Source organism: Chromobacterium sp. INPA-IVC, from assembly GCF_059047085.1.
Genome location: NZ_JBTNLS010000004.1, coordinates 110,624 through 165,097 on the forward strand (window position 1 = coordinate 110,624; position 54,474 = coordinate 165,097).

Annotated in this window: 59 protein-coding genes and 1 pseudogene (2 of these 60 only partly in view); 23 read left to right on the forward strand and 37 right to left on the reverse strand. The window is 64.0% G+C overall.

What is annotated here, in order from left to right:
* From ACX17K_RS08165 to ACX17K_RS08200, 8 genes are all read left to right on the forward strand, one after another.
* Positions 1-912, forward strand: the 3' portion of a protein-coding gene (locus ACX17K_RS08165) for a DUF3108 domain-containing protein (RefSeq protein WP_493774415.1). Its footprint begins 225 nt before the window's first position; the window shows 912 of its 1,137 coding nt (coding positions 226-1,137); the start codon falls outside the window, past its left edge; its stop codon occupies positions 910-912.
* Positions 908-2,161, forward strand: a complete 1,254-nt coding sequence (locus tag ACX17K_RS08170) for an RsmB/NOP family class I SAM-dependent RNA methyltransferase (RefSeq protein WP_493774621.1) — start codon at positions 908-910, stop codon at positions 2,159-2,161. The genes ACX17K_RS08165 and ACX17K_RS08170 overlap by 5 nt, the downstream gene beginning before the upstream one ends.
* 138 nt (positions 2,162-2,299) lie before the next feature.
* On the forward strand, positions 2,300-3,667 hold the full coding sequence (locus tag ACX17K_RS08175; RefSeq protein WP_493774416.1) for a chloride channel protein: 1,368 nt from the start codon (positions 2,300-2,302) through the stop codon (positions 3,665-3,667).
* Between the two features lie 68 nt (positions 3,668-3,735).
* Positions 3,736-4,047 (forward strand): Grx4 family monothiol glutaredoxin, encoded by a 312-nt coding sequence (grxD, locus tag ACX17K_RS08180; protein ID WP_046157362.1) that lies wholly within the window; start codon positions 3,736-3,738, stop codon positions 4,045-4,047.
* A gap of 169 nt (positions 4,048-4,216) precedes the next feature.
* Positions 4,217-4,849: a uracil phosphoribosyltransferase gene (upp, locus tag ACX17K_RS08185; protein ID WP_493774417.1), complete on the forward strand. Its 633-nt coding sequence runs from the start codon at positions 4,217-4,219 to the stop codon at positions 4,847-4,849.
* A gap of 73 nt (positions 4,850-4,922) precedes the next feature.
* A complete protein-coding gene (locus tag ACX17K_RS08190) occupies positions 4,923-5,573 on the forward strand; it encodes a hypothetical protein (RefSeq protein ID WP_493774418.1) in 651 nt (216 codons plus the stop codon).
* Positions 5,574-5,613: 40 nt separating this feature from the next.
* Entirely contained in the window at positions 5,614-6,855 is a 1,242-nt protein-coding gene (locus ACX17K_RS08195) for a uracil-xanthine permease family protein (RefSeq protein WP_493774622.1), read from the forward strand.
* Between the two features lie 217 nt (positions 6,856-7,072).
* The gene (locus tag ACX17K_RS08200; RefSeq protein ID WP_493774419.1) at positions 7,073-7,249 is read left to right on the forward strand and encodes a hypothetical protein; all 177 of its coding nucleotides are present in this window, start codon (positions 7,073-7,075) and stop codon (positions 7,247-7,249) included.
* 34 nt (positions 7,250-7,283) lie between these two features.
* Here the strand turns inward: ACX17K_RS08200 and ACX17K_RS08205 are convergent, their stop codons facing one another.
* A complete protein-coding gene (locus ACX17K_RS08205) occupies positions 7,284-8,183 on the reverse strand; it encodes a LysR family transcriptional regulator (RefSeq protein WP_493774420.1) in 900 nt (299 codons plus the stop codon).
* A gap of 177 nt (positions 8,184-8,360) precedes the next feature.
* Here ACX17K_RS08205 and ACX17K_RS08210 point away from each other — a divergent pair, with 177 nt between their 5' ends.
* A complete protein-coding gene (locus ACX17K_RS08210; RefSeq protein WP_166440142.1) occupies positions 8,361-8,528 on the forward strand; it encodes a hypothetical protein in 168 nt (55 codons plus the stop codon).
* A gap of 68 nt (positions 8,529-8,596) precedes the next feature.
* On the opposite strand, the gene ACX17K_RS08215 is transcribed toward ACX17K_RS08210, so the two are convergent.
* The 4 genes from ACX17K_RS08215 to ACX17K_RS08230 all read right to left on the reverse strand — a co-directional run bounded on the left by ACX17K_RS08215 (position 8,597) and on the right by ACX17K_RS08230 (position 10,987).
* A complete protein-coding gene (locus ACX17K_RS08215) occupies positions 8,597-9,106 on the reverse strand; it encodes a GNAT family N-acetyltransferase (protein WP_493774421.1) in 510 nt (169 codons plus the stop codon).
* Positions 9,103-9,612 carry a GNAT family N-acetyltransferase gene (locus ACX17K_RS08220; RefSeq protein WP_493774422.1) on the reverse strand — a complete coding sequence of 170 codons (510 nt, stop codon included), beginning with the start codon at positions 9,610-9,612 and terminating at the stop codon, positions 9,103-9,105. The genes ACX17K_RS08215 and ACX17K_RS08220 overlap by 4 nt, the downstream gene beginning before the upstream one ends.
* Positions 9,609-10,127, reverse strand: coding sequence for a GNAT family N-acetyltransferase (locus tag ACX17K_RS08225; RefSeq protein WP_493774423.1), 519 nt, complete (start codon positions 10,125-10,127; stop codon positions 9,609-9,611). Before ACX17K_RS08225 ends, ACX17K_RS08220 begins: the two co-directional genes overlap by 4 nt.
* Positions 10,128-10,243: 116 nt before the next feature.
* Positions 10,244-10,987 carry a helix-turn-helix transcriptional regulator gene (locus ACX17K_RS08230; protein ID WP_493774424.1) on the reverse strand — a complete coding sequence of 248 codons (744 nt, stop codon included), beginning with the start codon at positions 10,985-10,987 and terminating at the stop codon, positions 10,244-10,246.
* 95 nt (positions 10,988-11,082) lie between these two features.
* Here ACX17K_RS08230 and ACX17K_RS08235 point away from each other — a divergent pair, with 95 nt between their 5' ends.
* Together ACX17K_RS08235 and ACX17K_RS08240 are read left to right on the forward strand one after the other, a co-directional pair.
* Positions 11,083-11,412, forward strand: coding sequence for a DUF7709 family protein (locus ACX17K_RS08235; protein ID WP_493774425.1), 330 nt, complete (start codon positions 11,083-11,085; stop codon positions 11,410-11,412).
* 77 nt (positions 11,413-11,489) lie between these two features.
* Positions 11,490-12,041: a hydrolase gene (locus tag ACX17K_RS08240; RefSeq protein ID WP_493774426.1), complete on the forward strand. Its 552-nt coding sequence runs from the start codon at positions 11,490-11,492 to the stop codon at positions 12,039-12,041.
* 93 nt (positions 12,042-12,134) lie between these two features.
* Here the strand turns inward: ACX17K_RS08240 and ACX17K_RS08245 are convergent, their stop codons facing one another.
* Positions 12,135-13,550, reverse strand: a complete 1,416-nt coding sequence (locus ACX17K_RS08245) for an alanine/glycine:cation symporter family protein (protein WP_493774427.1) — start codon at positions 13,548-13,550, stop codon at positions 12,135-12,137.
* A gap of 425 nt (positions 13,551-13,975) precedes the next feature.
* On the opposite strand from ACX17K_RS08245, the gene ACX17K_RS08250 reads away from it, so the two are divergent.
* Complete coding sequence (locus tag ACX17K_RS08250; RefSeq protein WP_493774428.1) at positions 13,976-14,704, forward strand: substrate-binding periplasmic protein; 729 nt, start codon at positions 13,976-13,978, stop codon at positions 14,702-14,704.
* 3 nt (positions 14,705-14,707) lie between these two features.
* Here ACX17K_RS08250 and ugpQ read toward each other — a convergent pair whose 3' ends face one another.
* The 8 genes from ugpQ to ACX17K_RS08290 all read right to left on the reverse strand — a co-directional run bounded on the left by ugpQ (position 14,708) and on the right by ACX17K_RS08290 (position 22,756).
* Positions 14,708-15,460: a glycerophosphodiester phosphodiesterase gene (gene ugpQ, locus ACX17K_RS08255; RefSeq protein ID WP_493774429.1), complete on the reverse strand. Its 753-nt coding sequence runs from the start codon at positions 15,458-15,460 to the stop codon at positions 14,708-14,710.
* Entirely contained in the window at positions 15,423-16,535 is a 1,113-nt protein-coding gene (locus tag ACX17K_RS08260; protein ID WP_493774430.1) for a sn-glycerol-3-phosphate import ATP-binding protein UgpC, read from the reverse strand. Before ACX17K_RS08260 ends, ugpQ begins: the two co-directional genes overlap by 38 nt.
* A 13-nt stretch (positions 16,536-16,548) precedes the next feature.
* Positions 16,549-17,388, reverse strand: coding sequence for a sn-glycerol-3-phosphate ABC transporter permease UgpE (gene ugpE, locus ACX17K_RS08265; protein ID WP_493774431.1), 840 nt, complete (start codon positions 17,386-17,388; stop codon positions 16,549-16,551).
* Complete coding sequence (gene ugpA / locus ACX17K_RS08270; RefSeq protein ID WP_047249660.1) at positions 17,388-18,269, reverse strand: sn-glycerol-3-phosphate ABC transporter permease UgpA; 882 nt, start codon at positions 18,267-18,269, stop codon at positions 17,388-17,390. Before ugpA ends, ugpE begins: the two co-directional genes overlap by 1 nt.
* Positions 18,270-18,326: 57 nt before the next feature.
* On the reverse strand, positions 18,327-19,655 hold the full coding sequence (gene ugpB / locus ACX17K_RS08275) for a sn-glycerol-3-phosphate ABC transporter substrate-binding protein UgpB (protein ID WP_231151160.1): 1,329 nt from the start codon (positions 19,653-19,655) through the stop codon (positions 18,327-18,329).
* Between the two features lie 175 nt (positions 19,656-19,830).
* Positions 19,831-20,841, reverse strand: coding sequence for a cytochrome d ubiquinol oxidase subunit II (locus ACX17K_RS08280; RefSeq protein WP_021476667.1), 1,011 nt, complete (start codon positions 20,839-20,841; stop codon positions 19,831-19,833).
* Positions 20,838-22,184: a cytochrome ubiquinol oxidase subunit I gene (locus tag ACX17K_RS08285; RefSeq protein ID WP_347371155.1), complete on the reverse strand. Its 1,347-nt coding sequence runs from the start codon at positions 22,182-22,184 to the stop codon at positions 20,838-20,840. The genes ACX17K_RS08280 and ACX17K_RS08285 overlap by 4 nt, the downstream gene beginning before the upstream one ends.
* Entirely contained in the window at positions 22,181-22,756 is a 576-nt protein-coding gene (locus ACX17K_RS08290; RefSeq protein ID WP_021476669.1) for a GbsR/MarR family transcriptional regulator, read from the reverse strand. Before ACX17K_RS08290 ends, ACX17K_RS08285 begins: the two co-directional genes overlap by 4 nt.
* Before the next feature lie 744 nt (positions 22,757-23,500).
* Here ACX17K_RS08290 and ACX17K_RS08295 point away from each other — a divergent pair.
* Positions 23,501-23,830, forward strand: coding sequence for a DUF2322 family protein (locus ACX17K_RS08295; protein WP_493774432.1), 330 nt, complete (start codon positions 23,501-23,503; stop codon positions 23,828-23,830).
* A gap of 1 nt (position 23,831) precedes the next feature.
* Here the strand turns inward: ACX17K_RS08295 and ACX17K_RS08300 are convergent, their stop codons facing one another.
* From ACX17K_RS08300 to ACX17K_RS08345, 10 genes are all read right to left on the reverse strand, one after another.
* Positions 23,832-25,142 carry an anaerobic C4-dicarboxylate transporter family protein gene (locus ACX17K_RS08300; protein ID WP_493774433.1) on the reverse strand — a complete coding sequence of 437 codons (1,311 nt, stop codon included), beginning with the start codon at positions 25,140-25,142 and terminating at the stop codon, positions 23,832-23,834.
* Positions 25,143-25,228: 86 nt separating this feature from the next.
* Positions 25,229-26,134: a GNAT family N-acetyltransferase gene (locus ACX17K_RS08305; protein WP_493774434.1), complete on the reverse strand. Its 906-nt coding sequence runs from the start codon at positions 26,132-26,134 to the stop codon at positions 25,229-25,231.
* Between the two features lie 127 nt (positions 26,135-26,261).
* Entirely contained in the window at positions 26,262-26,711 is a 450-nt protein-coding gene (gene rplI / locus ACX17K_RS08310; protein WP_021476673.1) for a 50S ribosomal protein L9, read from the reverse strand.
* Positions 26,712-26,733: 22 nt separating this feature from the next.
* Positions 26,734-26,961 (reverse strand): 30S ribosomal protein S18, encoded by a 228-nt coding sequence (rpsR, locus tag ACX17K_RS08315; protein ID WP_011137185.1) that lies wholly within the window; start codon positions 26,959-26,961, stop codon positions 26,734-26,736.
* Between the two features lie 5 nt (positions 26,962-26,966).
* Positions 26,967-27,266 carry a primosomal replication protein N gene (gene priB / locus ACX17K_RS08320; RefSeq protein ID WP_021476674.1) on the reverse strand — a complete coding sequence of 100 codons (300 nt, stop codon included), beginning with the start codon at positions 27,264-27,266 and terminating at the stop codon, positions 26,967-26,969.
* Positions 27,267-27,284: 18 nt separating this feature from the next.
* Complete coding sequence (gene rpsF / locus ACX17K_RS08325; RefSeq protein ID WP_021476675.1) at positions 27,285-27,662, reverse strand: 30S ribosomal protein S6; 378 nt, start codon at positions 27,660-27,662, stop codon at positions 27,285-27,287.
* A gap of 156 nt (positions 27,663-27,818) precedes the next feature.
* Positions 27,819-28,115 (reverse strand): hypothetical protein, encoded by a 297-nt coding sequence (locus ACX17K_RS08330; RefSeq protein ID WP_493774435.1) that lies wholly within the window; start codon positions 28,113-28,115, stop codon positions 27,819-27,821.
* 60 nt (positions 28,116-28,175) lie between these two features.
* Positions 28,176-28,499, reverse strand: a complete 324-nt coding sequence (locus ACX17K_RS08335) for a metal-sensitive transcriptional regulator (protein ID WP_021476678.1) — start codon at positions 28,497-28,499, stop codon at positions 28,176-28,178.
* Between the two features lie 48 nt (positions 28,500-28,547).
* Positions 28,548-30,026 (reverse strand): multicopper oxidase family protein, encoded by a 1,479-nt coding sequence (locus ACX17K_RS08340; RefSeq protein WP_493774436.1) that lies wholly within the window; start codon positions 30,024-30,026, stop codon positions 28,548-28,550.
* Between the two features lie 159 nt (positions 30,027-30,185).
* Positions 30,186-30,977: an inositol monophosphatase family protein gene (locus ACX17K_RS08345; RefSeq protein ID WP_493774437.1), complete on the reverse strand. Its 792-nt coding sequence runs from the start codon at positions 30,975-30,977 to the stop codon at positions 30,186-30,188.
* Between the two features lie 145 nt (positions 30,978-31,122).
* Between ACX17K_RS08345 and ACX17K_RS08350 the strand changes: the two genes are divergently transcribed.
* Both ACX17K_RS08350 and ACX17K_RS08355 read left to right on the forward strand, forming a co-directional pair.
* Positions 31,123-31,884, forward strand: coding sequence for an RNA methyltransferase (locus ACX17K_RS08350; protein ID WP_231151153.1), 762 nt, complete (start codon positions 31,123-31,125; stop codon positions 31,882-31,884).
* Positions 31,874-32,788 carry a DUF1853 family protein gene (locus tag ACX17K_RS08355; RefSeq protein ID WP_493774438.1) on the forward strand — a complete coding sequence of 305 codons (915 nt, stop codon included), beginning with the start codon at positions 31,874-31,876 and terminating at the stop codon, positions 32,786-32,788. The genes ACX17K_RS08350 and ACX17K_RS08355 overlap by 11 nt, the downstream gene beginning before the upstream one ends.
* Positions 32,789-32,835: 47 nt before the next feature.
* Here the strand turns inward: ACX17K_RS08355 and fnr are convergent, their stop codons facing one another.
* Entirely contained in the window at positions 32,836-33,582 is a 747-nt protein-coding gene (gene fnr / locus ACX17K_RS08360) for a fumarate/nitrate reduction transcriptional regulator Fnr (RefSeq protein ID WP_021476683.1), read from the reverse strand.
* A 103-nt stretch (positions 33,583-33,685) separates the two neighbouring features.
* Here fnr and hemN point away from each other — a divergent pair, with 103 nt between their 5' ends.
* Positions 33,686-35,092 (forward strand): oxygen-independent coproporphyrinogen III oxidase, encoded by a 1,407-nt coding sequence (gene hemN / locus ACX17K_RS08365; RefSeq protein ID WP_493774439.1) that lies wholly within the window; start codon positions 33,686-33,688, stop codon positions 35,090-35,092.
* A 180-nt stretch (positions 35,093-35,272) separates the two neighbouring features.
* On the forward strand, positions 35,273-37,288 hold the full coding sequence (locus tag ACX17K_RS08370) for a methyl-accepting chemotaxis protein (protein WP_493774440.1): 2,016 nt from the start codon (positions 35,273-35,275) through the stop codon (positions 37,286-37,288).
* A gap of 45 nt (positions 37,289-37,333) precedes the next feature.
* Here ACX17K_RS08370 and ACX17K_RS08375 read toward each other — a convergent pair whose 3' ends face one another.
* Complete coding sequence (locus ACX17K_RS08375) at positions 37,334-38,602, reverse strand: glycerate kinase type-2 family protein (protein WP_493774441.1); 1,269 nt, start codon at positions 38,600-38,602, stop codon at positions 37,334-37,336.
* Positions 38,603-38,707: 105 nt separating this feature from the next.
* On the reverse strand, positions 38,708-39,481 hold the full coding sequence (locus tag ACX17K_RS08380; RefSeq protein WP_493774442.1) for a hypothetical protein: 774 nt from the start codon (positions 39,479-39,481) through the stop codon (positions 38,708-38,710).
* A 286-nt stretch (positions 39,482-39,767) separates the two neighbouring features.
* Here ACX17K_RS08380 and mutS point away from each other — a divergent pair, with 286 nt between their 5' ends.
* A complete protein-coding gene (mutS, locus tag ACX17K_RS08385; protein ID WP_493774443.1) occupies positions 39,768-42,308 on the forward strand; it encodes a DNA mismatch repair protein MutS in 2,541 nt (846 codons plus the stop codon).
* A 65-nt stretch (positions 42,309-42,373) separates the two neighbouring features.
* Positions 42,374-42,799, forward strand: a complete 426-nt coding sequence (locus ACX17K_RS08390) for a hypothetical protein (protein WP_231151144.1) — start codon at positions 42,374-42,376, stop codon at positions 42,797-42,799.
* 330 nt (positions 42,800-43,129) lie between these two features.
* Here ACX17K_RS08390 and ACX17K_RS08395 read toward each other — a convergent pair.
* Positions 43,130-43,648, reverse strand: a pseudogene (locus ACX17K_RS08395) (pseudouridine synthase); the annotation flags it as partial.
* A gap of 339 nt (positions 43,649-43,987) precedes the next feature.
* On the opposite strand from ACX17K_RS08395, the gene ACX17K_RS08400 reads away from it, so the two are divergent.
* Positions 43,988-46,225, forward strand: coding sequence for an NADP-dependent isocitrate dehydrogenase (locus ACX17K_RS08400; protein WP_493774444.1), 2,238 nt, complete (start codon positions 43,988-43,990; stop codon positions 46,223-46,225).
* A 79-nt stretch (positions 46,226-46,304) separates the two neighbouring features.
* On the opposite strand, the gene ACX17K_RS08405 is transcribed toward ACX17K_RS08400, so the two are convergent.
* Positions 46,305-47,195 carry a LysR family transcriptional regulator gene (locus tag ACX17K_RS08405; RefSeq protein WP_493774445.1) on the reverse strand — a complete coding sequence of 297 codons (891 nt, stop codon included), beginning with the start codon at positions 47,193-47,195 and terminating at the stop codon, positions 46,305-46,307.
* Between the two features lie 102 nt (positions 47,196-47,297).
* Here ACX17K_RS08405 and ACX17K_RS08410 point away from each other — a divergent pair, with 102 nt between their 5' ends.
* Entirely contained in the window at positions 47,298-47,822 is a 525-nt protein-coding gene (locus tag ACX17K_RS08410) for a GNAT family N-acetyltransferase (protein WP_493774446.1), read from the forward strand.
* A gap of 89 nt (positions 47,823-47,911) precedes the next feature.
* On the opposite strand, the gene ACX17K_RS08415 is transcribed toward ACX17K_RS08410, so the two are convergent.
* On the reverse strand, positions 47,912-48,115 hold the full coding sequence (locus ACX17K_RS08415) for a cold-shock protein (RefSeq protein ID WP_011137214.1): 204 nt from the start codon (positions 48,113-48,115) through the stop codon (positions 47,912-47,914).
* A gap of 226 nt (positions 48,116-48,341) precedes the next feature.
* Here ACX17K_RS08415 and clpS point away from each other — a divergent pair, with 226 nt between their 5' ends.
* The gene (gene clpS, locus ACX17K_RS08420) at positions 48,342-48,650 is read left to right on the forward strand and encodes an ATP-dependent Clp protease adapter ClpS (protein WP_021476693.1); all 309 of its coding nucleotides are present in this window, start codon (positions 48,342-48,344) and stop codon (positions 48,648-48,650) included.
* On the forward strand, positions 48,650-50,929 hold the full coding sequence (gene clpA / locus ACX17K_RS08425; RefSeq protein ID WP_493774447.1) for an ATP-dependent Clp protease ATP-binding subunit ClpA: 2,280 nt from the start codon (positions 48,650-48,652) through the stop codon (positions 50,927-50,929). The genes clpS and clpA overlap by 1 nt, the downstream gene beginning before the upstream one ends.
* Positions 50,930-50,998: 69 nt before the next feature.
* Here clpA and xerD read toward each other — a convergent pair whose 3' ends face one another.
* The 7 genes from xerD to ACX17K_RS08460 all read right to left on the reverse strand — a co-directional run.
* A complete protein-coding gene (gene xerD, locus ACX17K_RS08430) occupies positions 50,999-51,886 on the reverse strand; it encodes a site-specific tyrosine recombinase XerD (RefSeq protein ID WP_493774448.1) in 888 nt (295 codons plus the stop codon).
* Complete coding sequence (locus ACX17K_RS08435; RefSeq protein WP_493774449.1) at positions 51,873-52,337, reverse strand: methylated-DNA--[protein]-cysteine S-methyltransferase; 465 nt, start codon at positions 52,335-52,337, stop codon at positions 51,873-51,875. Before ACX17K_RS08435 ends, xerD begins: the two co-directional genes overlap by 14 nt.
* Positions 52,338-52,408: 71 nt before the next feature.
* On the reverse strand, positions 52,409-52,777 hold the full coding sequence (gene rplS, locus ACX17K_RS08440; protein WP_011137219.1) for a 50S ribosomal protein L19: 369 nt from the start codon (positions 52,775-52,777) through the stop codon (positions 52,409-52,411).
* A gap of 3 nt (positions 52,778-52,780) precedes the next feature.
* Positions 52,781-53,548, reverse strand: a complete 768-nt coding sequence (trmD, locus tag ACX17K_RS08445; protein ID WP_046155480.1) for a tRNA (guanosine(37)-N1)-methyltransferase TrmD — start codon at positions 53,546-53,548, stop codon at positions 52,781-52,783.
* A complete protein-coding gene (rimM, locus tag ACX17K_RS08450; RefSeq protein ID WP_103902154.1) occupies positions 53,548-54,057 on the reverse strand; it encodes a ribosome maturation factor RimM in 510 nt (169 codons plus the stop codon). The genes trmD and rimM overlap by 1 nt, the downstream gene beginning before the upstream one ends.
* Positions 54,058-54,091: 34 nt before the next feature.
* Positions 54,092-54,343 (reverse strand): 30S ribosomal protein S16, encoded by a 252-nt coding sequence (rpsP, locus tag ACX17K_RS08455; protein ID WP_011137222.1) that lies wholly within the window; start codon positions 54,341-54,343, stop codon positions 54,092-54,094.
* 106 nt (positions 54,344-54,449) lie between these two features.
* On the reverse strand, positions 54,450-54,474 hold the final stretch of the coding sequence (locus ACX17K_RS08460) for a bifunctional acetate--CoA ligase family protein/GNAT family N-acetyltransferase (RefSeq protein WP_493774450.1). The gene runs 2,651 nt beyond the window's last position; only the last 25 of its 2,676 coding nucleotides appear in the window; its start codon lies beyond the right edge, outside the window — the gene reads right to left on this strand; it ends in the stop codon at positions 54,450-54,452.

A 54,474-nucleotide genomic window follows, 5' to 3' on the forward strand; every position in this document is an offset into this window, starting at 1 on the left:
CCAAAACCGAAACCCAAGCCCAAGCCAGCCCGCAAGCGCGAAGCCTCGAAGCCGGCGGAGCAGGCCAAAACAGCAGCCTCGGCCCCGGCGGCCAAAACCGCCTCGACGCCCCAAGCCAGCTCCGAGCCCGCTGCGGAAGCCTCGCGGCAAGCCGCGGCGGAGCAAGCCTCCAGCGCGCCGGCCGCGGAAAACGCACCGCGCGAGAACCGCGCGGACAAAGCCGGCCTTATCCACCCGGACGCGCCGCTGCGGCAGTTCCCCGCCGCTGCCAAGATCCGCTACCAAGGGTACTGGAACAGCGCGATGCTGGGCTTCGGCGATCTGGACTGGCAGCGCAGCCAGGGCCGTTACCAGCTGGACATCACGGTCAGTCCTTTCATCGGTCCCAAGCTGCGCTATCTTGCACTAGGGACGATAGGCAAGTCCGGGCTGCGTCCGGACAGCATGCAGTCATTCCGCGGCGGGGATCTGAAAGAAGCGGCCCGCTTCGATTACGACGCCGGCCTGCTGCGTTACGGCAGCAACGAAGACAAGCAGCTGCCGCTGAAGCCCGGCGCGCAGGACGCGTTCAGCCTGGCTTTCCAGCTGGCGCTGAAGGGCGGCGATCTGGGCCATGCGCCGATACAGATCACCACCGCCAAGAAGGTTTACGAATACCCGATGGCGCCGAACGGCGCCTTCGACTACGACACCGGCGCCGGCAAGATGCGCGTGATCGTGTTCCGCGCCCAGGGCGACGGAGACTTCACCGAATTTTGGCTGGCCCCGGATTTCGCCAATTTGCCGGTGCGCATCATTCGCGCCGACAAGGACAAGCGGATCGAGCTGAAAGCGATCCGCGTGGATGTGAACGGCAAGCGGCAGTGGGAATTGCCGCCGCAACCGACGATACGGAACAAGAATGCACATTAGCCATAGCCAACTGAAACACCTGGAAACCGTCATCGGCCAGATGACCCGCTTCGACCGCCCGGCGGACGCCGTGCTGTCCGCCTACTTCCGCGAGCACAACAAGCTGGGCAGCGCCGACCGCCACCTGATCGCCGAGACCGCCTTCGGCGCGTTGCGCCGCCTGATCCAGCTGCGCGCGCTGATCGCGCCTGAGAAGGCCACGCCGCGCCGCCTGGCGCTGGTGGCGCTGATGAAGTTCAACAAGCTGAACGTCAAGGAGCTGACCGAGGCCACCAGCGCCGGCGAGCGCGAATGGCTGGGCACGGTCAAGGGCAAGACGCTGGAAGACAGCCTGGAGATCCGCGCCGAGCTGCCGCAATGGGTGATCGAGCGCCTGGGCGAGCAAGCGCCGGAAGCGGTGGAAGCGCTGGGCCAGGGCCTGATGTCGATGGCGCCGCTGGATCTACGCGTCAACACGCTGAAGATGAAGCGCGAAGAGCTGCTGGACCGCCTGAACGCGGACGGCATCGCCTGCGAAGCCACGCCGTACTCCCCGCTGGGCATCCGCCTGAAAGACAAGCCGGCGCTGTCCAAGCACGAGCTGTTCAAGGCCGGCGCCTTCGAAGTGCAGGACGAAGGCAGCCAGCTGCTGGGTCTGATCACCGGCGCGCGCCGCGGCGAAATGGTGGTGGACTTCTGCGCCGGCGCCGGCGGCAAGACGCTGCTCTTGGGCGCGCAGATGTCATCCAGCGGCCGCCTGTATGCGTTTGATGTTTCTGAGAAGCGTCTGGCCAACTTCAAGCCGCGCCAGGCCCGCTCCGGCCTGTCCAACGTGCACCCGCAGCTGTTGGCGCACGAGAACGACTCCAAGGTGAAGCGCCTGGCCGGCAAGGCCGACCGCGTGCTGGTGGACGCGCCGTGCTCCGGCCTGGGCACGCTGCGCCGCAATCCGGACCTGAAATTCCGCCAGAACCCGGACAGCGTGGCCGAACTGAACGCCAAGCAGGCGTCCATCCTCGCCTCCGCCTCGCGGCTGGTGAAGAGCGGCGGCCGCCTGGTCTACGCCACCTGCAGTCTGCTGCCGCAGGAAAACCAGGCCATCGTCGAAGCCTTCCTGGCCGAGCACGCCGATTTCAGGCTGGTGAAGATGGACGAGGTGCTGGCCGAACAGAAGATCCCGCTGCAATGCGGCGACTACCTGGAGCTGAAACCGCATCTGCATAACACCGACGGCTTCTTCGCCGCGGTGCTGGAACGCAGCCAGGCCTAAGCGAAACAAGGGCTCTGAGCCGCGGCCCGCTTGCCATGCGCAGGCGGGCCGCGCTCGTATTCAAGGCCCGATCGGAGTATATTAGACAAGAGTGATTTTAAAACCGGCATTTCACGCCGCCCAGGAGCCGCCCGCCCGATGCAGGACCACCTACCCCGCCGTTCCAGGCGCCAGCGCGTCAACCGCCGCCTGCGCTATCTCTACCTGTCCGCCGCGCAATGGCGGCGCCAGGTGCCGGTCTGGATCGCGGCCATCCTGATCGGCCTGGTGGCCTATGTCTTCGCCCAGGGCAGCCACTGGTCGCACGACCTGTTCTTCAAGGCCTACGACGCGTCGCCCTTCTGGAGCCTGCTGATCACCCCGGCCGGCCTGGCGCTGGCGATCTGGATCATGCATCGCTTCTTCCCCAGCTCCGCCGGCGGCGGCATTCCGCAATCCATCGCCGCGCTGGAGCCCGGCATGCACAAGCTGCGCGAATACTGCTTCACGCTGAAAGCCGCCTTCGGCAAGGTGCTGCTGACGCTGATCGGCATCAGCTCCGGCGCCACCTTCGGCTACGAGGGCCCCATCGTCCAGGTCGGCGCGGCGATCAAGTATTCATTGAACCGCAAGGCCGCGCAGCGCCACGACGGCGCCGCCCGCAGCTTCATCCTGGCCGGCGCCGCCGCCGGCGTGGCCGCGGCCTTCAACGCGCCGCTGGCCGGCATCGTGTTCGCCATCGAGGAAATGGGCCGCACCTTCGACATGCGCGCCAGCTCCACCATCCTGCTGTCGGTGATCGTCGCCGGCCTCACCACCTTCGCCATCAACGGCAACTACAACTACTTCGGCATCGTCCACGTGGCGATGGACAGCAAGCAGGCCTGGCTGGCCATTCCCGTTTGCGGCGTCGTCGGCGGCCTGATCGGCGGGCTGGCCTGCCGCGTGCTGCTGGCGCTGTCGCAACGGCTGCCCGGCCCGCTGCACGGCTGGCGCATCCGCTACCCGGTGCGCTTCGCCGCCGGCTGCGGCCTGGCGCTGGCGGTGATCGGCATCATCAGCCATGGCAGCACCTTCGGCACCGGCTACTTCCGCGCCCGCGACATCATCGAGGGCCATGGCGCGGCGCTGCAAGACTACGGCGTGCTGAAGCTGATCAGCATGTTCGTCAGCCACATCAGCGCGGTGCCCGGCGGCATGTTCGCGCCGTCGCTGGCCGTCGGCGCCGGTTTCGGCCTGAACATGTCGCAGCTGATGCCCTTCCTGCCGCAGACCATGGTGGTGCTGCTGGGGATGGTGGGCTTCTTCGCCGGCATGACGCGGGCGCCGATGACCGGCTTCGTCATCGTGATGGAGATGACCGACACCTCGGGCATGATCATCCCGCTGATGGCCACCGCGCTGGTGGCGGCCTCGGTGTCGAGGCTGGTGACGCGGCGCGCGCTGTACGAGGGCCAGGTGCGGCTGTTCCTGCCGCAGTGGCAGGCCAAGGCCGGCCAAATTGACCAGCCTGCCGCCCGCACGTAAAATAACTTATTGAAATGATCGGGTATTTCCGGCGGAAATAGCGCCGGCCAACAGCAAGGATTCAATACATGTCGATTCAACAAGATATCCAGCAAACCGTCGCCGACAACTCGGTGGTGCTGTTCATGAAGGGTTCCGCCCAGTTCCCGCAGTGCGGCTTCTCCTCGCGCGCGGTGCAGATCCTGAAGGCCTGTGGCGTGGAAAACTTCCTGACCGTGGACGTGCTGCGCGATCCCGACATCCGCCAGGGCGTCAAGGATTTCTCCAACTGGCCGACCATCCCCCAGCTGTACGTGAAGGGCGAATTCGTCGGCGGTTCCGACATCATGTACGAGATGTTCCAGAACGGCGAACTGCAGGATCTGCTGAAAGACCTGTAAGCTTTCCCCGGCAACCCGGCCCCGGCCGGGTTTTGCGTTTTGGAGGCCATCCGCGTTAGAATGATGCCCCATACCATCCACGGCAGCCTTGCGGCTGCCGCTGTCATATGTATTGAAAGCTGTTTGCCATCGCGGGCAAGCAGCTTTTTGCCAAGGTAGGGAGCCGAAATTGAACATCACCATCGTTGATCATCCGCTGGTACAGCACAAGCTGGGCCTGTTGCGCGAAGCCGATACCAGCACCATGAAGTTCCGCCAGCTGACCCAGGAGTTGGCCCGGCTGCTCGCCTACGAAGCCACCCGCGATTTCGAATTGGAAGCCGTCACCATCGACGGCTGGTGCGGCAAGATCGACGTCAAGCAGATCAAGGGCAAGAAAGTCACCGTGGTCCCCATCCTGCGCGCCGGCATCGGCATGCTGGACGGCGTGCTTGACCTGGTGCCCTCGGCCAAGATCAGCGTGGTGGGCCTGGCCCGCAACGAAGAGACGCTCGAGCCGGTGTCCTACTTTGAAAAATTCGTCGGCAACCTGGACGAGCGCATCGCCATCATCATCGACCCGATGCTGGCCACCGGCGGCTCGCTGATCGCCACCATCGACCTCCTCAAGCGCAACGGCTGCAAACACATCAAGGCCGTGGTGATGGTGGCCGCGCCGGAAGGCGTGAAGATCGTCAACGACGCCCATCCGGACGTGCAGATCTACGCCGCCTCGCTCGACAGCCACCTGAACGAGCACGGCTACATCATCCCCGGCCTCGGCGACGCCGGCGACAAGATCTTCGGCACCAAGCAGGCCTGACCGCCATGCACCCCATCAGCCGCCCGTTGCTTCCGCAGCCGGCGGCTTTTTTGCAAGCCCGCAAGGATGAAGGATGAACGTCATGGATGACCGCTACGCCGCGATAGACGCCGACTTTCTCGCCCGCTTCCCGGGCGGCTTCCAGGACCCTGACTGGCAGACGCTGGCGCGCAGGCACAAGAGCTATGCCAAGGCCGAAGCGCTGTGCCAGAGCGAGCTGACCCGCGACAAGCTGGACGCGGCGCTGGCCAGCGGCAAGCTGGCCGACGCCACGCACGCCTGCCGCCAGATCATCTCGCTGGCCACCACCGTCAGCACGTTCGAGAAGATCGCCTTCCGCAACTACATGGACAACCGCGACCTGAACCAGCCCTTCGTCCAGGCCTTGCGCGATGTGTTGCACGATTTCGGCCCGAGCAGCTTCGCCGCCTATGTGGACACGCTGGCGATGGCGCGGATGGACCCCAAGGCCAACGCCGCCAAGTGGCCGATCGTCAGCTGCTTTCTGGCTTGCTTCGACCCGCAGGTCCACGTCTGCGTCAAGCCGACGACGGTGAAGAAAGTGGCGGCGCGGCTGGGCGTGGACATTCATTACCAGGCCAAGCCCAGCTACGAATGCTATCAAGCGGTGCAGCGGATGGTGCTGGATTTCCGCAGCCGCAGCATGGTGGCCGCCGATGTGGACAATACGCTGGCGCAGGCGGTGATGTATTGCGCCGTGTGAAACCGACAAGATTACAAAACCAAAACAAGGAAGAATGATGATGCAACAACTCAAGCTGGCGGTGTCCGGCGCCCAGATCCTGTTCGTCGCCTTCGGCGCGCTGGTTCTGGTGCCGCTGCTCACCGGCCTCAATCCGGCGTTGGCGCTATTGGGCGCCGGCCTCGGCACCCTGCTGTTCCAGGCCGCTACCTCCCGCCAGGTGCCGATCTTCCTCGGCTCCTCCTTCGCCTTCATCGGCCCCATCATCTACTCGATGCACACCTGGGGCCCGGGCGCGACCATGTTCGGCCTGTTCGCCGCCGGCTTCATGTACTTCGTGTTCGCCGCCGTGGTGCGCTGGCGCGGCATGGCGCTGGTCAACAAGCTGTTGCCGCCGGTGGTGATCGGCCCGGTGATCATGATCATCGGCCTGTCGGTCGCCACCGCCGCCTCCGGCATGGCGATGGGCCAGGCCGGCGGCAAGCAGGTGCTGCCGTATGAAACTTCGCTGCTGCTGGCCGCCATCTCGCTGGCCACCACCATCGTGGTGTCCATCTACGCCCGCGGCATGTTCAAGCTGGTGCCCATCCTGGCCGGCGTCGTCGTCGGCTACATCGCCGCCGCCTTCCTCGGCGCGGTGGACTTCGCCAAGCTGGCCGCCGCGCCGTGGTTCGCCGCGCCGACCTTCCACAGCCCGGAGGTCAACTGGGCGGCCGCGGCCTTCATGCTGCCGGTGGCCATCGCCCCGGCCATCGAGCACATCGGCGGCGTGATGGCCATCGGCGGCGTCACCGGCAAGGACTACACCAAGACGCCGGGCCTGCACCGCACGCTGGCCGGCGACGGCCTGGGCGTGTGCGTGGCCGGCCTGATCGGCGGCCCGCCGGTGACCACCTACGCCGAAGTGACCGGCGCGGTGATGATCACCCGCAACTTCAATCCGGTGACGATGACCTGGGCGGCGGTGTTCGCCATCTGCATGGCCTTCTTCGGCAAGTTCAACGCGCTGCTGCAGTCCATCCCGATGCCGGTGATGGGCGGCATCATGGTGCTGTTGTTCGGCACCATCGCCTCCATCGGCCTGAAAACGCTGATCGAGGCCAAGGTGGACCTGATGGAGCCGCGCAACCTGGTGATCATCTCGGTGGTGCTGACCGCCGGCATCGGCGGCCTGACGCTGAAACTGGGCGACTTCGCGCTGTCCGGCGTCGGCCTGTGCTCCTTGCTGGCCATCATCCTGAATCTGATTTTGCCGCGCCAGGCCGCCAGCCACGACGGCATAGTCGAAGGCCAGGACATCTGACCCCGCCTCAACACGTCAACATAAACTATTGGATTTAAAAATCTTTTACAACTGGGCACACGTCAACGAGTCTGACAAGGTCTACACTGCAAATCAGCGCCGCGGCCTCATGCCGCGGCGCGGTAGACCGTAGCCAAACTGCTGCCCTGCATCAGCACTACCAGCCCACAGCGGCTTGACGCGGCCTGATTCCAAGCCAAGAACAAGGAAGAAAGCCATGTTGAAAACCCTCGTTGTCACCGCTCTCGCGCTTTTGACGCTTTCCGGCTCCGTCCTCGCCGGCAGCGATGGCCTGTCCGTGATGTGGGCGATGCGCGGCAGGATGGACGCCCAGCTGCACGGCCAGCCGGCGCCGATGATTCCGCAAAACAACTCCATCCCGTCCAACAGCTGATCCCAGTTCCGCCGCCGGCCCGCCGGCGGCGTTCTCAAACGTACAACTCGCCCCGCTCCACCGCCAGCTCCAGCCGCTGGATGAACCACTGCATCGCCCGCCCCGGCTGCTCCTGCTTCCAGGCGAAGCACATCGGCGGGAAGCTGCCGCTTTCCTCTTCCACTTTCTCGATCAGCTCGCCGCTGTCCAGATGTGCCCGCACGTGCGAGCGCGGCAGGTGGCCGGTGCCCAGCCCCGCGACGATGGCCTTCAATTTGGCCTGGCTGCTGTGAACCGTCAGCACTTGCTGTCCTTCCAGCAGGCCTCCGGTCCGCGCCGGCAGGCGGCGCGAGGTATCTCCCACCGCCACCGCGCGGTAGCGGCGCAGCGCATGCGGCGGCACCGGCTCCGGCTCGTCCGCCAGCGGGTGGCCGGCGGCGGCCACCAGCACGAAATCGTAGTCGCCGATGTTGCGGGTGAAGTAATCCCCAGGCGGCGGCTGGTTGGGCGCGCCGATCACCAGGTCGGCGCGGTCGTCGTACAGCGCGTCCCAGATGCCGCCGAAGCTTTCGCGGATGAAATACAGCCGGGTGTCGGACTGCAGCCGGTCGAAATCGGCGATGGACGGCAGCAGCTGCTCGAAGCCGATCAAGTCGCCCACCACGATGCGCAGCCGGTCCTCCCAGCCCTGCGCCTGCTTGCTGACCCTGAGTTCCAGTTGCCGCGCCGCGTCCAGCAGGTGGCGGCCGTCCTTCAGCAGCCGCTCGCCGGCCGGCGTCAGCCGCGCCCGGTGGCCGCTGCGGTCGTAAATGGCCACGCCCAGGCCCTGTTCCAGCTTCTGCACGGTGTACGTCAGCGCCGACGGCACTTTGAACAACGCCTCGGCCGCCGCGGCGAAGCTGCCGTGCTGTTCGATCGCATCCAGCACCTGAATCGCTTCCAGTGTCAGTTTCATTGCCACACCTGATTCAATTTTTTTGAATGTATTGTTCGGTTCTTTCCGATTTTATCGTCGAGATGTCCGTCCTAGAATCATATCCGTAACAAGAAGCCAGCGATACTCGAAATAAGACATCAATATTTTTGATGCATAAGCGAAAGCTGGCAATCCACACATTGAAAGGAAACCACCATGCTGAAGCAAACCGCCATCGCCGCCCTGTCCCTGATCCTGCTGTCCGGCGCCGCCATCGCCGGCGAAGGCAACGACAATATGAAAGCCATGCGCGACCGCATGGATGCCCAGCTGCAAGGCCAGTCCCAACAGCAAGTGCAGCAACAGGCTCCGGCCCAAAAGTAATCGCCGCCTGCCGGCAAGAAAAAAGCGCCGCGGACCAGAAGGTCCGCGGCGCTTTTTTTTATTTCAGCTCAGGTTCGGTCGCCTCGCAAGCGCCCCATCAGCAAGGCATCGTGGTAGGCGCCGTTGCGGAACGAATGCGCGCGCAACCTCCCCTCCTCGACAAAGCCGAAACGGCGGTACAAGGCCTGCGCCGCCAGGTTGTCGGGATAGACCGTCAATTCGACCCGCTCGAAGCCTATCCAGTTGTCGGCCAGGTCCAGCAAGGCCGCCATCAGCAGCTTGCCGACGCCGCGCCCCTGCCAGCCGCGGTGAACGACGATGCCGAGGCCGGCGATATGCGACAGGCGCTCGTCGCCGAGACGCCACAAGCCGGCGCTGCCGACCATCTTGCCCCCATCCGCTTCGCAGACCAGTTGATAGCGGCCGGCTCGCAGCAGGCCATCCATTCTCACCCCTAGCTTCCACTCCGATGGATAAGGCAGTTGCAGCGTATTGCCGTAGACGCTGGCGTCTCCGTAAAGCTCGCTCAGGTGCGCCGCGTCGCCCGGCTCCAGGTGGCGGATGCGGAATTCGCTCATCGCGTTCCCTCCCCTCGCAAGCGCGCCATCGCCAGCACGTCGTGGTAGGCGCCGTCGCGCAGCGCGTAGGCGCGCATCCTGGCTTCCTCGACGAAGCCGAACTTGCGGTACAGACGCTGGGCGCGGGCATTGTCGGCGAACACTGTCAGCTCGACGCGGCGCAGGCCCAGCCAGTCGTCGGCCTGTTCCAGCGCCGCCGCCATCAGCAACGAGCCTATGCCCTGGCCATGCAGGTCGGCATCGACGCCTATGCCCAACTCCGCCGCGCGCAGCAGACGTTCGCGGCCCAGCGGTATCAGTCCGGCCCAGCCCCGCGCCCGGTCGTCGCGATCGACCGCCACTAGCACGACCCTGCCATGCTCGTTTTTTTGCAGCCACTCGCGCCGCTTGCTCAAGGCCGGCCAAGGCAGGCCCAGCATGGCGCCGAATACGGCGGGATCGCTGAACATCGCGTTCAAGGCCTCGGCGTCGGACGGTTCCGCATGGCGGATTCGATAGTCGCTCATGCCTCAGCCCTCCGCGGCCAGTTCAGCCGGCCCATCACCAGCACATCCTCCAGCTTGCCGGCGCGCAGCTGCTCCTGGCGCAGCCGGCCCTCGTACTCGAAGCCGAACTTCTCGTACAGGGCGATGGCGCGGGCGTTGTCGTGAATCACCTTCAACTCGATGCGGATCAGCCCCAGCCAGTTGTCGGCCAGATCGACGACGGCGCGCATCAAGGCCCCGCCTACGCCCTTGCCCTGCCAGTCATCGCGCACCACCAGGAACAGGTCTGCGCTGTGGCGCACCCGCATGCCTTCGTTGACGATCAGTCCGGCCGAGCCGACCACCTCGCCGTCGGCGGCACAGGCCACCAGATTATGGATGTTGGCCGGCCGCTCGTTCAGCTGCTTCTCGGTGACGGACAGGGGCTGGTGCGGCAACTGCAAAGTATCGGGATAAACGCCCGGCGCGGTCTTGATGCGGTGGATCGCGGCGGCGTCGGACGGTTCGACGGAACGGATCAGGTAGGACTGGGACATGATGGTCTCCTGGGAGCCATGGCGGGCAGGCTCTGAGTTGATGGACACAGGCGGGATCGCCGTCAGGTCCGGCAGACCATCATGCCAAATAACTTTTGTGCATTGCAATATAATTTTTATACAGACAAGAAATGCCCCGGCGTCTCGCCGAAGCAGCGGCGAAAAGCGACGATGAAGGCGCTGCTGCCGGCATAGCCCAGCTCCGCCGCGCAGTAGCTCACCGACCGCCCCTCGGCCAGCAGCGCCCTGGCCCGCAGCATGCGTAAGCGCTCGCGCCACTCGGCGACGCCCATGCCGGTTTCGGCGCGGAAATGGCGGATCAGGCTGCGCCGCGACATGCCGATGCGGCCGGCCCAGCGCTCCAGATCCCAATCCAGAGACGGCTCATCCAGCAAAGCTTCGGCCAGTTTGCGCAGCGCCGGATGGCGCGGCCAGGCCAGGCTGGCGGGATAGGGCTCGGCCCAGGCCAGCTCGTCCGCCAGCACGCCGATCAGCCGCCGGGCGGCGTCCGCGCCGGCCTGCTCCGGCCAGGCGCCCAGCCGCTGGAACACGCCCTGAAGCAGCGGCGAAGCCCGCCACACGCGCAGGTCCGGCGGCAGATCCGGCAGCCAGGCGGCATCCAGTTGCAAGCTCCAGCCGCGCAACTCTCCATGGTAATGCGCGCCATGCGGCATGCCCGGCGGAATCCAGCCGACGCAGCCGCCGGGCAGCAGGATGCGCCGGCCATCCGCCTCCAGTTCCAGCGCGCCTTCGCTGGCCCACGCCAGCTGCCCCTCGGCGTGGGCGTGGCGCGCGGTCTGGTCGCCGGCGCCGCGCCGCAGCACCGCCACCGTCAGCCCCGGCAAAATGGCTCGCTCCATATTGGCCCTTTGTAGATATCTATTGGCACTATATGGAAAGCAGGCCAATCCCGCCAGCGCGATACTGGGCGCTCATTCCACGCAAGGAGTTAGCCATGAAGCACGTACAACACACCGAAGCCCTGTCCGCGATCAACCGCAAAGTCATCGCCGACGGCGAGACGCTGCCTGCGGTGAAGCTGCGCGACGGCAGCACGGTGCAAACCGGCACCGTCGCGACCATGCTGGTCAACATCGCCGCCTACAACCAGGGCGAGCGCGGCGAAGTGGAGCGCCAGCTGGAGCTGGCGGTGCCGACGCTGTTCAAGGTGGGCCTGTTCGATCTGTTCCCGCCCGAAGAATGGATCCGCGCGGGCAATCCCGGCCGCCAATTGGTCGGCGAAATGGCCTGCCGCTGGCTGGCTGGCCAGCCAGACAACACATAAGCATATTTCCGCGTCGCCCCAGCCCCTCCCCTCCGCTTTGGCGTTAAGCTGTAGCCTCGAATCGACAGGAGCGGAACATGCTGATGCAAAGACAGGAAGCCGGCCTCTTGGTGGTGGACATCCAGGACAAGCTGTTGCCGGCGGTGCACGATGCGGAAGGGCTACTGGCGCGCAGCCTCTGGCTGATAGGCGTGGCGCGCGACCACGGCCTGCCCATCGTGTTTTCCGAGCAATACCCGCGCGGCCTGGGCGGCACGCTGGCCGCGCTGCGGGAGGCCGCGCCCGACGCCCAGACTGTGGACAAGCTGCATTTCTCCTGCGTGGCGGCCGGCTGCCTGCCGCCGGCATTGACGGAAAAGACACAGATCATCGTCTGCGGCATGGAGGCCCACGTCTGCGTGCTGCAGACCGTGCTGCAGTTGCTGGCCATCGGCAAACGGGTCTTCGTCGCCGCCGACGCGATCTCCAGCCGCAAGCCCGCCGACATCGAACTGGCGACGGCGCGGATGCGCGCGGCCGGCGCAATCATCGTCAGCCGCGAGATGGTGCTATTCGAGCTGCTGGAGAAATCGGGCGGCGACCATTTCAAGACGATGAGCCAGCGCTACCTGCTGGGCGACCAGCCCTAGCGTCTGCCCGCGGTCTCTCAAACGGCCTCAAACGCAAAAGCCCGCCGGAAACGGCGGGCTTGGCCATGGAAAGCGCGGATCGCGCCAGCGGGCTTACCAGATGCCCTTTTCCACCTTGCCGGCCAGTTCCGGATACTTGTCCGCCTTGAACTCGGGCGCCGCGACGCCGGCCTTCAACTGGCGCTGGTAATCGCCCAGCACAGTGAAGAAGTAGCGCGACAGCAGCACGATGGCCACCAGGTTGATCAGCGCCATCAGGCCCATCGCCAGGTCGGCCATGTCCCATACCAGCGGCAGGCTGGCCAGCGCGCCGAACCACACCATGGCCAGCACCACCAGGCGGAAGCCCAGCAACGCGCGCTTGTTGCTGCGGATGAACTCGACGTTGCCCTCGGCGTAGGCGTAGTTGCCCAGAATGGACGAGAACGCGAACAGGAACATCGCCACCGCCAGGAAGGACACGCCTATCGGGCCGAACTGCGACTCGACCGCCTTCTGCGTCAACGCCACGCCGCTCAGGCCCTGATCGTGCACGCCGGACAGCAGGATGATGGCCGCGGTGGCGGTGCACACCACCATGGTGTCGATGAAGACGCCGAACATCTGGATCGCGCCCTGGCTGGCCGGATGCTTGGACGTGGCGGTCGCGGCGGCGTTGGGCGCCGAGCCCATGCCTGCCTCGTTGGAGAACAAGCCGCGCTTGATGCCCAGCATCATCGCCTGACTGACCGCGTAGCCCGCCACGCCGCCGGCGGCCTGCTCCAGGCCCAGCGCGCTCTTGACGATCAACACCACCAAGCCCGGCAGCTCCGCAGCGTGGATGGCCAGCACGTAGAAGGCCATCAGCAGATAGATCAGCGCCATCACGGGCACCAGCCACTCGGCCACCCGCGCCACCGAACGCACGCCGCCGAAGATCACCGGCGCGGTCAACAGCACCAGGCCCACGCCCACCGCGTAACGGTTCCAGCCCCAGGCGCCTTCCGTCGCGGCGACGATGGAATTGGCTTGCACCGCGTTGAACACCAGGCCGAAGGCCAGGATCAGGCACAGCGCGAACAGCACGCCCAGCCAGCGCAGGCCCAGGCCTTTCTGGATGTAGTAGGCGGGGCCGCCGCGGAAGGTGTCGTCGTGATGGCTGGTCTTGAACAGCTGGGCCAGCGTCGACTCGACGAAGGCGCTGGACATGCCGAGCAAGGCGGTCAGCCACATCCAGAACACCGCGCCGGGTCCGCCGGCGGCGATGGCGATGGCGACGCCGGCGATATTGCCGGTGCCCACCCGGCTGGCGAGCCCGGTGGCGAAGGCCTGGAACGGCGAGATGTCATTCTTGCTGACATGGCCGCCGCGGCCGCCCATCATTTCGCGCCAGCCGCGCGAGAACAGCCTCAGCTGCAGCAGGCCGGAGCGCAGCGAGAAGTACAGACCCACCGCCAACAGCAGGGCGATCAGCACCTTGCCCCACAGCACGTCGTTGACGGCATTGATCAAAGAATGAAGCAACTCCATGGTTTTCCTTGTTGTCCTGAGCGTATCGGCGTCCCCGGCGCGAAGCCGCGGGACAGTCTCCCGGTCTGACGCCGGGTGGAATCATTGCGAGCGGCCGCAGGGCCCCCGTTTCATGCTGCGCCTAACAAAATAGAAGGATAGGCAGGCCGGCGGAGGACCGCGCGCGGAATGGCTCGAGTGGGGGGAAAGTCACACTGGCAGGGATGTCAGCCGCATCATTCCGCCCTGGACGGGCGGGAATGCGCAAAAATCTAGCAATAAAGTTCCCATGCTGACAATCAAAAATAAGTAAACGAATTGCAAACAGACTGCTTGGGAAATGTCCTCAGGGGAACGCTTGATCGCCCTATCCAAATGCTAAGCTGAAGCATCCGATCCGAACTCAACCAGCCGGATCGCCCGCCGACACAGGAATCGAGGCTCGGATGAGATCCCTGCTCTGGAGCGCATTGCTGTTGGCCGCCGCGGCCGCCTTCGCCGCCGACAAATCGCTCTGGCGGCTGGCGGCGGACGCCAATTTCGAACCCTACAGCTATCTGTCCGACGATATGGAGCCCCAGGGGCTGGATGTGGAATTGGTCAGCGCGGTGATGCGCGAAACCGGCCAGTCTTTTCGCATCAGCCTGCTGCCCTGGGAGCGGGTGAAACAGCAACTGGCGCTGAAGGAGGCCGACGCCGGCTTCGTGTTCACCGGCACCTCGGAGCGCCGCGCGCAGTACGATCTGGCAGGTCCGCTGCGCAAGGGCCAGACCGTGTTCGTCGCCATGAAGCGCAACCCGCTGCAGGATTGGCGCGGCCTGGACGATCTCAAGCCCTATGTGATCGGCCAGGTGCGTGGCTACAGCTACGACACCGAATTCGACAAGGCCCCGCTCACCCGCGACAACCATGCCGGCTCGCCGCGCCAGCTGGTGGCGATGCTGCTGGCCGGCCGAGTGGATATGATCGTCGGCGACAAGGTGCAGCTGATGTACTTCGTTCAGGAACAAAAAGCGGCCGGCCTGGTGAAAGTGCTGCCCAGGCCGCTGGTGGAAATGCCGCGCTACGTGGCCTTCGCCAAGGGCGATCCGCGCGCGCCGCAATTCGAAGCGGCGCTGAAACGGCTGCAGCAGAGCGGTACGCTGCAGCCGATATTCCAGCGCTGGGCGCAGTGAGCGCTAGCCGCGCGCCGGCAGCAAGTCCAGCCTGTCGGTGCACAGGCTGTCCACGCCCCAGGCCAGCAGGCGGCGGGCATCGGCCGGATCGTTGACCGTGTAGCACAACAGCTGGTAGCCGGCGGCCTTGATGTCGCGGGCCAGCGCCTCGGTCAGGGTTTTATGGTCGCAATGCAGCGCCACGCAATCCAGCTCCGCCAGAATGGCGCACCAGTCGGCCGGGATCTCCTCGCACAGAAAGGCGCGCGGCAGCGCCGGCTCGGCGGCCTGGGCCGCGCGCAGCGCGTCGATCTCGAACGAGGACAGCAAGGGCGGCACCGCCGCGCCGGCCCACAGCCGCGCCGCCTCTTGCGCCACCAGCCGGCCGGTTTCCTCGAAACGCCCCGGGCAGGGCTTGATCTCGATATTGAGCAGCATGCCCTGCGCCAGGCAGTAAGCCGCCACATTGGCCAGCGTCGGCAATGCCTCGCCGGCGAAGGCCGCGCCCTTCCAGCCGCCGGCGTCGAGCGTCGACAGCTCGGCCATGGTCTTGCCCTTGGCTTCGCCCTTGCCATTGCTGGTGCGGTCCACGGTGTCGTCGTGCAGCAGGAAGCAGACGTTGTCGGCCGACAGCTTCACGTCGCACTCGGCCGCGCGGTAGCCGTAGCGGACGCCCTCGCGAAAACCGGCGATGGTGTTTTCCGGCGCCAGCGTGCCGCCGCCGCGGTGGGCGACGACCTCAGGATACGGCCAGGCTTGCTTGCTCTGCTGCGGCATGCTCGATTCTCCTCTGTGTTTCCGCGTCGAACAGGTGCAGCGACTCGGCGCGCACCGTCACTTCCAGCCGGCTGCCCGGCTCGGGCCGGTGGCCGTGGGCCAGCCGCGCCACCACGTTCTGCCCGGCCAGCAGGCCGTACACGTAATTGTCGGCGCCCAGCATCTCCACGCTGTCCACCCGCAAGCTCAGCGCCTCGCCGCCCTCGCCCGCCGCGCGCAGATGCTCGGGGCGGAGGCCGGCCTTCAGCTTGCGTCCCGCCAGCGCCGGGTTGGCCGCCGGCAGGGGCAGCGACACGCCGTCGCCCAGCAGCAGCCGCTCGCCGCGCTCGTCCGCCTGCGCGTCGAACAGATTCATCCCCGGCGAGCCCATGAAGGCGGCGACGAAGGTGGTGGCCGGCCGGTCGTAGATATCGTCCGGCGCGCCGATCTGCTCGATATGGCCCTTGTTCAGCACGATCACGCGGTCGGCCAGCGTCATCGCCTCCACCTGATCGTGGGTGACGTACAGGCTGGTGGTGGCCAGCCGGCGATGCAGGCGCTGGATTTCCAGCCGCATCTGGCCGCGCAGCTTGGCGTCCAGATTGGACAGCGGCTCGTCGAACAGGAACACCGCCGGCTCGCGCACGATGGCACGGCCCATCGCCACCCGCTGGCGCTGGCCGCCGGACAGCTCGCGCGGCTTGCGCTGCAGCAGCTGCTCCAGCTCCAGCACCGCCGCCACCTTCAGCACCCGCTCCATCACTTCGGCCTTCTTCAGGCCCTTGAGCTTGAGCGCGTAGCCCATGTTCTCCGCCACCGTCATGTGCGGATACAGCGCGTAGTTCTGGAACACCATCGCGATGTCGCGGTCCTTGGGCTCCAGCTGGTTCACCAGCCGCTCGCCGATGCGGATCTCGCCGTCCTCGGTGCTCTCCAGCCCGGCCACCATCCGCAGCAAGGTGGATTTGCCGCAGCCGGACGGGCCGACGATGACCACGAACTCGCCGTCGGCGATCTCCACCGAAATCTCTTCCAGCACCCGGCGCTCAGCGCCGGGATAGCGCTTGGCGATATTCTTCAGACTCAGTTTTGCCATTTGGCGCTCTTTCTCATTTCTCGTTGTCCACCAGGCCCTTGACGAACCAGCGCTGCATGCCGACCACCACCAGCAGCGGCGGCAGCAGGGTCAGCAACGCGGACGCCATCACCAGGTGCCACTGCACCGCGCCCTCGCCCAGCATGCCCTTGATCGCGATCACCGAGGTGGACATCGCCGGATCATGGGTGACCAAGAGCGGCCACAGATACTGGTTCCAGCCATAGATGAAAGTAATGACGAACAAGGCCGCGATATTGGTGCGCGACAAGGGCAGCACCACGTCGACCATGAAGCGGATCGGCCCGGCGCCGTCCACCCGCGACGCCTCCATCAACTCCTTGGGCAGCGTCATGAAAAACTGCCGCAGCAGAAAGGTGGCAGTGGCGGACGCGATCAAGGGCAGCGTCAGGCCGGTATAGCTGTTGATCAGCCCCATCTTGGTCACCACTTCCACCGTCGGGAAGATGCGCACCTCCACCGGCAGCATCAGCGTGGCGAAGATCAGCGCGAAGCCGGTCTTGCGGAACGGGAAGCGGAAATAAACGATGGCGTAGGCCGACAGGAAGGAAATCACGATCTTGCCGACGGCGATCAGCATCGCCATCACGAAGCTGTTCCACAGCGTGCGCGCCAGCGGCACCGCCAGCCCGCCGCTGCCGCTCCACAGCACGGTGGAGAGGTTGGCCCACAGCTGGCTGCCGGGCAGCAGCGACAGCGGCACCCGCGTCACCTGATCGGCGTCCTGGCTGGCGGCGGCGAACATCAGATACAAGGGGAAGGCCACCACCAGCATGCCCGCGATCAGCATCGCGTGGCAGAACAGGTCCAGCCCTTTGCGGTTCTCCACCATCAGTACTGCACCTTTCTTTCCACGTAACGGAACTGGATCAGCGTCAACAGGCCGACCACCGCCATCAGCACCACCGACTGCGCGGCCGAGCTGCCCAGATCCAGGCCCTTGAAGCCTTCCAGGTACACTTTGAGGATCATGGTCTCGGTGGACTTGCCCGGCCCGCCGCCGGTGGCCGCGTCGATCACCGCGAAGGTGTCGAAGAAGGCGTACACCAGGTTGACCACCAGCAGGAAGAAGCTGGTCGGCGACAACAGCGGGAACACCAGGTCGCGGAAGCGGCGCAAGGGGCCGGCGCCGTCTATCGCGGCGGCTTCGATCAAGGACGCCGGTATCGCCTGCAGGCCGGCGTAAAAGAACAGGAAGTTGTAGCTGATCTGCTTCCAGGCCGAGGCCAGCACCACCAGCAGCAGCGCCTGGCCGCCGTTGAGCGCGTGGTTCCACTCGTAGCCGGCCTCGCGCAGCAGATAACTGATCCAGCCCAGGCTGGGATTGAACAGGAACAGCCACAACACCGCCACCACCGACGGCGCGATCGCGTACGGCGCGATCAGCACCGTCTGGTAGATGCGGCGGCCGCGCGTGATCTGGTTGGCCATCACCGCCAGGATCAGCGCGCTGCCGGTGCCCAGCAAGGTCACCAGCGCGCTGAACAGCAGCGTGGTCTGGATGGTGCCCAGATACAGCGGGTCATGAAATAGCAGGCTGAAATTGGCCAGGCCGACGAACTGGCTGTCCAGGCCAAACGGGTCCTGCTGCTGTACCGACTGCCACAAGGCTTCCAGCGCCGGCCACAGGAAGAAGATCAAGGTGATCGCCAGCTGCGGCGCCATCAAGGCGAAGCCCAGCCAGCGATTGGAAAAATGAATGCGATTCTGCATGCGTGGACTCTATCGAGAAAAACGGGCGGCCTCGCGGCGCGCCCGTTTCCGGAGGGATCAGTTGGCGGTTTTCTCGAAGCGGCGCAGCAGCTCGTTGCCGCGCGAGGCCGCGCTGTCCAGCGCCTGCTTGGCGGTCTTCTTGCCGGTCCACACCTCCTCCAGCTCCTCATCCATCACGGTGCGGATCTGCGGCATATAGCCCAGGCGCAGGCCGCGGGTATAGGACTTGGGCGGCTTGTTCTGCATCTGGCGGGTGGCGATGTCGGCGCCCGGGTTCTTGTCGTAGAAGCCCTGCTTGCGCGACAGATCGTAGGCCGCGGTCACCACCGGCAGGTAGCCGGTGTCCTGGTGCCACTTGGCCATCACTTCCGGCGACACCAGCATCTTGAAGAAGCGGGCCACGCCCTTGTACTCGGCCGGGGACTTGCCGGCCATCACCCACAAGCTGGCGCCGCCGATCAAGGCGTTTTGCGGCGCGCCCTTCACCGCCGGGTCATAGGGCATCATGCCCATGCCGAAGGCGAACTTGGCGTTCTTGCGGATATTGGCCAGCGAGCCGGAGCTGCCGGTCATGATGCCGCATTCGCCGCTGTAGAACTTCAGCGTGGCCTCGTCCTTGCGGCCGGCGTAGCTGAAAGTGCCGTCTTTGGCCATCTTGGCCAGGAATTCGATGTGCTTGACCTGGACCGGTCCGTTGAACTGCAGCGTGGCATTGCTGCCGCCGAAGCCGTTGTCCTGGCTGGCGAACGGCAGGCTGTGCCAGGCGCTGAAGTTCTCCAGCTGCACCCAACCCTGCCAGCCAGTGCTGTAGCCGCAACGCATGCCGGAAGCCTTCAGCTTGGCTGCGGCGGCGGCCAGTTCAGGCCAGGTCTTGGGCGGCGCGTCCGGCAGGCCGGCCTTCTTGAACGCGTCCTTGTTGTAGTACAGCACGGGAGTGGAGCTGTTGAACGGCAAGGACAGCAGATGGCCGGTCTTGGCGTCGCTGTAATAGCTGGCCACCGCCGGGATGAAGGCTTTCTCGTCCAGCTTTTCGCCTGCGTCGGCCATCACCTGGTATACCGGCTTGACCGCTTTCTTGGCCTGGATCATGGTGGCGGTGCCCACTTCGAACACCTGGACGACGGCGGGCGCGTTGCCGCTGCGGTAGGCGGCGATGGCCGCGGCCAGAGACTCGTCGTACTGGCCCTTGTACACCGGCACCACCTTGTAGTCCTTCTGGCTGGCGTTGAACTGGGCGGCGATGGCGTTGACGCGGTCGCCCAGCGAGCCTTCCATCGAATGCCAGAACTGGATTTCGGTGGCGGCCTGCGCCGGCAGGGACAAGGCCAGCGTCAGCGGCGCGAGCGCGGCGACGCGGCGTAAGGTGGGGGACAGGGCTCGGGACATCGGCTTCTCCATTTATCGTTATGGCGGCTGGCATTCACGCGGCGGATTGTGGCCGGACAAAATGACAGTAGCGTTACAATAATATGACATTAAATTTGCATCAAGACGCAAAAAAGGAATGAAGACGCAAAAAAAGCGCGCCGGCATGGCGCGCTTTTTTGTTTTTCCCTCTCAACTATTGGTAGCTGAGCTTGTCGGCCTTGCCCCAGAACACCCGGTAGGCGAAGGCGGTGTAGCCGATGATGCAGGGCAGCACCACGATGGCGCCCCACAGTATCACCCATAGCGCCTCCGGGTCCGCCGCCGCCTGCCAGATGGTCATCTTGCCCAGCACCACCTCGGGAAACACGCTGTAAGTCAGGCCCCAGAACGACAGCAGCACGATGCCGACGCTGGCGGCGAACGGCAGCCAGCAGAAGCTGTCGTTGCCGGCCGCCTGGCGGCGGGCCAGCCTGGGCAGGCAGGCGATCAGCAGCACGAACAGCGCCAGCGTGCCCAGCGGCAGCGGCAGCAACAGCAGGAATTGCGGCAACGCGAACCACTTGGCGGCGATGGCAGGATTGGCCAGCGGCGTCACCAGCGACACCGCCACCACCGCGGTGCCGGCGCCGTACAGGCTCAGCTGCGCCCAGCGTATCGCCTTGGCCTGCAAGCCGCCATGGGTCTTCATCACCAGCCAGCAAGCGCCGAGCAGCGCATAGGCCAGCGCCAGGCCGATGCCCACCACCAGCGAGAACAGCCAGGAAGTGGAGGTATCGGCGAAGCCGGTCAGATAGCGGCCCAGCATCACGCCCTGGGCCAGCGCCGCCAGCATCGAACCGCCGGCGAAGGCCGCGTTCCACCACGGCTTGTGCGGGTCCTGCGCCTTGACGCGGAAGTCGAAGGCCACGCCGCGCAGGATCAACCCCACCAGCATCGCCAGCACCGGCAGGTACAGCGCGCCGAACACCACGCCGTGCGCCAGAGGGAAGGCCACCAGCAGCAGGCCCGCGCCCAGCACCAGCCAGGTTTCGTTGGCGTCCCAGAACGGCCCGATGGACGCGATCATCAGATCCTTTTCCTCGTCGCTGGCCAGCGGCAACAGGATGCCGACGCCGAGGTCGAAGCCGTCCAGCACCACGTACACCAGCATCGCCAGTGCCATCAGCCCGGCGAATACCGCCGGCAGGTAATAAGCCTCGCTCATGCCAGTTTCTCCTTCAGTTGGGCGGCGGCCGCCAGTTCAGGCGCGCCAGCCTTGCGCGCCAGGTGGAACAGCACCGAGATATAGGCCACCAGCAGCAGCGCGTACAAGGTCAGATAGGTGCCCAGCGAGGTGAACAGCATCGGCGCGGTGGCCGCCCCCGCCGCCTGCGCGGTGGTGAGGATGCCGGTCACCAGCCAGGGCTGGCGGCCGATCTCGGTGACGAACCAGCCGGCCAGCGTGGCGATCCAGCCGGAAAAGGTCATCGCCACCAACAGACGCGCCAGCTTGGGATTCAGTTCGCCGCGCTTCTTCAGCTGCCAGGCGGCCAGCCACGACGCCAGCAGCATCAGCCCGCCCATCGCCACCATCACGCGGAAGCTCCAGAACACCTTGGCCACCGGCGGGTGCTGCGCGAACTCGTTCAAGCCCTTGATCTCGCCGCCCCACTGGTGGGTGAGGATCAGGCTGCCCAACTGCGGCACGCCGATGGCGTAATCGTTGCTGCGGGTTTCGGCGTTGGGCAGCGCGAACAGCAGCAGCGGCACATCCTTCTCGGTATGCCAGATGCCCTCTATCGCCGCCAGCTTGGCCGGCTGGTGCTTCAGGGTGTTGAGGCCATGCATGTCGCCGACGAACATCTGCAGCGGAATCAGCAGCGCGGCCAGGAACACGCCGGTTTTCAAAGCCACCATCATGCCGCGCCCACGCTCGCCGCGCAGGTAGCGGTAGGCGGACAGGCCGGCGATCAGGAAAGCCACGGTCAGGCCGGAGGCCAGCAGCATATGGGTCAGCCGGTACGGCATCGACGGGTTGAAGATGACGTCGATCCAGCTGAGCACATGGGCGCGGCCATCGCGCATCACGTGGCCGGTCGGCGTCTGCATCCAGGAATTGAGCGCGATGATCCAGAACGCCGACAGCGTGTTGCCGCCCGCCACCAGCAAGGTGGACAGCGTGTGCACTTTCTCCGGCACCCGGCTCCGCCCGAACAGCATGATGCCGAGGAAACCGGCCTCCAGGAAGAAGGCGGTCAGGATCTCGTAAGCCAGCAGCGGGCCGGCGATATTGCCCACCGTCTGCATATAGCCCGGCCAGTTGGTGCCGAACTGGAAGCTCATCGTCACGCCGGACACCACGCCCAGCGCGAACGACAGCGCGAAGATCTTCACCCAGAAGCCATAGGCGTCCATCCAGCCCTGGTCGCCGGTCTGGCGGAAACGCACCTTGAAGAACAGCAGCACCCAGGCCATCGCGATATTGATGGTGGGAAACAGGATGTGAAAGCTGATATTGGTGGCGAACTGGATGCGCGCCAGCGTGACGGGATCGATTTCAGTCATCATTCGGCGTGCTCCCGATCATGATCGCGGTTGCCCAGGCGGGACAGGGATTGGGTGAACTGCAGCACCTTCTGCACTTGCGAGCCCAGCTTCATCAGACGCTGCAGGGTTTCCACGTCCATGTGCTGGATGTCGGAGAACCAGGTGGTGACCAGTTCGATCAGCTGGTACATCTCCTTCATCCTGGCCTGCGCGTGCTGCTCGGCCTCGCTGGCCGGGCTTTCCATGATCGCGCCGCGCAGCATGGTCAGCGTCGGCTCCACCTCGCGCTTCTTGCGCTCCTCGGCCAGGGTTTTAAAGATCAGCCACACGTCTTCCGGCGTGGAGAAGTATTCGCGGCGGTCGCCGGGAAAGTGCTGCAGCTTGACCAGCCGCCACGACTGCAGCTCCTTCAGCCCCATGCTGACATTGGAGCGTGAACAGCCTATCGCCTCGCCGATCTCGTCGGCGTTCAGCGGTTTTTCCGATACGTACAACAAGGCGTAGATCTGGCCGACGGTGCGGTTGATGCCCCAGCGGCTACCCATCTCGCCGAAGTGCAGCACGAAGGCCTGCACCAGAGGTGGAATATTCATGACATTCTCAACTTTCAGGAATTTCTGAAACTTTGATATGAATCATAGTTGCCGAAGATAGTTCGGGTCAAGATGAACAAAGTCTGATCTGTAGGCTTGACCACAAGCCATCGTCATTAAGCAGGCCGCAAAAAGGCCATGCATCGCATGGCCTTGATCGTGGGAATCCGCTGTTTTATGTTTTTGGCATCATGTCGACGCCTGCGTTTCAGCATTAGGCCGCGCGCACTAGCGCGGCTTGATTGGCGGCGCTCGCTGCCCGTCCCTCACGCTTCCGACAACTCCCCCTCCCCGCCAGATGCAAGGCTCGCAAACGACCCGCCTCGCAGCGCCCCTCGAGTCGGCTCGACAGGATCAGCCCGCCGGCACAAACCGGAGCCGCTAAAATGAATCGGGGTTGTCGAAGCTTACCTCTTCGACAACCCCGTTCAAGGGCGGCTTTGCCGCTCTCATCCTCCCCTTTGCAGACTGGCGCGCGGGCCTCCCGACCCTGCTCACAGCTCCGGATGCATAAAGCAAACGGCGTGCCAGCCTGCATTGCGTTTGAAAACATCGTTTCAAACAAACATATCAAGATCTTGCGCCAAAAATGGCACCATTACGGTGCAATGCCGATAGAAAACGCACCAATATGAAACATTCGTTAACACTTGCTGTCAGTTTAATGAATGCCGTCCACTAGAACTGTCATCTTTAGCCCTTATCCTAGACGGACAGGCAACACACATAACAAGGAGAATGACCATGACCCCATTCCAGGACCTGCTGCAAACCCTGCCAGCCACCGACGGCATCGAAGCCATCGTCTTGCTCAACCCGGAAGGCGAAGCGATGCACCGGCTGGAAAACCTGCCCGGCACCGCCGGCTCGCTGCGCGTCTACCACGCGCTGGTCAAACGCCACGGCCACATCGACCGCAAGGCCGCGCGCGAGGGGCTGGAGCTGTTCGCCGAACACACCGCCTCCGCCCGCGCCCATCCCGGCAGCCATCCCAATATCGACCGCCTGCTGGCCATCGCCGAACACGGTGCGCCCGGTTTGCGCGCCCGCGTGGTGCTCAAGGCGGAAGACTGAATCACCGCAGCGCCATCAGCCCGAACCCCGCCGCGATCGACACCGCGGTGCTCACCAGGCCCGGCACGATGAAGCTGTGGTTGAACACCCAGCGCCCGATGCGGGTGGTGCCGGTGTAATCCATCTCCACCGCGGCGATCAGGCTGGGATAGCTGGGCAACACATAGACGCCCACCACCGCCGGATAAATGGCGATCAGCACCGGCGAGGCGATGCCCAGCGACACCCCCAGCGGCATCATCACCTTGGTGGTCGCCCCCTGGCTGAACAGGATCACCGCCATCGTGAACACCGCGAAGGCGAACAGCCACGGCGCCGATTCGATAATGCCGACGATGTTGTGCTTGAACAGCGGCAGATTGGCCTGGATGAAGGTGTCGCTCATCCACGCCGCGCCCAGGATGGTCACCGCAGCCACCGCGCCGGAACGGAACATGCTGCCCGACACCATGGCCTGCAGATCCGCCTTGCACGCCAATACCGCCAGCGCGGAATAAGCCAGCATGCACATCTGGATCACATCCACCATCGCCACCGGCTCCATGCCCTTGGCGCCAGGCCAGGCCGGCCGCAGCTGCGGCATGGCGGCCAGGCACACGATCAGCCCCACGGTGAACAGGAAACCGTATACCGACCAGGCGGCGGTGCGCGGCAAGGCCTCGTCCGAGCTGGCTTGCGGCCGGCTGACCCGCCCTTCTTCCAGCCTGCGGCGGTAGACCGGGTCATCGGCCAGCTCGCAGCCGTAGCGCAGCATGACCGCGCCGCCCGCCAGCGCGCCCAGCAGCGTCGCCGGGATGCTGATCATGATGATGTCGGTCAGCGCGACGCCGTGCGGCGCCAGCACCGTGGCCAGCGCCACCGTCGCGGCCGAAACCGGGCAGGCGACGATGGCGTTCTGCGACGCCACGGTCAGCCCGGCCAGCGGCCGTTCCGGACGGATGCCGGTCTTCTCGGCCACTTCCACCACGATGGGCATCAGCGCCAGCGCGATGAAGCCGGTGCCGGCGAGGAAGGTGGACAGCCAGCCCACCAGCGGCGCCAGCAGCACGATGTGGCGGGGATTGCGCCGCAACAGCCGCGCGGCCACGCCCACCATGTAATCCAGCCCGCGCGCCGATTGCAGCGCCGCCGACGCGGTGATGACCGAGATGATGATCAGGATCACGTCTATCGGCGCGTGGCCTGGCTTGAGGCCGAAGACGAAGGTAAGGATGAACAGGCCGGCGCCGCCGGTGACGCCCAGCCCTATGCCGCCCATGCGCACGCCGAGGAAGATCAGCCCCAGCACGACTACGAGTTGCAGGTATACCATGATGCGACTTTCTGCATTGTCAGGCTCATATTGTCGCAATAAGCCAACATCCGCGGATTGTCCATGATCAGGGTATTCTGATATTCCTACAAATCGCGCGCCATCGCGATCTCGCAAGCGCCATGGCCGGTATCGCCCCAGTGCGCGTCCAGCCGGACAAAGCCTTCCGCCTCATACAGCGCCGTCGCCTCGCCCAGCGCGGCGGTCGTCTCCAGATAACACTGTCGATAGCCCCGCGCTCTCGCCTCGTCCAGCAACAGCCGCAGCAAACGCCGCCCCAGGCCTCGTCCGCGCAGCGCCGCGTCGAAATACATCTTCTGCAGCTCGCAAACACCGGCCAAACCGCCCGCCAGCGGCGCGATGCCGCCGCCGCCGAGCAGCCGGCCGTCGGGGGCGATCACCGCCAGATAGCGCGAGCCCGGCCGGTCGTAAACCGGATGCAGCGCGTCCAGCTGCGGATCGAGAAAGCTGCAGCCCTTCCCCAGGCCGTATTCGGTCGACACTCGCCGGATCAGCGCCGCCAGCGCGCCGTTGTCCGCCGCCGCCAGCGGCCGGATCGCGTAACCGCGCTGCCGGTCGGCATGCAGCAACGCCCGGCGATAGACGCGCAAGCCGTCCTCCAGCGCCGCCCGCTCCGGCAGGTCCAGTTGCTCCAGCACCCGCGCCATGTCGGCGTCCATCGCCGCATGCAGGCGCCCAAGCCAATTCCGGCCAAGATCCGTCAGCTCCGCCAACTTGCTGCGGCCATCTGCCGGGTCCGCCAGCCAGGCGATCAGTCCGCGCTCGGCCATCCGCTGCAGCGGCCGGCTGCTGTTGGACTTGTCCACCCGCAGACGGCCGGCCAATTGCTGATTGCTGGCCGGTCCCGCCTCCAGCTCGATCAGCAGATGCGCCTCCACCGGGCTCAACTCCACCTCGCCGCAGCGGCCGGCCAGCATGCCCAGATCCCTGACGATGTCGCGCGACAAGGCGCGCAGTTCCCGTTCGTCCATCATGCGTCTCTTTACAGTTGCGATACGCAACCATAAGCGATATAGGTTGCGCTACGCAACCATATTTTCGCCAGACGCGAAAAAGCCCGCCGAAGCGGGCTTTTCTCGAAGATTCCTGAAACAGGAATTAAGCTTCGCCGACCACAACGATCTTGATCGGGGTAACCACGTCGTGGTGCAGGGCGATTTCGATGTCGTACTCGCCGATGGCCTTGAACGGGCCGTTCGGCAGGCGAACTTCGAAACGCTTCACTTCCACGCCGAACGCGGTCACGGCTTCAGCCACGTCCACGTTGGTCACGGAGCCGAACAGACGACCGTCCACACCAGCCTTCTGGGCGATGGTGATCACGGCTTCGTTCAGCTTCTCAGCGCGAACCTTGGCGTCGGCCAGGATTTCGGCTTGCTTGGCTTCCAGTTCGGCGCGGCGAGCGTCGAACTCTTTCAGGTTGGCTTCGGTAGCGCGCTTGGCTTTGCCTTGCGGGATCAGGAAGTTACGGGCGAAGCCGTTCTTCACGTTGACCACGTCACCCAGTTGACCCAGGTTGGCAACTTTTTCGAGCAGAATGATTTGCATCTTTTAAGTTCCTTTCCCGGTCTTAGTGCTGGTCGGTGTACGGCAGGAAAGCCAGGAAGCGAGCACGCTTGATAGCGGTGGTCAGCTGACGCTGGTAGCGAGCCTTGGTACCGGTGATGCGAGCCGGGATGATTTTGCCGTTTTCGGCGATGAAATCTTTCAGGAGATCAACGGATTTGTAGTCGATTTCCTTGATGCCTTCTGCCGTGAAGCGGCAGAACTTCTTGCGCTTGAAGAGTTGACGAGCCATTTTGACTAACCTTTTACAAATTCAACATATTCGATATTGAGTACCAACCGCGGATTGCGCAGACTGCGCTGGCCGAGAAATCCGGTGACGTTGATCACCTGTCCCGCCAGTTTCCCGGAATGTTTCCGGGCGTCGTCGCCTATCCACACGGCCTGTATATCGCAGGCCACATCGCGTTCGAATCCGCCAGCTGTCTGTCTAGACTGATGCTTGAGCCACATTTCCACTACCGGCAAGCCGGCGGGCGTGTATCTCAGCGCATCCTCGCGTTCAACCGTGACGGTCAATACCAGACGGTTCTGCAAGTCCGTTACCTCTGCCTATTAGGCAGAAGCTTCAGCCTCGGCTGCCGGCTGCTGGGCGTCCAGCAGGTTTTTAGCCTTTTCGTCCTTCATCATCGGGGACGCGTCGGTGATGGCGCGGTCCAGCTTGATGCTGAGGTGACGCAGAACAGCGTCGTTGAACTTGAAGGCGTGCTCGATCTCGGCCAGGGTTTCCGACTGGCACTCAACGTTCATCAGAACGTAGTGAGCTTTGTGCAGCTTTTGGATCGGGTAAGCCAGTTGGCGGCGGCCCCAGTCTTCCAGACGGTGGATCTTGCCTTCGGCGGCCAGAACCATACCCTTGTAGCGTTCGATCATGGCCGGGACCTGTTCGGACTGGTCCGGGTGCACGATGAACACGATTTCGTAATGGCGCATGTGAACTCCTTTTGGCTATTCGTAGCCTTCCGCCATGCGATTGCGAAAGGCAAGGTAGTAAACCGCAGCATTCTACGCACTTTGCCGCGGCCAGGCAAACTTTAGGCGCATTTATTCAGAAACATCAATGCGCTGCGCCAGTAAACCGCGGCGGATTTACAACTTCTTGTCGCGCTTGATATCCACCACCACTCCGTCGCGCAGCGTGACGATGGTGGTGTAGGGAATCTGGCCGTTGGCCAGCCAGGACAACTGGCGGGTGGTGGATACGGTAGCCACCCCGCTGGCGAGCTTGCCCTGGTTGCTGTCGCTGCCGTAATCCGGCGCGCCGACCATGGACACGACTTCGGCTTCCAGCATGCCGTTGTGCAGCTTGATGTAGGTTTCGAACGGAATCGGCGCCGCGTGGGCGGCGCCGGCAAACAACAGCGCGAGACATGCCAGTTTTTTCATTTCCGACTCCCGGTTAAAGAAACGAAAGCCCGCCAATGCGGGCTTTCTCAAAGCTTTGCTTCAACGCACCTTCTTCACCACATCGATCAGCTCGGTCACCATGCCGGTGGCGTCGCCCTGCTGCAGCGCGCGCGAAACGCAGCCCTTCATGTGGTTCTCCAGCAACTGCAGCGCCACCGCGTCCAGCGCCGACTTCACCGCCGCCACCTGGGTCAGCACGTCCACGCAGTAGCGATCGGACTCGATCATGCCGCTGATGCCGCGCACCTGGCCCTCGATCCGCGCCAGGCGCTTCAGCAGCGCGGCCTTGCCGGGCTGCACCACGCTGCGCTCGGCCTGCGCCGCCTCATGGCAGCACTCCTGGGGAGAATGTGTATCGCCCATGACGGTTCCTGGATTTTTCATATCGGCATTATCGCCCATCCCATCGCGCTAGGCACGGACATCCAGCGTGCCCATCATGCCGGCGTCCTCATGCTCCAGGATGTGGCAGTGGAACATCCGCGGCCCCGGCATGTCCTGGCGGAAGCGCAGCCTCACCTTCTGCTCCGGCGGCACGTTGACCACATCGCGCCAGGCGAGGTAGGGCTCGCGCCGCCACCCCTTGCCGTCATGCCGCTCCGTCACCTGGAACTGGGTGCCGTGCAGGTGGAAGGGATGGTCCATGTCGGCCCGATTGTCGATTTCCCACTCCTCCACCGCGCCGACCTTGCCGGTGAAGTCCATCCGGTCCATGTCGAAGGTCTTGCCGTTGATCAGGAACATCGCCGCCGGATTGGCCATATCCTCGCTGAAGACCACGCGGCGCTTCACCACTGGCATGGGTAGCGGGATGATCCGGCGCAGGCTTGCAGGCAAAGAGGCGGTGACTGCCGCGCTCCCGGCCTCGATGTCCAGCAAGGGCAGCGCCTTATCCTGCTCCGGCCCCATCATTTTGCCGCGAGCGTATGGCAACGCGATCAGGCCGGCCGGCTTGCCGGCGGCAAAGCGGCCGGTGACGGCCAGTTCGGCGCGCGCGCCCGGCGGCAGCACCAGATATTCGACGCGGCGCGGCTTTTCGATCAGGCCGCCGTCGGTTCCGACCAGCCAAACCTCGTGCGCCGGCAGAGCCAGCTTCAGCACCCGCGCGCTGGTGGCGTTCCAGATCCGCCAGCGCTGGCGCTCGCCGCGCCCCAGTTCCAGCCTGGGATGCCACGCGCCGTTGACCAGCACGAACTGTCCCTCACGGCCGTCCATCTTGTCGGCGTCGCTGCTGGCGGCGATCTTGCCGTCCTCGTCCAGCTTGAGATCCGACAGCACTAGCCAGCGCTCCGGCAGGTGGGCCAGCGGATCGTCGCGCCCCCTCACCACGAACACGCCGGCAAGGCCGCGGTATACCTGCTCGGCGGTGTGGCCGTGCGGATGCGGGTGGTACCAGTAGCTGCCGGCGCTGCCGGCCGGCAGGGAGAAACGGTAGTCTCGGCCCTGGCCGGGTTGAACCGGATCATGCGGATTGCCGTCCTGGTCGGCCGGAATCGGCAGGCCATGCCAATGCACGGTGGTAGGCTGCGGCAGGCGGTTGTCGAAGCGCAGGGCCAGCGTCTCGCCCTCGGACAACTCGATCGCCGGGCCCGGCACGCTGTCGTTGTAAGCCCAGAACGCCGTCGCCGGCTTGCCCGGCAGCAAGGGCAGACTCACCGCGGCCGCGGTCAGGCAGCCCTGCAGCGTGCCGTCCTTGCGTTCCAGCGGCAGCCGTTTCAGCTCAGGCAGCGGCACGCCCCTGGCCAAACCCAGGGCCGCGACATCCGGCATCGCCTCCCCCATCGCCATCGCCCCGTGGCCGGCATGGGCGGATTCGGCCGCAGCCTGTCTGAACAACCATGGAGACAAGGCCAGCGCGGCCCCCCATCGCATCATTTGACGTCTTTGCATCGCGCGCTCCATTGAGAGCCTGTCTAAGGCCTTAATACCCCCATCGGGTATATTGAACCTAGAGTGGCGGCGATGGCAACAGTTCCGCGCGCTGTGCTTGCGGGCATAAAAAAACGGCAGACCGGGCGGTCTGCCGTTTTGTTTGGATAACCTATCCGCTTACTTGCTTACGTGCGGCGTCAGCAGGTGCAACAGCTGCGCCAGCACTTTCGGGCTGCCGGCGACGATGTCGCCGGACTCGAACCAACCCTGCTCGCCAGTGAAGTCGGTGACGATGCCGCCCGCTTCCTGCACGATCAGGCTGCCCGCCGCGATGTCCCACGGCTTCAGGTTCAGTTCGAAGAAGCCTTCGGTGCGGCCGCAGGCGACGTTGCACAGATCCAGCGACGCAGCGCCTTCGCGGCGCACGCCGGCGGTCTTGCCGATCACGTCTTTCAGCATGCCCAGGTATTGGTCGATGTAGCTCTGGTCGGAGACCGGGAAGCCGGTGCCGATCACGCACTCATTCATCATGAAGCGCTTGGAGACGCGGATGCGGCGATCGTTGAGGAAGGCGCCGACGCCGCGCGAGGCGGTGAACAGATCGTTGCGGTTCGGGTCGTAGACCACTGCCTGCTGGATCTGGCCCTTGTGCGCCAGCGCGATCGAGATGCCGTACTGGGGATGGCCGTGCAGGAAGTTGGTGGTGCCGTCGATCGGGTCGATGATCCATTCGTATTCGGAAGAACCCACGCCTTTGGCGCCGGACTCTTCTGCTAGAATCGCGTGCTTCGGATAGGCTTCGAGAATGACGTTGATGATCGCTTCCTCGGCGGCGCGATCCACCTCGGTCACAAAGTCATTGTGCTTTTTCTTCTCTACGCGGATGGCGTCGAGGTTGAGCGACGCGCGCTGGATAACACTGCCTGCGCGGCGAGCGGCTTTAACCGCGACATTGAGCATCGGATGCATTGACGGCCTCTACACTTGAACGATGGGCGGGTGTCCGTCGATGACGCGACACCCGCCGGTAACAATCTGGGTTAAGGAACAAAAAAACCCGACGCCTGGGCGCGGGCTTTTGGTATATGCCCGCTATTTTAATGTGAAAACGCCAATGAATAAACCCCAAGTACCTGATTTTCTGAAAAACATCCGCGTGGTGCTGGCCCGCCCCAACCATCCTGGCAATATCGGCTCGGCCGCGCGCGCGATGAAAACCATGGGTTTGAGCCGCCTGTATCTGGTCGAACCCAAGGTATTTCCCAGCGACGAGGCCAACACGCTGGCCTCGGGCGCGGTGGATCTGCTGGAGAACGCCATCGTGGTTTCCACGCTGGCCGAGGCGCTGTCCGACGTCACCGTCGCCTGCGCGCTGACCAGCCGCCGCCGTGAATTGACCACGCCGCTGTCCACCCCGCGCCAGACCACGCCGGAATTGATCGCCCGCGCCCGCGACGGCGAACAGGTGGCCCTGGTGTTCGGCAACGAGACCTTCGGCCTGTCGATCGAGGAAGTGGAGCAATGCAACCGCCTGGTGACCATTCCCGGCAACCCCGACTACTTCTCGCTGAACCTGGCGATGGCGGTGCAGGTGATGACCTACGAGCTGTTCAGCCACACCGGCGTGGACGTGGAATACCTGCGCGCCGAGGGCGAAGCCGCGACCCAGAGCGAGGTGGACGGCATGTGCGGCCACCTGGAACAGGCGATGGACGAGATCGGCTACTTTCAACGGCGCAACAGCGAACGGCTGATGCGCCGGATGCGCACCATGTTCCATCGCGCCGGGATGCTGCGCGAGGAGATCGACATCCTGCGCGGCTTCTACAAACAGGTGCAGCGCACCGCCTCCGGCCGGCCCGGGGATGCCGACTGAGTCCAGCCTCGCCCTGCCCTACGCGCGCCCCGCGGTGCGCGACCTCGCCTTTCTGCTGACCTCTCCTTCGCCCTGGCTGTGCGGCGCCGACCTGCCCGTTGAACGATTGCTGGGACCGGACGGCGAGGCGCTGCTCGCCCGGCTGGATCATGCGCCAGCCGAGCTGGAAGCCTGGCTGGCCGCCGCCGCCGCCGCCAAACGGCTGGGACAATATGCCGAACGGCTTTTCTCCTTCTGGTTTCGCCAGGCGAAACACATCGACCCCATCGCTGAAAATCTGAAAGTCATAAATCGGGAGCACCGGACGATCGGAGAGTTCGACTTCCTGCTGAGGCTGGACGGCGAGCCCTGGCATCTGGAAACAGCCAGCAAGTTTTACCTTTCGCTAGGCGAAACCGCCGACGATCTGGTCGGCCCCGGCCTCAATGACGGCTGGCGTTTGAAAGCGACCAAAACCACAACACAATTGCGGCTTTCCCGCCATCCCGACGCGCTTGCCATCCTTCCGGATGGCTTTCAAGACTGCCGCGCCGCCGCCCGGCTCTGCGGCTGGTTCTTCTATCCGGCGGGCCAATCGCCGCCCGCGCCGCTCAATCCCCATCAACTGCGCGGCTGGCTCGCCCCCAGGGACGCCCCCTGGCCGCGCGCCGGCGGCGATTCGCGCTGGGCCTGGCTGCCCAGGCTGTCATGGCTCGCCCCGGCGCTGCTGGCCGAAGCCGATACGCTGGACGAGACGGCCCTGCGCGCGCGGCTGCAAGCGATGCCGGCGCCGCAACTGTTGGCCGAACTGCAAGCGGTCGGCGGCGGCCTGTGGCGCGAGGTCGCGCGCGGTTTCGCCGTCCCGCCCGGCTGGCCGGCCCCCGAGCGTCTGGCGGCGCTGAAACTCAAAATCTCGCGGACATGAAAAAAGGCAGGCGTCGCGCCTGCCTTGATTGCCGATTCCGGACTGCCTTAGTGGCCGTCAGCGTGCATGCAGCCTGAAATCAGGTTTTTCAGCTCGTCTACCAACACCAGCTGGATGTGCTTGTGATCGACGGTGATCCAGCCCTGCTGCTGGAACTTGGACAGCGTGCGGCTGACCGTTTCCAGCTTCAGGCCGAGGAAGCTGCCGATCTCTTCCCGGCTCATGCGCAGGATGAAATCGTTGGCGGCAAAGCCTCGGGTGGACAGCCGTTGCGACAAGTTCAGCAGGAAGGCGGCGATGCGCTCCTCCGCCTTCATATTGCCCAGCAGCAGCATCACGTTCTGGTCGCGCACGATCTCGCGGCTCATCAGGCGGTAGAAGTGGTGCTGCAGGCTGGGGATGTCGCGGGACAGCGACTCCATCCGGGTGAACGGCAGCTCGCACACTTCGCTGTCCTCCAGCGCCACCGCGTCGCAGCTGTGGTTGCTGGAGGAAATGCCGTCCAGGCCCATCAGCTCGCCCGACATCAGGAAGCCGGTCACCTGCTCGCGGCCATCCTGGCTGGCGACACAGGTTTTAAAGAAGCCGGTGCGGATCGCGTACAGCGACTTGAAGGACTCGCCGCTGCGGAACAGGTATTCGCCGCGCTTCAGGCGGCGGCTCTGGCGGATCACCGCGTCCAGTTGGCCCATTTCCTCGCGGTTCAGGCCGACAGGCAGGCATAGCTCGCGCAGGCTGCAGCTGGAGCAGGAGATTTTCAGCGTATGCAGGGAGGTTTGGTTTTGTTCAGACATGCTGTGTGTGCAAGCCGGCGAAGCTTGACCCTTATCAAGGCGGAATTCACTAATTTTTCGCAAATTTACCAGTCCTCCAGAAGTTTTACCATCCGAATACGACATGAAAACTACCCACCCCTTCTCTCCCGCCCATTTTGTCTTCGATCGCGAGTTGATCGAGAGGCTGGATGGCGCGGGGCCTAGATACACATCCTACCCGACGGCAGATCGTTTTACGTCTAATTTCTCGACGCAAGACTATCTGGACAAACTGCGTCAGCGCCAGATCGGCGCCAACCGCAGACCTCTATCATTGTACGCTCATATACCTTTTTGCAACACCATCTGTTATTACTGCGCCTGCAACAAGATCATCACCAAGGATAGCGGCAAGGCGGACCAGTATCTGGACTATCTGGAGAAGGAAATCCGCCTGGTGTCCGCGGAACTGGGCATCCGGGAAAAAGTGATACAACTGCACTTTGGCGGCGGCACGCCCACTTTCCTGTCCGATGCCCAGCTGGAAAGGCTGATGGGCATGCTCGGAACCCACTTTGAATTCCTGAGCGACGGAGAATATTCCATAGAGATTGATCCGCGCAAGGTAAAACGTGAAACCATGCTGAAATTGGCAGGATATGGTTTCAATCGCGTCAGCGTGGGCATACAGGATTTCGATCCGGCGGTGCAGCGAGCGGTGAACCGGGTACAGACCGAAGAGGAAACCCGCGCGGTGATCGAAGCTGCGCGGGAGGGCGGGTTCAAATCGGTCAGCCTGGACCTGATCTACGGCCTGCCGCTGCAGAGCCGGGAAACCATGCGCGACACGCTGCAGAAGGCGCTGGCGCTGGATCCGGATCGGCTGTCACTGTACAACTACGCCCACCTGCCCAGCGTGTTCATGCCGCAAAGACGCATCAACGAGGCGGATCTGCCGCCGGCCGCGGTCAAGCTGGACATCCTGCAGGACGCGGTGAAGACGCTGACCGACGCCGGCTACGTGTTCATCGGCATGGACCACTTCGCCAAGCCGGACGACGAGCTGGCCATCGCCCTGCGCCAGGGCCGGCTGCAGCGCAATTTCCAGGGCTACTCCACCCACGCCGACTGCGACATGCTGGCTTTCGGCGTCTCCTCCATCGGCAAGGTGGGCTCCTGTTACAGCCAGAACGACAAGACGCTGGATGGCTATTACGCGGCGCTGGACCAGGGCCGGCTGCCGGTGGTGCGCGGGCTGACGCTGGACAACGACGACATATTGCGACGCACCATCATCCAGAGCCTGATGTGCCGCTTCGCGCTGTCGGTGGAGGCCATAGAAGAAATCCACGGCATCAATTTCGCCCGTTATTTTGAGGCGGAAATGCCACAGATACGCGAATTCCAGCAACAGGGTCTGCTGTCCTTCGACGGCGACTTCCTGATGGTGGAGCCCCAGGGCCGCTTCCTGATCCGCAATATCGCGATGATCTTCGACCGCCATCTGCGCGAACGCGAAACCCGCGCCCGCTACTCGAAAACCATCTGAAATCCCCCTCCCCGCGCCGGGACCGCCCCGGCGCGCCATTCCGTTCCGAACGGAACTGCCAGTAAAGCCAGTAGCGGATATTTTTCCCTGTGAGATAAGCAAAATCACTTATACAAAGGGTATGCAAGCGTGCCGGGCAACAGAATGGCGCGGCAACCCGCTTTCACAAGGAGCCGCGCCATGTCCACACCCATCGTCAGGCTGATGCAGCGTCTGAGCTATCCGCAACGCTTCGCCGTGATCGGCGTGCTGTTCGCCGCGGCGCTGCTGTATCTGGTCTACGGCCTGTACCGCAGCAACCAGGACAATATCGAATCCACCGCCAAGGAAAAGGTGGGCGTCGCCTACATGCAGCCGCTGACCGCGATGTTGATCCAGGCGCAGCAGGGCCAGGAGCTGGCGGTGCGCGCGGCGCTGGGCGAGACTCAGGCCAGAAACGACTTTCCCGCCGCCGTCCAGCAGTTGCAAGGCAAATGGCAGGCGCTGCAGGACGCCAACGGCCGGCTCGGCCCGGAACTGGCCAGCGACGCCGCATGGAAGGACGCCGCCGCCGCCTGGGACAAACTGAAAGCCACCCAGTCCGCCCAGCCCTCGCAGTGGATAGCCGCCTACGGCAATCTCAGCGACAAGCTGAACAATCTGATCGGCGTCGTCAGCGACAACTCCAACCTGACGCTGGACCCGGACATCGACACTTATTATCTGATGGACGCCGCCACCGCCAAGCTGACCACGTTGATCAGCCATCTGGGCGAGGCCAACGCCATCGCCTCGCTGGCCGAGGCCAACCATCCGCTCGATCCCGCCCAGCGCGACCGCCTGGTGGAGCTGCGGCCGCTGATCGCCGAGGTCAATGACGGCCTGGCCAGCGATATCGCCAAGGCTGTGGCCTACAACGCCGGCCTGAAGCCGGACATGTCGGCCCAGGCGGACAAGCTGGCCGCGGCGCTCAAAAGCCAGCTGCCGGCGATAGACGACGCGGTCGGCGGCAAGACCGGCGCCGCCGGCCTGAAAGTGGCGGGCCACAGCGCCGCCGGCGCCGAAGCGGTGTCCTCCTACATCGCCGCCGGCCTGAAACAGCTGGACCAGCTGCTGCAGGCGCGGATAGATCGCACCGCCAGCCAGCGCAACACCTATATCGCCATCGGCGTCGCGTCCATGCTGCTGGCCATCTTCCTGTTCCACCAGCTCTACCTGTCCATCACGCTGCAACTGGGCGGAGAGCCGCTTTACGTGCAGCAGGTGGTGGAACAGCTGGCGGCGGGCCGGCTGGACACCCGCATCCATCTGCGCGACCGGGACGACCTCAGCCTGCTGGCGGCGATCCGCCAGATGCGCAACCAGCTGCGCGAGACCGTGGCCCAGTTGCTGGACACCTCGCGCGAGGTCAATCTAGCCGCCGACGCGATGGCGCACAGCGCGCAGAGCATCACCGCCGGCAGCGCCCAGCAGAGCGAGGCCGCCTCCAGCATGGCCGCGGCGATAGAGCAGCTGAGCACCAGCCTGTCGGTATGCGCGGAACAGTCAGAGCAAGCCAACCGTCTGTCCACCGACGCCGCCAGCCGCTCGTCGGACGGCAACCAGGTGATCGCCGCCACCGCCAGCAGCATGGACGGCATCGTGCGCGACGTGTCATCCGTCTCCAACACCATCGCCGATCTGGGCAAGCAATCCGAATCCATCGCCGGCATCGTCGACGTGATCCGCGACGTGGCCGACCAGACCAATCTGCTGGCGCTGAACGCGGCGATCGAGGCCGCGCGCGCCGGCGAGATGGGCCGCGGTTTCGCCGTGGTGGCCGATGAAGTGAGAAAGCTGGCGGAACGCACCGCGCTGTCCACCACCGAGATCAGCAATATCGTCAGCCAGATCCAGAACACGGTGCAGAAGGGCAACGACAGCATGCAGCTGGGCATGAAATCCATCATGGACGGCCAACAGCGCGCGCGCGAAGCCGGCAGCAGCATGGACAATATCCGCCACTGCGTGGACGACGTGCTGGACAGCATCCATCAGATCACGTCCTCGCTGCGCGAGCAGAGCCACGCCAGCCAGGCGCTGGCGCAGAACGTGGAACACGTGTCGAAGATGTCGGAACAGAACAGCATGGCGGTCCGGGACAGCGCGGAAACGGCGGGCGAGCTGCAGGCGATTGCCCAGCGGCTGGTGAGCCTGGCCGGGCGCTTCACGGTCTGAGCGCCTGCTCGCGCGATTTCCCCGCCTCACACGGCTCAGACAGGCTTACAACAGCAGAATCGCGCGAAAATCGTTGACGTTGGTATGCGTCGGGCCAGTGATCAAGAGATCATCCAGCGCGGCGAAAAAACCGTAGCCGTCGTTGTCCGCCAGCCGCGCGCCGGCATCCACGCCCAACGCCGCCGCGCGCGCCAGCGTGTCCGGCGCCATCAGCGCGCCGGCGTTGTCCTCGCTGCCGTCTATGCCGTCGGTGTCGGCCGCCAGCGCGTATACGCCCGGCAAGCCGTTCAGCGCGATGGCCAGCGCCAGCAGAAACTCGCTGTTGCGCCCGCCCCTGCCCTTGCCCTTCAACGTCACCGTGGTCTCGCCGCCGGACAGGATCAGCGCCGGCCTGGCCACCGGCGAGCCGTGCGCGGCGATCTGGCGCGCGATGCCGGCGTGGACCTTGGCCGCCTCGCGCGCCTCGCCTTCGATGCTGTCGCCCAGCAACAGCACGTTCAGCCCCAGCCGCTCCGCCTCGGCCGCCGCCGCCCGCAAGGCCAGCTGCGGCGTCGCGATCAGCCGGTATTCGGCATGCGCCAGCCTGACGTCGCCGGGCTTGGGAGTCTCGTCCGGCTCCGCCGCCAGCAATGCTGCTGCGGCGGGCGGCAAGGTCAAACCATATTTGGCGACTACCGCGCGGGCGTCTGCATAGGTGCTTGGGTCCGCCGCGGTCGGGCCGGAGGCGATCACCGCCGGATCGTCGCCCACCACGTCCGAGATCGCCAGCGTCACCAGTTTGGCCGGCGCGCAGGCCAGCGCCAGCCGTCCGCCCTTGATCGCCGACAGATGCTTGCGCACCGCGTTCATTTCATCGATGCCGGCGCCGCAGGCCAGCAATTGCCGGCTGACCTCCTGCTTGTCCGCCAGACTGACGCCATCGGCCGGCAAGGTCAGCAAGGCTGACCCCCCGCCGGACAACAGGCAGATCACCAGATCGTCTTCGCTCAGCCCTTGAACAGCCTGCAGAATGCGTTCGGCCGCCACGCAACCGGCCGGGTCCGGAACCGGGTGCGAGGCCTCCAGCACCGTGATCCGCTCAGTCGGCGCCGCATGGCCATAACGCGTCACCACCACGCCGGACAGCTCGCCTGGCCAAGCCTGCTCCAGCACCCGCGCCATCTCCGCCGCGGCCTTGCCGGCGCCGATGACCACGGTACGGCCTTTGGGAACGGGAGGAAGGAAGTCTAATATCCGTTTTGGCTGAGCGGTCTCAACGGCATGGCCAAACAAAAGCCGCAACAACTTCCCATGAGAAACCCCCTCAATCGACATATCATTCCTCCATCAACGATTTGGCTATTAATATCATAGCAAATAGCATCTATAATCGTTTGCCAGACACCTAGAACCCCGCGCCTCCAAAACCAGAGCTACCCACTACCTATCAATATACTCAATTTTAGAGCGCTCTTTTAAAACCTTAAGCGCGCTTTGAGTGTAAGAGGATATCTCCATCGTCTCCAGCCAACCATTTTTCAGATAAGTCAGCCTACTGTCGTGCAACTTAGCTCGGCTATTCTGATGCTCAACCCTCACCAACTCCCGTAAATCTGAGTAAGGTACAACATTCTCATCAAGCTTATACCATATTTGCTGATGCACCCCATCCTTTGCCAATATAGTGTAGCTACGCATTCCTGGCATACAAACTACAAAGGCCGCCACTCCGCAGCATGCAATCTGCTTGCACAACAAGCGTTCTTCTTTGCCAAATCTCGGCGCTGCCGGAAGCTGCTCCGATGCAATACTCTCTCTTGCTTTCTTTTTCTTCGATTTCTTAGCCAACCTGCGATTTTGACCCAATCGATCCTGATTTATTCTACGGGCTTTTAGCTTGGACCGATTCTTACGAAAATCACTTATATAACTAAGCGCGAGAATACTGCAGCATGTCGCCGGAATACCCATGGGTATCATATACGCCAAACCATAAGGGGAAATATGTTGAAAATCTCCCTCCACATGCACAAAAACAAGATCTCCAATCCATCTCATCAATACGGCATTCAAATAAATAAAACTAAGCACGCCCAGCACAAACATAACCGCTATAAATACAATTGGACTACCCTCTCGAGCAAGGTAAAAAATTGTACCAACCACCCTGTACACTCCACGAGCCATGCCAAAAACAAACTTAAGAAAACGCACAAACTCACCCCACGAAAATTAAATTTACTCCACAAATCCGACTATAACATAATCAACGCACACTTCATGGGAGTCCAGCTCTCAGCATTAGAAACCAAAGTTAGCAAAAATATAGCAGCTACATTACCCTCATCTCAGTACTTATCCAAACACAAGGAATCTGTCCAAACAGCCAATGCTGACACCCCCGCCGCCGCGCGTTAGAATGGCGGCGATTCCAACGCCCCGCCCTCACCGGGGCGTTACGCATTTTCCCAGACAGACCAAGAGCAGAGCCCGACACCCGATGAGCACGCCCCAGCACACCCCGATGATGGCCCAATATTTCTCCCTGAAGCGAGACCACGCAGACAAGCTGCTGTTCTACCGCATGGGCGACTTCTACGAGCTGTTCTACGAGGATGCGGAAAAAGCGGCGCGCTTGCTGGACATCACGCTGACCGCGCGCGGCGCCAGCGCCGGCGTGCCGATCAAGATGGCCGGCATTCCCTACCACGCCGCCGAAGGCTATCTGGCGCGGCTGGTGAAGATGGGCGAATCGGTGGCCATCGCCGAGCAGATCGGCGACCCGGCGCTGGCCAAAGGCCCGGTGGAGCGCAAGGTGGTGCGCATCGTCACGCCGGGCACGCTGACCGACGCCGCGCTGCTCGACGACAAGCGCGACAACTTGGTGCTGGCGGTCAATATGGTGAAAGGCGTGCTGGGCCTGGCCTGGCTGTCGCTCGCCAGCGGCGAGTTCAAGGTGATGCAGGCCGATGTGGAAGATCTGTCCAGCGAACTGGAGCGGCTGAAGCCGGCCGAGCTGGTGATCCCGGACGACACCGGCCTCGCCGCCTTTGAAGGCATCTCGATGCCGAAGAAAAAGCTGCCGCCGTGGCAGTTCGACATCGAATCATCCAAGCTGGCGCTGACCCGCCACTTCGGCACTCGCGACCTGGCCGGTTTCGGCGCCGACACGCTGCCGGTGGCCGTCGGCGCGGCCGGCGCCTTGCTGGAATACGTCAAATCGACGCAGGGCGTGAATCCGGCCCACATCGCCGCGCTGTCGGTGGAAGAAGCCGGCGAGCTGATCCGCATGGACGCCGCCACCCGCCGCAACCTGGAGCTGACCGAAACCATACGCGGCGAAGCCTCGCCGACGCTGGCGTCCCTGCTCGACACCTGCGCCACCAGCATGGGCAGCCGCCTGCTCGGCCACTGGCTGCACCATCCGATGCGCAACCACGGCAAGCTGGCCCGCCGCCACGGCGCGGTGCGCGCGCTGCTGGCGCGTTATCAGGACGTGCATGCCGAGCTGGACCAGGTGTCCGACATCGAACGCATCACCTCGCGGGTGGCGCTGCGCTCCGCCCGCCCGCGCGACCTGTCGGCGCTGCGCGACTCGCTGACCGCGCTGGCCGGCGTCAAGACGCTGGCGGCCTCGCTGGACTCCGAGCTGCTGAATGAGCTCGCCGGCGTGCTGCCGGTCGATTCGCCGGTGCAAAAGATGCTGGCCGACGCCATTCTGCCGGAGCCGGCCACCTTCCTGCGCGACGGCGGCGTGATCAACGATGGCTTCAGCCCGACGCTGGACGAACTGCGCGCCATCCAGACCGATTGCGGCGACTTCCTGCTGAAACTGGAGGCGCGCGAGAAGGAGCGCACCGGCATCACCACGCTGAAGGTGGAATTCAACCGCGTGCACGGCTTTTACATCGAGGTATCCAAGGCGCAGTCGGACAAGGTGCCGGACGACTACCGCCGCCGCCAGACCCTGAAGAACGCCGAGCGCTACATCACGCCGGAATTGAAAGAGTTCGAAGACAAGGCGCTGACCGCGCAGGACCGCGCGCTGGCGCTGGAAAAACAGCTGTACGAGACGCTGCTGGACGAGTTGGCCCCTCACATCGCCGAGCTGAAGCTGATCGCCCAGGCCGTCGCCGCCCTGGACGTGCTGTCGGCTTTCGCCCAGCGCGCCGCCATCGGCAGCTACGCCGAGCCGCGATTCGTGCCGGAACCCAAGCTCGACATCGTCGCCGGCCGCCACCCGGTGGTGGAGGCCGAGGTGGAGCGCTTCATCGCCAACGACACCAAGCTGTCGGCCGAACGCAAGCTGTTGCTGATTACCGGCCCGAACATGGGCGGTAAATCGACCTATATGCGGCAAAACGCGCTGATCACGCTGTTGGCCCACGTCGGCAGCTTCGTGCCGGCCGACTCTGCGGTGATCGGTCCGATCGACCGCATCTTCACCCGCATCGGCGCCAGCGACGACCTGGCCGGCGGCCGCTCCACCTTCATGGTGGAAATGACCGAAACCGCCAACATCCTCAACAACGCCAGCGAGCACTCGCTGGTGCTGATGGACGAGGTGGGCCGCGGGACGTCCACTTTTGATGGCCTGGCGCTGGCCTGGGCCATCGCCCGCGCGCTGATCGAAAAGAACCGCGCCTACACGCTGTTCGCCACCCACTATTTCGAGCTGACCACGCTGGCCGGCGAATACCCGGCGGTGGCCAACGTGCACCTGTCGGCGGTGGAGCACAAGGACCGCATCGTGTTCCTGCACCACGTGGAGGACGGCCCGGCCAGCCAAAGCTACGGCCTGGCGGTGGCGCAGCTGGCCGGCGTGCCGGGCAAGGTGATCCGCGATGCCCGCCGCCATCTCGCCGACCTGGAGAACCAGTCCGCCGCCCGCGTGCAGCCGGATCTGTTCGCCGCGCCGGCGCCGGCCCCCGAACCGGAACTTAATCCGGCAGTGGACCGTCTACACGAGATTGATCCCAATGAGTTGAGCCCGCGCCAGGCGCTGGATCTGCTGTTCGAACTCAAAAAACTGGCCAATTGACCAGCTCACTCCAGGAATCGTTTCCTATTATTACTAGATGGTAACGTTCAGAAGAGGAGCAAGTGATGTCGTTTGAAACCGTTTCCGCCATCCCCAGCCTGAGCCAGCTGCTTGGCCACATCGGGGACGACGGGTCCATTGCCCTTTCCGATATCCGGGAAAAGGCCAACCACGAACTATCCAGCTTCGCGGAGCTGGCGCAAAAGGAACTGAGCCAGTTCGACATCAGCATGCCGCCGGCCATCAGTCTGATCAGCGGTGAAGGCTTCCAGCTCTCGCTGGAAAACCAGCACCCGCATTCGGACGAGATCCACAATTGGCTGGACGGCAATCTGATCCTGGCGCGCAAGTTCAAGGAAGTTGAAGTGCTGTTCGAATTCGTACGGGCTGCCGAAAGCGCCGGCGAGGTGTTCTCGGAAAGCTCGAACTTCCATATTGGCCTAACCAGCGCGGGTCCGATCGCTTATTTCGAGGATCATCATAACCACTAGCTGTTTGGTCCGTGACCCAATAAATCGGCGCGCGGCATCGGCGCCGCAACACCCCAGCGGGAAAGCGAAAGCTTTCCCGCTCCGCATTTCAGCCCGGCAAACACGGCAATCTCGGTCCGCGCCGCGCAGGCTCCCCTGCGCCAATCGCCATTCCCGCCAAAACACCGCCCCGGCGGCTTAGGGTTTCTTGCCGCGCGCGAAACGGAAGGCCGGTTTTTTTCCCGTCTTGGCTGGACTCGGCGCCTGAGGCGCGTTGGTCCGGGGCTTGCCGACGCGGCCGGCTGACTGCGCCCGCGGCAAATCCTGAAGCGAAACCTCGATCGCGCGCGCCTCGCCCGGCTGCAATCCATCCAGCTTCCACGGGCCGATCGCCACCCGCACCAGGCGCAGCGTCGGCAGCCCCGCCTTGGCCGTCATCCTTCTCACCTGGCGGTTCTTGCCTTCGCTGATGATGATTTCCAGCCAGCAGTCGGGCACCGTCTTGCGAAAACGCACCGGCGGATTGCGCGGCCACAGCTCCGGACTGTCGATGCGCCTCACCTGGGCCGGCTGCGTGACGAAATCGCCCAGGTCCACGCCCCGGCGCAGCATTTCCAGCTGCTTGTCGCCAGGCTCGCCCTCCACCTGCACCCAATAAGTCTTGGGCAGCTTCCAGCGCGGGTCCGCGATGCGGTGCTGCAGCGCGCCGTCGCCGGTCAGCAGCAGCAGCCCCTCGCTGTCGGTATCGAGCCGGCCGGCCGGATAGACCCCGGACTGGGCTACGCAAGATTTCAGCGTCGGGTGGGTAGGATGTTCGGAGAACTGGCAAATCACGCCATAGGGCTTGTTGAGCAGGATGAGCTGGGGCATGCGGACAACGCGAGGAAACATAAGGTAGGCGAATGATAGCAAGCCCGCGCCGCGCCGTGATCGATATTGTGCGCCATGCGCCGCCATCCGGCAGTTCGAACAAGCGTTTTATTCGCATCCGAACGTCCCGCCACCAGTTATCAGGCATAAAAGTTTCAGTTGCGTCGCCAACCAAGCCTGTGAGAAGAGGTATAATTCGCTTTTGAAAATTGCCCAAGAGCCGCCAGATGCCCGCATCAGGCCGGGCCGCCCGCTCCGATGTTCCCCGGGACGTCGTCCGAGCGATGAACTCTTCGCGCAATCGTTCTGTCGTCACAAGATCAACATGGAGATAGAGTAATGCCAGCAGAACAATCGAAAATCATCTACACCCTCACCGACGAAGCGCCGGCGCTGGCCACCAGTTCTTTCCTGCCCATCGTCCAGGCTTTCGCGGGCTCGGCCGGCGTTCAGGTAGACACCGCCGACATCTCCGTGGCCTCGCGCGTGCTGGCCGAATTCCCCGACTATCTGACCGACGAACAGAAGGTTCCGAACACCCTGGCCGAACTCGGCAAGCTGACGCTGCAGCCGGAAGCCAACATCATCAAGCTGCCCAATATCAGCGCTTCGGTGGCCCAGCTGGCCGCCTGCGTCAAGGAACTGCAGTCCAAGGGCTACAATGTTCCGGACTACCCGGAAAATCCGGCCAACGACGCCGAAAAGGCGATCAAGGACCGCTACTCCAAGTGTCTGGGCTCGGCGGTGAACCCGGTGCTGCGCGAAGGCAACTCCGACCGCCGCGCGCCGCTGGCGGTGAAGAACTACGCCAAAAAACATCCGCACTCGATGGGCGAATGGAAACAGTGGTCGCAGACCCACGTCTCCCACATGCACCACGGCGACTTCTACCACGGCGAAAAGTCCATCACGCTGGACAAGGCGCGCGAAGTCAAGATGGAGCTGGTGGCCAAGAGCGGCCAGACCGTGGTGCTGAAGCCCAAGGTCGCGCTGCAGGCCGGCGAGATCATCGACTCGATGTTCATGAGCAAGAAGGCGCTGTGCGACTTCTACGAGCGCGAGATGGAAGACTGCCGCGAGGCTGGCATCCTGTTCTCGCTGCACGTGAAGGCCACCATGATGAAGGTGTCCCACCCCATCGTGTTCGGCCACTGCGTCAAGATCTACTACAAGGACGCGTTCGAGAAGCACGGCAAGCTGTTCGACGAGCTGGGCGTCAACGTCAACAACGGCATGGCCACGCTGTACGAAAAGATTGAAACCCTGCCGGCCTCCAAGCGCGAAGAAATCATCCGCGACCTGCACGCCTGCCAGGAACACCGTCCGCGCCTGGCGATGGTGGATTCCGCCAAGGGCATCACCAACTTCCACTCGCCGAACGACATCATCGTCGACGCGTCGATGCCGGCGATGATCCGCACCGGCGGCAAGATGTGGGGCGCCGACGGCAAACCGTACGACGCCAAGGCCGTGATGCCGGAATCGACCTTCGCCCGCATTTACCAGGAGATGATCAACTTCTGCAAATGGCACGGCAACTTCGACCCGCGCACCATGGGCACCGTGCCGAACGTCGGCCTGATGGCGCAAAAGGCCGAGGAATACGGCTCGCACGACAAGACCTTTGAAATCAAGGAAGACGGCGTCGCCAACATCGTCGACCTCGCCACCGGCGAAGTGCTGCTGAGCCAGAACGTGGAAGCCGGCGACATCTGGCGCATGTGCCAGGTGAAAGACGCGCCGATCCGCGACTGGGTCAAGCTGGCCGTGACCCGCGCCCGCAATTCCGGCATGCCGGCGGTGTTCTGGCTGGACCCGTACCGCCCGCACGAGAACGAGCTGATCAAGAAGGTGCACGCCTACCTGAAGGATCACGACACCAACAGCCTGGACATCCACATCATGTCCCAGGTGCGCGCGATGCGCTTCACGCTGGAGCGCGTGGCCCGCGGCCTGGACACCATCTCCGTCACCGGCAACATTCTGCGCGACTACCTGACCGACCTGTTCCCGATCATGGAGCTGGGCACCTCGGCCAAGATGCTGTCCATCGTGCCTCTGATGGCCGGCGGCGGCATGTACGAGACCGGCGCCGGCGGTTCGGCCCCTAAGCACGTGCAGCAGCTGCTGGAGGAAAACCACCTGCGTTGGGACAGCCTGGGCGAATTCCTGGCGCTGGCGGTGTCGCTGGAAGACCTGGGCATCAAGACCGGCAACGGCAAGGCCAAGGTGCTGGCCAAGACGCTGGACTTGGCCACCGGCAAGCTGCTGGACGAGAACAAGTCCCCGTCCCGCCGCACCGGCGAGCTGGACAACCGCGGCAGCCAGTTCTACCTGTCCATGTACTGGGCCCAGGCGCTGGCCGCGCAGACCGACGACAAGGAGCTGCAAGCCCGCTTCGCGCCCGTCGCCAAGCAACTGGCCGACAACGAGCAGAAGATTCTGGCCGAACTGAAGGCCGTGCAGGGCAAAGCGGCCGATATCGGCGGCTACTACCTGCCGGACGCCGCCAAGTGCAGCGCAGTGATGCGTCCCAGCGCCACCTTCAACGCGGCGATCTCCTCCGTGCAGGCCTAAAACCTGGCCAGCAGACCACAAGCCCCCGGTTGCCGGGGGCTTTTTTCATGCCCCTGCGCGCCGCGCGTGGCTCCGCCAATCAACGCCAATCGCCGGCCAGCGCCCGCGCCGCCTCCAGCGTCATCGTCTTCGCCGCATCCGGCCGCTTGCCGCCGCGCCAAGCCATCATCAGCCGCCAACGGCCCAGCTCCGGCTCCAGCAACGGCAATTCCCGCAGCGCGCCCCACTCCAGCTCCTGCCGAACCGCCAGACGAGGCACAAAGGCCACATAACCATGCCAGAGGGCCAGATCGCGCGCGGCCGAGGCCGGTTGCGGCAGATGGATGGGCCTGCCCGGCGCGCGCAGCCGCCTCAGGCGACGAACCAGTTCCTCGGCGCCGTCTCCCCAGTTCTGCGGCGCCAGCGGATATTCCGCCAATCTGCCAAGCGGCAGTTCCCGCCGCTCCCCCGCCAGCGGGTGGGAAGGAGCCGCCACCGCGACAATCGGCGAATCGCACAACGCTTCCAGCTCCAATCCGGAAACAGCGGGACCTTGCAACACAAAACCGATATCCAGCTCCCCGCCCAGCAACAGCTGCAGGATTTGAGGCGAATGATCGGTATCGCAGCGGATTTCCAGCGGCGCCTCGGCCAGCCTCGCCAACAGCGGGCCGAACACCACGCCGGCCAAAGAAGGCAGGCAGGCCACCCGCACCCTAGGCAACCCCTCCGCCCCGGCCAAACGCTCCCGCCCCTCGGCCAGCGCGTCCAGTGCCGCTCGCGCCGCGGGCAAAAACGCCATGCAGGCCGCGGTAGGCTCCGCGCCGCGGCGGTGCCGGCTGAACAACTTCACCCCCAGCCGCGTCTCCAGCAGGGCGACGCGCTGGCTGGCTTGTGGCTGCGACCAGCCTCTTCGCGCCGCCGCCTGGCTGAAACTGCCCAATGCCGCCACGTCCAACAGCAACTCAAGATCATCCAGACTCACAGACATAATAAAAATCCATGGCAAATATTTCAGCCAACGCGTTACATGATAGCTCTTCGCCTCCGACAATGGACTCACTACCAATCGACGGAAAAAGATGAGAAACACATGCGGCATATCCAGACCGAACGCCTGTTGTTGCGCGCCGTCAGCCCCGGCGATGCCGAAGCGCTGTACGCGATCTTCGGCGACCCCGAAACCAACCGTTACAATCCGCACGGCCCCCATCCCTCCATCGAACATGCCCGCGTGGCGCTGGCTGGATGGACGGAGGAATGGAAACGCCATGGTTTCGGCCGCTGGTCAGTAGCCTGCCGGGAGGAGCCTGGCCGGATCATCGGTTTCGGCGGCCTCAGCTACGGCGACTACGGCGGGCAAGACAGGCTGAATTTGGGCTATCGCTTCGCGCCTCCGGCCTGGGGAAAGGGGTTGGCCAGCGAAATGGCCCGGCAAGCGCTGCGATGCGCGTTCGAGGCCCTGGCCGCGCCTGCCGTGTTCGCCAAGGTCCGCCCAGCCAATCTGCCTTCGATCCGAGTGCTGCTTCGGTCCGGCTTCAGCCATCACGGCAGCCTGCGCGACATCCACGCCGCGCCGGCGTCATTGGTCTATATTTCGCGCGCGACGGCCAAGTAGGCCGCCATGAAAATGAAAAGCCCGCCTGAGGCGGGCTTTGAAATATGCCTTGCAGCCCACCACGCGGCGGGACTGAGTCCAGAACAGACTTACGCGTTCTGGATATTGGACGCTTGCTTACCTTTCGGGCCGGACACCACTTCAAAGCTTACACGCTGACCCTCTTTCAGGGTCTTGAAGCCTTGCATGTTGATGGCCGAGAAATGGGCGAACAGATCCTCGCCACCTTCGTCCGGGGTAATAAAGCCGAAGCCTTTTGCGTCATTGAACCACTTCACGGTACCAAATGCCATTTAACTTCCTTGCGAAAAAAAGGCTGGTGAAGCCGACCAACTTAGAGCTTAATAGAGTTTGACAAAATGCTGTGCCGCAAAATGCCAAACAGTTAAGCCAAGCACCAGCTGCATTTCTACGCAAGCGCGGCGACGGAGTCAAGTGATTGCGGTCTTGAGAGCCCCCTTGAAAAAAAGTCTGGGGGAACCAAAATTGAAGTGAGGCACCGTTTCAGTGAAAGTCGACATGTCCACCTCGGTCAAAGACGATGCCCAGCTTGAGGCGTCACGGGTTAGGGAAAACCCACCCCCGATGTATAAGGTGTTGTTATTGAACGATGATTTTACCCCAATGGACTTCGTGGTGCAGGTTCTCCAGCAGTTCTTCTACATGAACAGAGAGAAGGCCACCCAGATCATGCTGCAAGTCCACACGCAAGGTCACGGCGTGTGTGGCGTTTATACCAAAGACGTGGCTGCAACGAAGGTCGAGCAGGTGTTGCAATATGCGAAAGCGCATCAGCATCCGCTTCAGTGCGTAATGGAGGAAAACTGATGATTGCCCAGGAGCTTGAAGTAAGCCTGCACATGGCGTTCATGGACGCACGGCGCAAGCGCCACGAGTTCATCAGCGTGGAGCATCTGCTGCTCGCGATGACCGACAACCCGTCGGCCGCAGAAGTATTGCGGGCCTGCGGCGCCAATATCGACCAACTGAAGAAGCAGCTGACCGACTTCATCGACGAGCACACCCCCACCGTGCCCGGCGAAGCCGAAGTCGAAACCCAGCCGACGCTTGGATTCCAACGCGTGATCCAGCGCGCGATCCTGCACGTGCAGTCGTCGGGCAAGAAGGAAGTGTCCGGCGCCAACATCCTGGTCGCCATCTTCGGCGAGAAGGATTCGCACGCGGTGTACTACCTGCACCAGCAAGGGATCTCGCGTCTGGACGTCGTCAACTTCATCTCGCACGGCATCACCAAGCAGCGGTCGCAGCAGCCGCCGCAGGAGCCGCGCGACAACAGCAACAACGACGCGGACGGCGAAGAGCAGGCCACCGGGCCGGGCGGGGCGCTGGAAAACTACACCCAGAACCTCAACCAGATGGCCCGCGACGGCAAGATCGATCCATTGATCGGCCGCGAGCACGAGCTTGAGCGGACGGTGCAGATTCTGTGCCGTCGCCGCAAGAACAATCCGCTGTTGGTCGGCGAGGCCGGCGTCGGCAAGACCGCGATCGCCGAGGGCCTGGCCCGCCGCATCGTCGGCGGCGAGGTGCCGGAGATCCTGTCCAAGTCCACCGTCTACGCGCTGGACATGGGCGCCCTGCTGGCCGGCACCAAGTACCGCGGCGATTTCGAGCAGCGGCTGAAGGCGGTGATCAAGCAGCTGACCGAGGACACCAACGCCATCCTGTTCATCGACGAGATCCACACGCTGATCGGCGCCGGCGCGGCGTCGGGCGGCACGCTGGACGCGTCCAACCTGCTGAAGCCGGCGCTGTCCAACGGCAGCCTGCGCTGCATCGGCGCGACGACGTACAACGAGTACCGCGGCATCTTCGAGAAGGACAACGCGCTGTCCCGCCGTTTCCAGAAGATAGACGTCACCGAGCCGACGGTGCAGCAGACGGTGGAGATCCTGAAGGGCCTGAAGTCGCGCTTCGAAGCCCATCACGGCGTCAAGTACACGCAGTCGGCGCTGTCCACCGCGGCCGAGCTGTCGGCGCGCTACATCAACGACCGCCATCTGCCGGACAAAGCCATCGACGTGATCGACGAAGCCGGCGCCGCGCAGAAGATCCTGCCCAAGTCGCGGCAGAAGAAGGTGATCAACAAGTCGGAGATCGAAGAGATCGTCGCCAAGATCGCCCGCATTCCGCCGAAGACGGTCTCCAGCGACGACAAGAACGTGCTGAAGAACCTGGAACGCGATCTGAAAAACGTGGTGTTCGGCCAGGAGAAGGCGATCGAAGGCCTGGCCAGCGCGATCAAGATGACCCGTTCCGGCCTCGGCAACCCGCAGAAGCCGATCGGATCGTTCCTGTTCTCCGGCCCGACCGGCGTCGGCAAGACCGAACTGGCGCGCCAACTGGCCTACATCCTCGGCGTCGAGCTGATCCGCTTCGACATGTCCGAGTACATGGAACGCCACGCGGTATCCCGCTTGATCGGCGCGCCTCCGGGCTATGTCGGCTTCGAGCAGGGCGGCCAGCTGACCGAGGCCATCAACAAGCATCCGTACGCGGTGGTGCTGCTGGACGAGATCGAGAAGGCTCATCCGGACATCTACAACGTGCTGCTGCAGGTGATGGACCACGGCACGCTGACCGACAACAACGGCCGCAAGGCGGACTTCCGCAACGTGGTGCTGATCATGACCACCAATGCCGGCGCCGAATCGTTGTCCAAGCCTTCGCTGGGCTTTACCCAGACCAAGGCTACCGGCGACGAGATGGGCGACATCAAGCGGCTGTTCAGCCCCGAGTTCCGCAACCGTCTGGATGCCATCATCCCGTTCGGCGTGCTGGACGAGCAGATCATTCTGCAGGTGGTGGACAAGTTCCTGATGCAGCTGGAACAGCAGTTGTCGGAGAAGCACGTCGACATCCACTTCACCGACGAGCTGCGCCGCTATCTGGCGAAGAACGGCTTCGACCCGCTGATGGGCGCGCGTCCGATGGCCCGCCTGATCCAGGACACGCTGCGCAAGGCGCTGGCCGACGAGCTGCTGTTCGGCCGGCTGGTGGCTGGCGGCGAGGTCACGGTCACGGTCGCCGACGACAAGGTGGAACTGCTGTTCGACCAGAGCGCACTGGCGGCGGAACCGGTCTGACCGCAACGCCCCTCCACGCAGCGAAAGACCCGGCATGCCGGGTCTTTTTTATTTCCAACGCCGCGGGCCTCAGCCGCGCGGATGGTGGCGCGCATGCAGCTGTTTCAGCCGCTCCCGCGCGACATGGGTGTAGATCTGGGTGGTGGAGATATCGGAATGGCCCAGCAGCAGCTGCACCACCCGCAGGTCGGCGCCGTGGTTGACCAGATGGGTGGCGAAGGCATGGCGCAGCACGTGCGGGCTGACCTTGGACAGGCCCTGGCGGCTGGCGTATTGCGAGATCAGATGCCAGGCCATCTGGCGGGTCATCCCGGCCTTGCGCTGGGTGACGAACACCGCGTCGCACGGCAGGCCGGCCAGCAGCAGCGGACGCGCCTCCTTCAAGTAGCGCAGCAGCCAGTCCTGGGCGATTTCTCCGAGCGGCACCAGCCGCTCCTTGCTGCCCTTGCCCATCGTTTTCACCACCCCGTCCAGCAGGTTCAGCTGGTTCAGCGTCATGCCCACCAGCTCCGACACCCGCAAGCCGCTGGCGTACAGTACCTCCAACATCGCCCGGTCGCGCAGGCCGAGCGGCGTCTCCGCATCCGGCGCGTCCAGCAGCGCTTCGACGTCGACCTCGGACAGCGACTTGGGCAACCGCTGCCCGCGCTTGGGCGACGCCAGCCTGGCGCTGGGATCGTCGGCGCGGATGCCGCTGCGCAGCAGGTGCTGGCAATAGCGGCGCAGGGCCGAAATCAGCCGCGCGCGGGTGGCCGGCTTCTCGCTGGCCACGCCGGCCAGCAGCGCCCGCTCGAGATCCTCCGCCCTGGCGGCCTCCAGCGTCGCGCCCTGCTCTGCCAGCCTGGCGGCCAGCTTGCACAGGTCGCGGCGGTAAGCGGCCAGCGTGTTCTGCGACAGGCCATCCTCCAGCCACAGCTGATCGAGGAAGGCGTCGATGCTGTCTTTATCCGAGCTCATGCCGCAGCAGCCATTTCTTGATGTCCAGCGTCTCGTCGCCGGTGGACTGGTTGAAGCCGCCGAGCCCAGTGCTCGCCACAACACGGTGGCAGGGCACGATCACGGGAATGAGGTTGCGGCCGCAAGCGCCGCCCACCGCGCGCGGCGACGACGCCAAGTCGCGGGAAAGGTCCAGGTAGCGGCGGGTTTCGCCGCAGGGTATCGCCGAAATCCGCTCCCATACCCGCAGTTGGTACGGCGTGCCGTCCAGCCGCCACGGCACGGTGAAGACATGGCGCGGATCGGCGTAATAGGCGTTCAGCTGCCTCGCCACCTCCGCCTCCAGGCTGCCCGGCTCAGGCGGATACAAGACCGCGCCCGCCGGCAGGAAGCGCAACTCGCGCAATTCGCTGGCCTCGCAACGCACGCCCAGCCGGCCGAACGGCGCGGCGATCACCACCCGATAGTCCATTCCCTTCCCCCAATAAAAAAAGCGCAAGGCCAGGCCTTGCGCTTTGATGATAGCGGCTGTCGCCGGCAGGATTAGCCCTGCTTGCGGGCCGGCAGCTTTTCTTTGATGCGTGCGGACTTGCCGGTACGACCACGCAGGTAGTACAGCTTGGCGCGACGCACGTCGCCGCGGCGCTTCACTTCAACGGAAGCCACCAGCGGGGAGTAGGTCTGGAAGGTACGCTCAACGCCTTCGCCGGCGGACATCTTGCGCACGGTGAACGCGCTGTTCAGGCCGCGGTTACGCTTGGCGATAACAACGCCTTCGTAAGCCTGCAGACGCTCGCGGTTGCCTTCCTTTACCTTGACTTGAACCACGACGGTATCGCCCGGGGCGAATTCCGGCAGGGTCTTGCCCAGGCGTGCGATTTCTTCTTGCTCGAGTTTCTGGATCAGATCCATGTTTTACTCCGGTTTTTTGCGGATATCTTGTTCCTGCTGGTACTCCGCCAGCAGCCGAGATTCCTGTTTTGTCAAAACGCGGTCTTGCAACAGCTCGGGCCGACGTTTCCACGTCCGCCCCAGCGACTGCTTGAGCCGCCATTTGGCGATCAGGGCATGATTACCGGACAACAGCACGTCCGGCACCCGCATGCCTCGATACTCTTCGGGTCGGGTATAGTGCGGGCAGTCCAGCAGACCGTCCACAAATGAGTCTTCATACGCCGATTGGGCGTCATTCAATACGCCCGGCAGCAGCCGGACCACCGCGTCGGCCAGCACCATCGCCGGCAGTTCGCCGCCAGACAGCACGTAATCGCCGATCGAGATTTCCTCATCGACCTGGGTGGCGATCAGCCGCTCGTCTATGCCTTCGTAGCGGCCGCACAGCAGGATCAGGCCTTGCCGCTGCGACAGCTCCGCCGCCTTGGCGTGGCTGAGCCTGACGCCTTGCGGCGACAGGTAGACCACGTGGCTGGCTTCGACGCCGGCTTCGCGCTGACGCGCGCGCGCGGCGTCTATCGCCTGCTCCAAGGGTTCTATCTGCATCACCATGCCGGGACCGCCGCCATAAGGCCGGTCGTCCACCCGACGATAATTATCGTGGGTGAAGTCGCGCGGATTCCAGGCTTTGAAATGCCAGAGACCCAAGTCAAGCGCCCGCTGGCTGACGCCAAAGCGGGCAATCGAATCGAACATCTCCGGGAACAGCGTCACCGCGTCGATCTGCATCAGTAATCCAGACCCCAGTCCACCAGGATGCGGCCTTCGGCCGGCACCACGTCCAGCACATACTGTTCCACGAACGGAATCAGCCGCTGCTGGCCATCGTCGCCCTTCACCACCAGCACGTCGTTGGCGCCGGTTTCGAGCAGATTGTCCACCTTGCCCAGCGTTTCGCCCTGCTGATTGACCACGGTCAGACCCATCAGGTCGTTCCAGTAGTACTCGTCATCAGCGGGAGCAGGCAGTTCGCTGCGCGGAACCGCGATCTGCGAACCGCGCAACAACTCGGCGGCATCTCTGCCTTCGACGCCTTCCAGCTTGGCGGCGAGCGCCTTGGGCTGGACTGCGCCGTTCTCAAATGTATACGGCTTCCAGCTGCCGTTCTTGCCCAGCCACCAGACCGGGTAATCGAACAGGCCGTCAGCGTATTCGGTATCGGCGTGGATTTTCACCCAGCCCTTGATACCGAAGGCGCCGCGCACAAAGCCCATTACTACGAGATCTTCGTCGCGCATGCGCCCAATTCCGTCTTGATGTCGGATAGCCGGATTAAGCGGCTACGACTTTCTGCTCTTTCAGCAGCTTGGCAACGGAGTCGGACAGCTGTGCGCCAACGCCGACCCAGTAGTTCAGACGGTCCATGGTGAAGCGGACGCGCTCTTGCTTCTCGTTGGCTACCGGGTTGTAGAAGCCAACGCGCTCGATGAAGCGACCGTCACGACGGTTGCGGGAATCGGTCACCACGATGTTGTAGAACGGACGGTTCTTGGCGCCGCCGCGGGCCAGACGAATCACTACCATTGTCGATTGTCCTTGAAAAAAACGGGATATAGAAAAGCCCACGATTTTATGGCAGATTTCCCTTATCTTGCAAGCGCTTAATGCAAGACCGTCCCGAAGCGTCCGCTTACAGCGTCTTCAGCACCAGCGTC

What these genes read in the sequence shown, in the direction of transcription:
- ACX17K_RS08175 (WP_493774416.1), top strand. Translation starts at nt 2,300, where the DNA reads ATGCAGGACCACCTACCCCGCCGTTCCAGGCGCCAGCGCGTCAACCGC.
- grxD (WP_046157362.1), top strand. Translation starts at nt 3,736, where the DNA reads ATGTCGATTCAACAAGATATCCAGCAAACCGTCGCCGACAACTCGGTG.
- ACX17K_RS08190 (WP_493774418.1), top strand. Translation starts at nt 4,923, where the DNA reads ATGAACGTCATGGATGACCGCTACGCCGCGATAGACGCCGACTTTCTC.
- ACX17K_RS08195 (WP_493774622.1), top strand. Translation starts at nt 5,614, where the DNA reads ATGCAACAACTCAAGCTGGCGGTGTCCGGCGCCCAGATCCTGTTCGTC.
- ACX17K_RS08200 (WP_493774419.1), top strand. Translation starts at nt 7,073, where the DNA reads ATGTTGAAAACCCTCGTTGTCACCGCTCTCGCGCTTTTGACGCTTTCC.
- ACX17K_RS08205 (WP_493774420.1), bottom strand. Translation starts at nt 8,183, where the DNA reads ATGAAACTGACACTGGAAGCGATTCAGGTGCTGGATGCGATCGAACAG.
- ACX17K_RS08210 (WP_166440142.1), top strand. Translation starts at nt 8,361, where the DNA reads ATGCTGAAGCAAACCGCCATCGCCGCCCTGTCCCTGATCCTGCTGTCC.
- ACX17K_RS08215 (WP_493774421.1), bottom strand. Translation starts at nt 9,106, where the DNA reads ATGAGCGAATTCCGCATCCGCCACCTGGAGCCGGGCGACGCGGCGCAC.
- ACX17K_RS08220 (WP_493774422.1), bottom strand. Translation starts at nt 9,612, where the DNA reads ATGAGCGACTATCGAATCCGCCATGCGGAACCGTCCGACGCCGAGGCC.
- ACX17K_RS08225 (WP_493774423.1), bottom strand. Translation starts at nt 10,127, where the DNA reads ATGTCCCAGTCCTACCTGATCCGTTCCGTCGAACCGTCCGACGCCGCC.
- ACX17K_RS08230 (WP_493774424.1), bottom strand. Translation starts at nt 10,987, where the DNA reads ATGGAGCGAGCCATTTTGCCGGGGCTGACGGTGGCGGTGCTGCGGCGC.
- ACX17K_RS08235 (WP_493774425.1), top strand. Translation starts at nt 11,083, where the DNA reads ATGAAGCACGTACAACACACCGAAGCCCTGTCCGCGATCAACCGCAAA.
- ACX17K_RS08240 (WP_493774426.1), top strand. Translation starts at nt 11,490, where the DNA reads ATGCTGATGCAAAGACAGGAAGCCGGCCTCTTGGTGGTGGACATCCAG.
- ACX17K_RS08245 (WP_493774427.1), bottom strand. Translation starts at nt 13,550, where the DNA reads ATGGAGTTGCTTCATTCTTTGATCAATGCCGTCAACGACGTGCTGTGG.
- ACX17K_RS08250 (WP_493774428.1), top strand. Translation starts at nt 13,976, where the DNA reads ATGAGATCCCTGCTCTGGAGCGCATTGCTGTTGGCCGCCGCGGCCGCC.
- ugpQ (WP_493774429.1), bottom strand. Translation starts at nt 15,460, where the DNA reads ATGCCGCAGCAGAGCAAGCAAGCCTGGCCGTATCCTGAGGTCGTCGCC.
- ACX17K_RS08260 (WP_493774430.1), bottom strand. Translation starts at nt 16,535, where the DNA reads ATGGCAAAACTGAGTCTGAAGAATATCGCCAAGCGCTATCCCGGCGCT.
- ugpE (WP_493774431.1), bottom strand. Translation starts at nt 17,388, where the DNA reads ATGGTGGAGAACCGCAAAGGGCTGGACCTGTTCTGCCACGCGATGCTG.
- ugpA (WP_047249660.1), bottom strand. Translation starts at nt 18,269, where the DNA reads ATGCAGAATCGCATTCATTTTTCCAATCGCTGGCTGGGCTTCGCCTTG.
- ugpB (WP_231151160.1), bottom strand. Translation starts at nt 19,655, where the DNA reads ATGTCCCGAGCCCTGTCCCCCACCTTACGCCGCGTCGCCGCGCTCGCG.
- ACX17K_RS08280 (WP_021476667.1), bottom strand. Translation starts at nt 20,841, where the DNA reads ATGAGCGAGGCTTATTACCTGCCGGCGGTATTCGCCGGGCTGATGGCA.
- ACX17K_RS08285 (WP_347371155.1), bottom strand. Translation starts at nt 22,184, where the DNA reads ATGATGACTGAAATCGATCCCGTCACGCTGGCGCGCATCCAGTTCGCC.
- ACX17K_RS08290 (WP_021476669.1), bottom strand. Translation starts at nt 22,756, where the DNA reads ATGAATATTCCACCTCTGGTGCAGGCCTTCGTGCTGCACTTCGGCGAG.
- ACX17K_RS08295 (WP_493774432.1), top strand. Translation starts at nt 23,501, where the DNA reads ATGACCCCATTCCAGGACCTGCTGCAAACCCTGCCAGCCACCGACGGC.
- ACX17K_RS08300 (WP_493774433.1), bottom strand. Translation starts at nt 25,142, where the DNA reads ATGGTATACCTGCAACTCGTAGTCGTGCTGGGGCTGATCTTCCTCGGC.
- ACX17K_RS08305 (WP_493774434.1), bottom strand. Translation starts at nt 26,134, where the DNA reads ATGGACGAACGGGAACTGCGCGCCTTGTCGCGCGACATCGTCAGGGAT.
- rplI (WP_021476673.1), bottom strand. Translation starts at nt 26,711, where the DNA reads ATGCAAATCATTCTGCTCGAAAAAGTTGCCAACCTGGGTCAACTGGGT.
- rpsR (WP_011137185.1), bottom strand. Translation starts at nt 26,961, where the DNA reads ATGGCTCGTCAACTCTTCAAGCGCAAGAAGTTCTGCCGCTTCACGGCA.
- rpsF (WP_021476675.1), bottom strand. Translation starts at nt 27,662, where the DNA reads ATGCGCCATTACGAAATCGTGTTCATCGTGCACCCGGACCAGTCCGAA.
- ACX17K_RS08330 (WP_493774435.1), bottom strand. Translation starts at nt 28,115, where the DNA reads ATGAAAAAACTGGCATGTCTCGCGCTGTTGTTTGCCGGCGCCGCCCAC.
- ACX17K_RS08335 (WP_021476678.1), bottom strand. Translation starts at nt 28,499, where the DNA reads ATGGGCGATACACATTCTCCCCAGGAGTGCTGCCATGAGGCGGCGCAG.
- ACX17K_RS08340 (WP_493774436.1), bottom strand. Translation starts at nt 30,026, where the DNA reads ATGCAAAGACGTCAAATGATGCGATGGGGGGCCGCGCTGGCCTTGTCT.
- ACX17K_RS08345 (WP_493774437.1), bottom strand. Translation starts at nt 30,977, where the DNA reads ATGCATCCGATGCTCAATGTCGCGGTTAAAGCCGCTCGCCGCGCAGGC.
- ACX17K_RS08350 (WP_231151153.1), top strand. Translation starts at nt 31,123, where the DNA reads ATGAATAAACCCCAAGTACCTGATTTTCTGAAAAACATCCGCGTGGTG.
- ACX17K_RS08355 (WP_493774438.1), top strand. Translation starts at nt 31,874, where the DNA reads ATGCCGACTGAGTCCAGCCTCGCCCTGCCCTACGCGCGCCCCGCGGTG.
- fnr (WP_021476683.1), bottom strand. Translation starts at nt 33,582, where the DNA reads ATGTCTGAACAAAACCAAACCTCCCTGCATACGCTGAAAATCTCCTGC.
- hemN (WP_493774439.1), top strand. Translation starts at nt 33,686, where the DNA reads ATGAAAACTACCCACCCCTTCTCTCCCGCCCATTTTGTCTTCGATCGC.
- ACX17K_RS08370 (WP_493774440.1), top strand. Translation starts at nt 35,273, where the DNA reads ATGTCCACACCCATCGTCAGGCTGATGCAGCGTCTGAGCTATCCGCAA.
- ACX17K_RS08375 (WP_493774441.1), bottom strand. Translation starts at nt 38,602, where the DNA reads ATGTCGATTGAGGGGGTTTCTCATGGGAAGTTGTTGCGGCTTTTGTTT.
- mutS (WP_493774443.1), top strand. Translation starts at nt 39,768, where the DNA reads ATGAGCACGCCCCAGCACACCCCGATGATGGCCCAATATTTCTCCCTG.
- ACX17K_RS08390 (WP_231151144.1), top strand. Translation starts at nt 42,374, where the DNA reads ATGTCGTTTGAAACCGTTTCCGCCATCCCCAGCCTGAGCCAGCTGCTT.
- ACX17K_RS08400 (WP_493774444.1), top strand. Translation starts at nt 43,988, where the DNA reads ATGCCAGCAGAACAATCGAAAATCATCTACACCCTCACCGACGAAGCG.
- ACX17K_RS08405 (WP_493774445.1), bottom strand. Translation starts at nt 47,195, where the DNA reads ATGTCTGTGAGTCTGGATGATCTTGAGTTGCTGTTGGACGTGGCGGCA.
- ACX17K_RS08410 (WP_493774446.1), top strand. Translation starts at nt 47,298, where the DNA reads ATGCGGCATATCCAGACCGAACGCCTGTTGTTGCGCGCCGTCAGCCCC.
- ACX17K_RS08415 (WP_011137214.1), bottom strand. Translation starts at nt 48,115, where the DNA reads ATGGCATTTGGTACCGTGAAGTGGTTCAATGACGCAAAAGGCTTCGGC.
- clpS (WP_021476693.1), top strand. Translation starts at nt 48,342, where the DNA reads ATGTCCACCTCGGTCAAAGACGATGCCCAGCTTGAGGCGTCACGGGTT.
- clpA (WP_493774447.1), top strand. Translation starts at nt 48,650, where the DNA reads ATGATTGCCCAGGAGCTTGAAGTAAGCCTGCACATGGCGTTCATGGAC.
- xerD (WP_493774448.1), bottom strand. Translation starts at nt 51,886, where the DNA reads ATGAGCTCGGATAAAGACAGCATCGACGCCTTCCTCGATCAGCTGTGG.
- ACX17K_RS08435 (WP_493774449.1), bottom strand. Translation starts at nt 52,337, where the DNA reads ATGGACTATCGGGTGGTGATCGCCGCGCCGTTCGGCCGGCTGGGCGTG.
- rplS (WP_011137219.1), bottom strand. Translation starts at nt 52,777, where the DNA reads ATGGATCTGATCCAGAAACTCGAGCAAGAAGAAATCGCACGCCTGGGC.
- trmD (WP_046155480.1), bottom strand. Translation starts at nt 53,548, where the DNA reads ATGCAGATCGACGCGGTGACGCTGTTCCCGGAGATGTTCGATTCGATT.
- rimM (WP_103902154.1), bottom strand. Translation starts at nt 54,057, where the DNA reads ATGCGCGACGAAGATCTCGTAGTAATGGGCTTTGTGCGCGGCGCCTTC.
- rpsP (WP_011137222.1), bottom strand. Translation starts at nt 54,343, where the DNA reads ATGGTAGTGATTCGTCTGGCCCGCGGCGGCGCCAAGAACCGTCCGTTC.